Raw genomic sequence first — 55,286 nt, forward strand, 5'->3', positions numbered from 1 at the left:
GAAGGCCGGCAACAACATCGTGGCGCTGGACCTGGCCGAGACCCAGCGCTGGCGCCGCACCGCCGGCACGGTGGAGAGCGACTGGGTCACCGAGATGAAGGGCAAGAACATCGACGGCGCCAAGCTGGCCTCGGAGGCCCGTGCACTGATCGCCAAATACGCCCGTTGAACAATCCCCGGCGGCGAGGGTGGCCGGGCACGCAGGGACGTCGTGCGTTGGGCGCTTTTCGTCAGAAAGCCTCCCACACGCTGGGCACGATAATCCTTCGGGATCGGTTGAGGCACCGGCCCGACGCCTTCTGTGGCAGATTCGACCGTTCTCTGGCGCCACGCCCACTGTTTTTCAAGGTGATCAATTGAAACTGTTATCTGCTCTGGCAAGACTCTGCGCCATCCTGGCCGGTGTCTTGATGACCCTCATCACGCTGGTGACGTGTGCAAGCCTGATTGGCCGCAACACCATCGGTACCACGTTGCTGGGAGACTATGAACTCACGGCCGTGACGGCCGGTGCCGCCGTGGCGCTGTTTCTGCCATGGTGCCAGCTCAAGCGCGGCAACATCATCGTCGACTTCTTCACCTCCAAGGTGCCTGATGGCATCAACGCGGTGCTCGACCGCTTTGGCGCGCTGGTGCTCGCGGCCGTGATGACCCTGCTGGCGTGGCGCACCGTGGTGGGGGGCATCAACTCCTACGATTCCCAGACCACGACCATGATGCTCGGCTTTCCCGAGTGGATCGTCTATGCGGCGATCGTGCCGCCCCTGTGCTTGACCAGTGTCATCGCCTTGTGTCAGGCCTTTGTGGGCAACTTCGAGGAGCAGGCGCAATGAGTTCCCTGTCCATGGCGGGTGCCATCTTCGGCGTGATGCTGCTCCTGATGGCGCTGCGTGTGCCCATCGCCATTTCGATGTTCACCGCGGGTATTTTTGGCTACATCAGCCAGGTCGGCTGGATGCCGTTCTCGAACAACCTCAATGGCCTGGCGTTCGCGCGTTTCGCCAGTTACGACTTGTCGGTGATCCCGCTGTTCATCCTGATGGGCAACTTCGCCACCCAGGGCGGCATCTCCAAGTCGCTTTTCGAGCTGGCCGCGACCATCATGGCGCGCTTCCGCGGTGGCCTGGCCATGGCGGCGGTGATGGCCAGCGCGGCCTTCGGAGCCATCTGCGGTTCGTCCATCGCCACGGCGGCCACCATCACCTCGGTGGCCCTGCCCGAGATGAGGCGCCACGGCTACTCAGGCCGCCTGTCCACCGGCACGCTCGCCGCCGGCGGCACACTCGGCATCCTGATTCCGCCCTCGGTGCCGCTCGTGATCTACGCCATCCTGACCGAGCAGAACATCGCCAAACTGTTCGCGGCGGCCATGATCCCCGGCGTGATTGCCATGGTGGGCTACATCATCGCCATTGCGATCTATGTGCGTCTGGTGCCCGGCCAGGCGCCCGAGCACGACGAAGAGAACATGCCCCGCGTGAGCGCCAAGCTGCTGCTGGGTGTGTTGCCGATCGCCGTGGTGTTCCTGATCGTCTTCGGTGGCATTTACGGCGGCCTGTTCACCCCCACCGAAGGTGCGGGCGTGGGTGCGGCCTGCACCTTCGTGGCCGCGCTGCTCAAGCGCGAGCTGACCTGGGCCAAGGTCAAGAAGTGCTTCTACGCAACGGCCGAAGCCAGCGCGATGATCTTCATGATCTTCATTGGTGCCGATCTGATGAACTCGGCCCTCGCATTGACCCAGGTGCCCGCGATGCTCGCCGAGGTTGTCAACGGCTGGGGTTTGTCGCCATTCATGGTGGTGACCGCGATCCTGTTGTTCTACGTGATCCTCGGTGCGGTGATGGATGAGCTGTCCATGATCCTGCTGACTGTCCCGATCTTCTTCCCCATGGTCATGTCCATGGACTTCGGCATGAGCCAGGAAATGACGGCGATCTGGTTCGGCATCATGGTGCTGATGACCGTGGGCTTCGGCCTGCTGGCGCCGCCAGTGGGGCTCAACGTCTATGTGGTGAACGGCATGGCCAAGGGCGTGCCGATCAGTGAGAGCTACAAGGGCGTGATGCCATTCCTGATCAGCGACGTGTTCCGCACCACGCTGCTGCTGCTGTTCCCGCCAATCTCGCTCTGGCTGGTGCAGTACGTCGGATAGGTTTTTCCTCAAACAGACTGGAGACCACGCCATGAACATGCGTTGCTTTGCCCGTCCTCGCAGCATGGTGTTGACGGCCCTCTCTGCCGTGGTGGTGTTCGCCGCACCCTTGGTCACCACGGCACAGGTCTTCCCGAGCAAGAGCCTGCGCATCGTGGTGCCGTTCGCGGCCGGCGGCGTGGGCGACCTCACGGCGCGCATCGTGGCGGCCGAGATGAGCCGGTCGCTGGGCCAGCCGGTGACCGTCGAGAACCGGCCCGGTGCCGGCGGCGTGGTGGCGGCCGACACGGTGGCGCGCGCCGAGCCCGATGGCCACACCCTGTTTCTCATGTCCAACGGCACGGCGGTGACGGCCGGCCTGTTCAAGAGCCTGCCCTACGACACTGTCAAGAGCTTCGCGCCCGTGTCCACCCTGGGCACGTTCGACATCGCGGTGCTGGTGCCGGCCGACTCGCCGCACAAGACCCTGGGCGAACTGGTGGCCTTTGCCAAGGCCCACCCCGACCAGCTCAACATCGGCAGCATCAACATCGGCAGCACGCAGAATCTGGCGGCCGAACTGTTCAAGGCCAGCGCCGGCATCGACGCGCAGGTGGTGCCTTTCAATGGCACGCCCGCGCTGATCGGTGCGCTGCGCGGCAAGCAGGTGGACGTGGCGGTGGAGATCCTCGGGCCCGCGCTCACGCATATCAAGGCCGGCACCTTCCGCGCGCTGGCCGTGACCGGGCAGAAGCGCTCCACGGTGTTGCCCGATGTGCCCACGGCGGTGGAACAGGGCGTCAAGGGTTTCGTGGCCTCGTCCTGGAACGCCTTGGCCGCGCCGGGCAAGACCCCGCGCCCGGTGATCGACCGGCTGAACAAGGACATCAACGCCGCGCTCGCCTTGCCCGAGGTGAAGAAGAAACTGGCCGACCTCAACATCGACGCCGGCGGCAGCACGCCCGAGCAGGCCGCCGAGCTGCTGGCGAGCGACATCCAGCGTTGGGGCGCCGTGATCCAGCGCGCCGGTATAGAGAAGCAGTAACCACCCCGCCGCGCTGCGCGCGACCCCCTTTCAAGGGGGCAACACCTGCGGCCTGGCAGAGCCAGTTCCGCGGTGTTCCCGGTTTGGGCAGGTCGCTCCGGCCAGACCAGCTGTCCTGCGATGCATCGCGCCGGACCGCATTCTTGAATGGAGTTTTTCATGGACACCTTGCGTATCGGACTCATCGGCTACGGAGAAGTGGGCCGCATCTTCAGCGAAGGGCTCAAGGCCACTGCGGCCTGGGACCTGAAGTTCGCCGACCCGGCGCAGCGCGAGGAGCCGCTGGCCCATGCCGCCGCGCTCGGTGTGGAGGCCTGCGACGGCGTGGCGAGCCTGTGCGCGAAATCCACGCTGGTGATCTCGGCCGTGACCGCGTCCAGCGCGCTGGCGGTGGCGCAAGCCGCCGCGCCACACCTGCGCCCGGGCAGTTATTTCCTGGACCTCAATTCCGCGTCGCCCGGCACCAAGCAGCAGGCCGCCGCGTTGATCGATGCCGCCGGGGGCCGCTACGTGGAGGCCGGCGTCATGACCTCGGTGCCGCCCTACGGCATCCGCGTGCCCATGCTGCTGGGCGGCCCGCACGCGGCTGGCCTGCTGCCCGCGCTGCAGGCCCTGGGCATGGTGCCCCAGCTGGCCAGCGAGCGCGTCGGCGTGGCCTCGGCCACCAAGATGTGCCGCAGCATCATGATCAAGGGGCTGGAGGCCCTGGTGCTGGAGAGCTACACCACGGCGCGCGCCTACGGCGTGGAAGACGCCATGATCGCCACCCTGCAGGAGACCTTTCCCGGCATCGACTGGTCGGCCCAGGGCAGCTACTTCTTCAGCCGCGTGGCGCAGCACGGCAAGCGCCGCGCCGAAGAAATGCGCGAGGTGGCCAACACCGTGCGCGAAGCGGGTTTCGAGCCGTTCATGGCGTCGGCCATCGCGGAAAAACACGACTGGATGGCCGCGCAGGCACGCGCCGGCCGGTTCGCGGACCTGGGCAAGTCGCCGCACTGGGCGGACTACGCCGACCGCCTGATCGCCGCACACCCGCCGGGGTAGGGGCGGGCTTCAGGCGGCGTTGAGCGTGCCGATGGTCTGGCGGATCAGCGCCAGCGTGGTCTGCAGGGTCAGGGTGGCGGGGCGTTGTGAACTCGTGGCCAGGCACAGGCGGGTGCGCAGCGTCGGGTTGCACACTGCGCGCGTCTGGTAGGCCGAGGGTCGGATCGAGCTGGCCACCGCGTTGCGCGAGAGCAGGGCCGCACCGGCGCCGTCGGCCACCAGATCCAGGATGGCCGACACACCGTCGATCTCCAGCGCGATGAGCGGGCGGCAGCCGATGTTGGCCATCTCGGTTTCCACGTGCATGCGGATCGCGTTGGGCCGGCTCGGAATCACCAGCGGCAGCTTCGCCACCTCGGCCAGTGGAATCGGGGGCGGGGGCGGGTCTTCGGGCAGGCCCGGCGGGCGCGGCTGCACCAGCAGCAGGTCTTCGTCGAGCAGCGGCGCGATCTCGATGTCGGGCGCGGGCATCGCGTTGTAGAGCACGGCGATGTCCAGCCGCCCGGTCTGCAGCCATTCCTGCATGTGGGCCGACAGGCCTTCGCTGATGGAGATGCTGGCCTGCGGCAGCTGCAGGCGAAAGGCGCGCGTGAGCGGCACCGTGAGCACGCGCGCCAGGCTGGGCGGCAGGCCGATCGCGACCCGCCCGGCCAGCGCGCCGCGCACCCGGCCCAGCTCTTCCCGCGCCCGCTCCACCTGGTGCAGGATGCCGCGCGCATGTTCCAGCAGCAGCTTGCCCGCCTCGGTGGGTGTGGCGCCGCGGCCGTTGCGCACCAGCAGGTTCTGCCGCAGTTCCACCTCCAGCAGCCGCACCTGGCGCGAGAGCGCGGGCTGTGCCACGTCCAGCGCCAGCGCCGCTCGGGTGAAGCTGCCCAGCTCGGCGACGCGCACGAAATACTCCAGTTGTTTGAGATCCATGGTCCGGGGTGGAGATATATCAAAAAGGAATGGCTAATAGTACGGTATGCCGCTTGTGGTTTTCCGGTGCCTGAGCACAATCCGGCTCATGCCATCCTTTGCATCCCCCAGTGCTACCGACACACCGCCCGGGCCGATCCGCGGCATTTCGTCCATGGCCACGCGCCAGGTGCTGGCCGATCTGGTGTCGGCCTACGAGCAGCGTTCGGGCGTGCAGGTGCAGATCGAATCGGTGGGCGGCGTGGACGCCGCCAAGCGCGTCATGGCGGACGAGCCGTTTGATCTGGTGGTGCTCGCCTCCGACGCCATCGACAAGCTGCTCGCGGCGGGCAAGCTCGTGGCCGGCAGCAAGATGGACCTGGTGCATTCGGGGGTCGCGGTGGCGGTGCGCGCCGGTGCGGCCCGGCCCGACATCGGCTCGGAAGACGCGGTGCGCAGCGCCGTGCTGGCCGCGCGCAGCCTGAGCTACTCCACCGGCCCCAGTGGCGTGGCGCTGGCCCGGCTGTTCGAGCGCTGGGGCATTGCCGGGCAGATTCAGGACCGCATCGTCCAGGCGCCCCCCGGCGTGCCGGTGGGCACCCTGGTGGCGCGCGGCGAGGTGGAGCTGGGCTTCCAGCAACTCAGCGAGCTGCTGCACGTCGAGGGCATCGAGTTGCTGGGCGCCTTGCCCGCCGAGATCCAGATCGTCACCACCTTTTCCGCTGGTGTCTGCGCCAGTGCCACACAGCCAGGCGCCGCGCGCGAACTGATCGCTTTCATGGCCTCGCCCGCCGCGGCCGAGGCCAAGCGGCGCCAGGGCATGGACCCGGCCTGACCCTTCATCTGCACAGGCCCACATTCCGACAGGAGACTTCCCCCATGAGCCAGCAAAAGCCCCTCATCATCGACTGCCACGGCCACTACACCACGGCCCCCAAGGCGCTGGAGACCTGGCGCAACGCGCAGATCGCCGGCATCAAGGACCCGGCCTCCATGCCGAAGGTGAGCGATCTCAAGATCAGCGACGATGAACTGCGCGAGTCCATCGAGACCAACCAACTGCGCCTGATGAAGGAGAGGGGTTCCGACCTCACCATTTTCTCGCCGCGCGCCAGCTTCATGGCCCACCACATCGGCGACTTCAACATCAGCTCCACCTGGGCCGCCATCTGCAACGAGCTCTGCTACCGCGTGAGCCAGCTGTTTCCGGACAACTTCATCCCCGCCGCCATGCTGCCGCAGAGCCCGGGCGTGGACCCGGCCACCTGCATCCCCGAGCTGGAGCGCTGCGTCAAGGAATACGGCAACGTCGGCATCAACCTCAACCCGGATCCCTCGGGCGGCCACTGGACGTCCCCCCCGCTCTCCGATAAGGCCTGGTACCCGATCTACGAGAAGATGGTGGAGTACGACATCCCGGCCATGGTGCACGTGTCCACCAGCTGCAACAGCTGCTTCCACACCACCGGGGCCCATTACCTGAACGCCGACACCACGGCCTTCATGCAGTGCCTGACCAGCGACCTGTTCAAGGACTTCCCGACGCTGAAGTTCATCATTCCCCATGGCGGCGGCGCGGTGCCTTACCACTGGGGCCGTTTCCGTGGCCTGGCGCAGGAGCTGAAGAAGCCGCTGCTCAAGGACCACCTGCTGAACAACATCTTCTTCGACACCTGCGTGTACCACCAGCCGGGCATCGACCTGTTGACCAAGGTGATTCCGGTGGACAACATCCTGTTCGCGTCGGAAATGATCGGCGCCGTGCGCGGCATCGACCCCGAGACCGGCCACTACTACGACGACACCAAGCGCTACATCGAAGCGAGCACCATCGTCGTGGGGGACGACCGCTACAAGGTCTATGAAGGCAATGCGCGGCGCGTGTTTCCGCGTCTCGATGCAGCGCTCAAAGCGAAGAGCCTCTGACTTAGCTCCCTCTCCCGCTTGCGGGAGAGGGCTGGGGTGAGGGTCTTGGAGCGCCCGCCCCCTCACCCTAACCCTCTCCCGCAAGCGGGAGAGGGAATCAAAACCGGAGATCACCATGTACGAACTCGGCGTCGTTTACCGCAACATCACCCGGGCCGACCGCGCTGCGGCCGACGGCCTGGCCGCCCTCGGCTCGGCCACCGTGCACGAGGCCATGGGCCGTGTTGGCTTGTTGAAACCCTACATGCGGCCGATCCAGACGGGGGTGCAGGTGTCCGGCACGGCCATCACCGTGCTGCTGCAGCCCGGTGACAACTGGATGATGCATGTGGCGGCCGAGCAGATCCAGCCCGGCGACATCGTGGTCGCGGCCGTCACGGCCGAATGCACCGACGGCTATTTCGGCGACCTGCTGGCCACCAGCTTCCAGGCGCGCGGCGCTCGCGGCCTGGTCATCGACGCCGGCGTGCGCGACGTGAAGACGCTCAAGGAAATGAACTTCCCGGTGTGGTCCAAGGCGATCTCTTCCAAGGGCACCATCAAGGCCACGCTGGGTTCGGTGAACATCCCCATCGTCTGCGCCGGCATGCTGGTCACGCCCGGTGACGTGATCGTGGCCGACGACGACGGTGTGGTCTGCGTGCCCGCGGCGCGTGCGGCGGCAACGCTGGCGGCCGCCATCAAGCGCGAGAGTTTCGAGGGTGAGAAGCGCGAGAAGCTGGCCTCGGGTGTGCTGGGGCTGGACATGTACAAGATGCGCGAGCCGCTGGCAGCCGCTGGTTTGAAATACATCGATTGAGGACGCACGATGAGCAAACCCACCTCTGGTGATTTCACCAAAACCGCAGGCTGGATGGACTGGTACACCGGTCCGTCCAAGCCGAAGTTCCAGCTGCCCGCCGGCGCGGTGGACGCGCACTGTCACGTGTTCGGCCCGGGGGCCGAGTTCCCCTACGCGCCAGAACGCAAGTACACGCCCTGCGACGCGAGCAAGCACGAGCTGTACGCGCTGCGCGACCACCTGGGCTTTGCCCGCAACGTGGTGGTGCAGGCCACCTGCCACGGCGCCGACAACCGCGCCATGGTCGACGCCTGTCTGTCCAGCGGCGGCAAAGCGCGTGGCGTGGCCACGGTCAAGCGCTCGGTGACGGACGAGGAGCTGCAGGCCCTGCACGCGGCCGGCGTGCGCGGCGTGCGCTTCAACTTCGTCAAGCGCCTGGTCGACTTCACGCCCAAGGACGAGCTGATGGAGATCGCCGGCCGCATCGCCAAACTGGGCTGGCACGTGGTCATCTACTTCGAGGCGGTGGACCTGCCCGAGCTGTGGGACTTCTTCACCGCGCTGCCCACCACCGTGGTGGTCGATCACATGGGCCGACCCGATGTGTCGCTGCCGGTCGATGGCCCGCAGTTCGCGCTGTTCGAGAAGTTCATGCGCGAGCACAGCAATGTGTGGAGCAAGGTGAGCTGCCCCGAGCGCCTGAGCGTGACCGGCCCCAAGGCGCTGAACGGCGAGCAGAACGCCTACACCGACGTGATCCCGTTCGCCCGCCGCATCGTCGAGCAGTTCCCCGACCGCGTGCTCTGGGGCACCGACTGGCCGCACCCCAACCTGAAGGACCACATGCCCGACGACGGCCTGCTGGTGGACTTCATCCCGCACATCGCGCCGACCGCCGAACTGCAGCGCAAACTGCTGGTGGACAACCCGATGCGTCTCTATTGGCCCGAGGAGGTTTGAACATGGCACTCGATAAACCCTACAAAGACGTGCCCGGCACGATCATCTTTGACGCCGAACAGTCCCGCAAAGGCTTCTGGCTCAACCAGTTCTGCATGTCGCTCATGAAAGCCGAGAACCGCGAGAAGTTCAAGGCCGACGAACGCGCCTACCTCGACCAGTGGCCGATGACCGAAGAGCAGAAGCAGGCCGTGCTGGCGCGCGACCTCAACTGGTGCATGCGCACAGGCGGCAACATCTACTTCCTGGCCAAGATCGGCGCCACCGACGGCAAGAGCTTCCAGCAGATGGCGGGCTCCATGACCGGCATGACCGAAGAGGAGTACCGCAACATGATGATCGGCGGCGGACGTTCGGTTGAAGGCAACCGTTATGTGGGCGAAGACGGCGATGCGCAGGCGCACCGCCAGCCCCAGGGTTCTGGCGCCGCAGGAAAGAAGGCTTGACCATGGCAAAAATCACCGCATCCGTTTTCACCTCGCACGTGCCCGCCATCGGCGCGGCCATGGACCTGGGCAAGACCAAAGAGGACTACTGGAAGCCGCTGTTCGCGGGGTACGACTACTCCAAGCAGTGGATGAAGGACAACAAGCCCGACGTGATCTTCCTCGTCTACAACGACCACGCCACGGCTTTCAGCCTGGAGATGATCCCCACGTTCGCCATCGGCACGGCGGCCGAGTTCACGCCGGCCGACGAAGGCTGGGGCCCGCGCCCGGTGCCCAAGGTCATCGGCCACCCCGACCTGGCATCGCACATCGCGCAGAGCGTGATCCAGCAGGACTTCGACCTCACCATCGTCAACAAGATGGACGTGGACCACGGCCTGACGGTGCCGCTGTCGCTGATGTGCGGCGAGCTCGACCCCAAGAAGGACGCCTGGCCCTGCCCGGTGATCCCGTTCGCGGTCAACGTGGTGCAGTACCCGGTGCCTTCGGGCAAGCGCTGCTTCATGCTCGGCCAGGCCATCCGCAAGGCAGTGGAAAGCTACGACGAAGACCTCAACGTGCACATCTGGGGCACGGGCGGCATGAGCCACCAGCTGCAGGGCGCGCGCGCCGGCCTGATCAACCGCGAGTGGGACAACGCCTGGCTCGACAAGATGATTGCCGACCCCGTGGGCTGTGCCGACACGCCGCACATCGACTACGTGCGCGAAGCCGGCAGCGAGGGCATTGAACTCGTGATGTGGCTGATCGCCCGCGGCGCCATGTCCGATATCGTCGACGGCAAGGTGCAGGGGCCAGCGCCCATCGTCAAGCACCGCTTCTACCATGTGCCCGCGTCGAACACGGCGGTGGGCCACCTCATCCTGGAGAACAACTGACATGACCATCAAAGTAGCCCTCGCCGGCGCCGGCGCCTTCGGTATCAAACACCTCGACGGCATCCAGAACATCGATGGCGTTGAAGTGGTGTCGCTGATCAGCCGCGACCTGGAGAAGACCAAGGAAGTGGCTGACAAGTACGGCATCAAACACATCACCACCGACCTGGCCGACAGCCTGGCGCTCAAGGACGTTGACGCCGTGATCCTCTGCACGCCGACGCAGATGCACGCCGAGCAGACCCTGGCCTGCCTGAAGGCCGGCAAACACGTGCAGGTGGAGATTCCGCTGGCCGACAGCCTCAAGGGCGCCGAAGACGTGGTGGCGCTGCAGAAGCAGACCGGCCTGGTCGCGATGTGCGGCCACACCCGCCGCTTCAACCCCAGCCACCAGTACGTAAACCAGAAGATCACGGCCGGCGAATTCAATATCCAGCAGATGGATGTGCAGACCTACTTCTTCCGCCGCACCAACACCAACGCGCTGGGCCAGGCGCGCAGCTGGACCGACCACCTGCTGTGGCACCACGCCGCCCACACCGTGGACCTGTTCGCCTACCAGTGCAACAGCCCGATCGTGCAAGCCAACGCCATCCAGGGCCCGATCCACCCCGTGCTGGGCATCGCCATGGACATGAGCATCCAGCTCAAAGCCGCCAACGGCGCCATCTGCACGCTGAGCCTGAGCTTCAACAACGACGGCCCGCTCGGCACCTTCTTCCGCTACATCGGCGACACCGCGACCTACATCGCGCGCTACGACGACCTGTTCACCGGCAAGGAAGAGAAGATCGACGTGAGCCAGGTGGCGGTGTCCATGAACGGCATCGAGCTGCAGGACCGCGAGTTCTTCGCCGCCATCAAAGAGGGCCGCGAGCCGAACTCCAGCGTGGCCAAGGTGTTCAACTGCTACCAGGTGCTGCACAAGCTGGAACAGCAACTCAACGCGAACTGAAGTGCCTTGCCCCCTCTCCCCCCTGGGAGAGGGCAGGGGTGAGGGCTCTGCGCACCCCAAGCACAATAGGGCCAGACGCCTCGCAGCACCGCGATGGGTCTGGCCCTTTTTCTTGATGCGAGGAAATCTGACCATGCAACAACGCCAACTCGGCCCCTTCAAAGTCTCAGCCATCGGCCTGGGCTGCATGAACATCTGCCACGCCTACGGTGCGCCGGTTTCCGAACAGCAGGCCGAGCGCGTGCTGCTCGGCGCGCTGGATGCGGGCGTGACCCATTTCGACACCGCAGCGCTCTACGGCTTTGGCGCCAGCGAAACGCTGGTGGGCAAATACCTGTCCAAACACCGCTCGAAGTTCACCCTCGCCAGCAAGTGCGGCATGCAGGGCGTGCCCAACGCCGACGGTGTGAAGGTGCGCGTCATCGACGGCCGGCCCGAGACCCTCAAGGCCACCTGCGAAGCGGCGCTCAAACGGCTCAAGACCGAGGTGATCGACCTGTACTACCTGCACCGCTGGGACAAGCAGGTGCCCATCGAAGACAGCGTGGGCGCGCTGGCCGATCTGGTGCGCGCGGGCAAGATCCAGACCATTGGCCTCTCCGAAGTGTCGGCGGCCACCTTGCGCCGTGCGCAGGCGGTGCACCCCATCACCGCCGTGCAGACCGAGTACTCGCTGTGGACGCGCAACCCCGAGATCGCCGTGCTCGACACCTGCCGCGAGTTCGGCATCGCCTTCGTGGCCTTCAGCCCGGTGGCGCGGGGTTTCCTCTGCGGCGAGCTCAACGTGAATGCCTTCGATGCCAAGGACATCCGCCGCAGCATGCCGCGCTTCGCGCCCGAGAACTACGCGGCCAACCTCACCCTGCTGCCCGGTTACCTGGCCATGGCCAACGAGGTGGGTTGCACGCCGGCCCAGCTCGCCATCGCCTGGCTGCTGCACCGCGGTGAGAACATCCTGCCCATCCCTGGCACCACCAGCCTGGCCCACCTGAAGGACGACCTGGGTGCGGCGAACGTGAAGCTTGACGCCTCGGTCATGGCGCGGCTCAACGACCACATCAACCAGCACACCGTGAAGGGCGAGCGCTACAACGCGCAGGGCAGCAGCGAGGTGGACACCGAGGTGTTTGCGCACGCCTGACGGCGCCGGGTGCGGGCGTGGTTCCGGGGGCCACCGCCGATACAAAACGAAAAGAACCGAAACCGCGCCGAGACCACCGCTGAGCCCTCGGCCGGCACCATGACGGACATGTTCAACAAGGTTCTGAAAGGACCCACCGTCATGAAACCCTGGATCAAGAAAACCCTCGTCGGCGTCTTCGGCGCGACCATCCTCGTCGGCGGCCTCACGGCCTGCGGATCGCGCGGCCACCACCACGGCGGCGACTGGAGCCCCGAGCGGGTGACCGAAGTGCGCGGCAAGGTGGTTGACAAAATCAGCAGCAAGCTCGAACTCAACGAGGCCCAGAAACAGAAGCTGGGTGTGCTGGCCGACGAGATCATTGCCCAGCGCACCGCCTTGCGTGGCCAGGGCACCGACCCGCGCGCCGACTTCAAGGCCCTGGTCGCCGGCGACAAGTTCGACCGCGCCCGTGCCCAGGCGCTGCTGGATCAGAAGACGCAGGCCGTGCAGGGCAATGGCCCGAAAGTGATCGCCGCGTTGGCCGACTTCTACGACAGCCTCAACCCCGAGCAGCAGAAGCAGGTGCGCGAGCGCCTGGAGCAGCGCCGCGGCTGGTGGGGCCGGGGTTGAGCGCGGGATGACGGCCATGTCACCCCGCCTCGAACCCATCCACCACCTGGCCCAGCAGAGCCGGGTCTTCGCCCCGGTCTTGCTGGCCGGGGCCGAAGACCCCCACGCCGAGCTGCTGGCCATGGTGTGGGGCCCGCGCTTCGACCGCGAGCACGCGCTGGGCCTGTGGGCCCGGCTCTCGCAGCGCCAGCCCGGCGAGGCGGTGCCGGTGCTGCCGGCCCTGCTGTCGGCGGCCGACCGCTTCGACGCACTGGGCGCGCCGGTGCAGCAGCGCTTGCGCCGCCTCATCGTGCGCCACCAGACGCTGGGCGCGGTGGCAATGTAAGAATCGCGCATGCACCGCGTTTTGCTCATCGACGACGACGAACAGCTGGGCCCGCCGCTGGCCACGTATTTCCAGCGTTTCGAACTCTCGCTGACCCATGCCCTGCGGCCCAGCGAGGGTTTGCAGCGGCTGCGCGCGGGCGGGTTCGACGCCGCCATCCTCGACGTGATGCTGCCCGAGATGGACGGCTTCGAACTCTGCCGCACCATCCGCAAGGAGAGCGACATCCCCATCGTCATGCTCACCGCGCGCGGTGACGTGATGGACCGCGTGGTCGGCCTGGAGATCGGGGCCGACGACTACCTGCCCAAACCCTTCGAGCCGCGTGAGCTGGTGGCGCGCCTGCAGACGGTGCTGCGCCGCCGCCGCGCCAGCCTGGCGCCGCAGTCGCCCGCCGCGGCCGACGCGGCGCAGGGCGAGCTGCGCTTCGAAGGCCTCACGCTCGACCCCGCGCGCCGCAGCGTCACCCGCCAGGGCGAGCCGGTGGAGCTCACCGGCACCGAATTCGAGCTGCTGATGCTGCTGGCGCGCGAGCCGGGCCGCGTGCACAGCCGCGACGACATCCTGAACCAGCTGCGCGGCCACGAGGCCGAGCTCTACACCCGCGCGGTGGACATCGTGGTGAGCCGCCTGCGCAAGAAGCTGGAGCCGCTGGACTGCATCAAGACCCTGCGCAACGCCGGCTACTCGCTCGCGCTGCGCCGCCTCACGCCATGAAACACCGGGCCACGCCCCACGCGTGCGCTGCGACCGCCCCCCACGCGCGCAAGCCCTGGCACCGCCGCGCGCGCCAGCGCCTGAGCCACTCCATCAAGCTGCGGCTGGTGCTGGTGTTCGTGCTGCTCGCGCTGGCCATGGCCTTCACTTTCGTCGGCGGTGCGCAGAAAGCGTTTTCGCTCGGCTGGCGCGAGGCCGCGCGCCCACTGCTCATGGACTACGTGGACCGCCTCGCCGCCGACGCCACCGTCGGCGGCGCGCCCGACATCGAGCGCGCGCAGGCCATCACCCGGCGCCTGCCGCTTACCATCGACATCACCGGCCCGCGCATTCGCTGGCGCTCGCACCCCGATCAGGGCAAGCCCGACTGGCTGCGCGACCACCCGGGAATCGAGCGCCAGGCCGGCACCGGTGAGCGGAACGGCGAGCGCTGGGGTGGCGAGAGCGACTGGCAGCGCCTGCTCTCGCGCACCACGGCCGACGGCCACACCATCGAGTTCGGCCTCAACGACGCGGCCTTCGAGCGCCGCCCGCGTCTGCTGGGCTATACCTTGAGCGCGCTGCTGCTGCTCACCCTGCTGGCCTTCCTGTACGTGCGGCGCCTGCTGCGCCCGCTCGACGACATCCAGGCCGGCGCGCAGCGCTTTGGCGCCGGCGATTTCGGCCAGCCCATCCCCGTGCGCCACCCGCGCAAGCCCGACGAACTCGGCCAGCTCGCCACCACCATCAACACCATGGGGCAGGACATCCGCCAGATGCTCGACGCCAAGCGCGCGCTGCTGCTCGCCATCAGCCACGAGCTGCGCAGCCCGCTCACCCGCGCCCGGCTCAACACCGAGCTGCTGCCCGAAACCGCCGAGGTGAACCCGCAACGCGAAGCCCTGCTGCGCGACTTGCAGGAAATGGCCCGCCTCATCACCGACCTGCTGGAGAGCGAACGCCTGGCCGCCAACCACGCCGCCCTGCAGACCGAGCCGGTGGCGCTGGAGGCGCTGGCGCGCGAAGTCATCGGCGAGCTGCAGGCCCGCCACCCCGAGGCGGCCCACATCGCCGTGCACGCCACGCCCGGCCTGCCCACGCTGGCGCTGGACCCCGCGCGCATGCGCCTGCTGCTGCGCAACCTGCTCGACAACGCCCTGCGCCACAGCGCCGAAGCGCCGCTGCCGCCCGAGCTGTACCTGCGCGCCGAGGGCGAAGGCATCCAGATCGAGGTGCGCGACCACGGCCCTGGCGTGCCCGACGAGCAGATTCCCCACCTGGCCGAACCCTTCTTCCGCCCCGACACCGCCCGCACCCGCGCGCAGGGCGGCGTGGGCCTGGGTCTGTACCTGTGCAGGCTGGTGGCCCAGGCACACGGCGGCACCTTCGCCGTGCGCAACGCGCGGCCCGGGTTGTCGGTGGTGGTGTCCTTGCCGCCGCGCTGAGGGCCGGCGGCTTACTTCTGGGCCAGGCGCTCGCCCTCGCGGCCCGGGCGGCGGCTGAGCCCCTCGAAGAACGCGAGCATGCGATCGCGGCTGTCGTCGGCGGCCTGGGGGTTGCGGCCCACCAGCTTGCCCAGGTAGCGCTGGGGCACGATGTCCAGGTCGAAGGAATGGGCCGCTTCGGGGTAGATGATCAGCTGCAGGTCCGCACCGGTGGAGCGCACGCCTTCGCATTCGCTGGCGGGCACCCAGTCGTCCTGGCCGCCGCCGAACACCAGCAGCGGAGCCTTCAGTTGCACGGAGCGGCGCTCGAAGGCGCCACACCAGGGGTAGAAGGCCACCACCCCGCGAAAGCCGTCGGTGGCGCCGGTCTGGCCATGCGGGCCATCGCCTTTGGCCACCTTGATCGCCACGGCGCCGCCGTTGCTCTGGCCCATGAGGAACACGCTGCCACGGTCGACAAAGGGTTGTGCCTGCAGGTAGCGCAGCGCGTCGTGGGCGTCGTAGGTGCGGTAGTCGAGTGCTTCCGTCAGCCGATCGATGCTCTCGCACATCTTGCCGCCGCCCTGGTTGCGGGGGCCGAAGCTGTCGAGGTTGAGCACCACGAAGCCCTTGCTCACCAGATGTTCGGCGTAGCGGTTCATGGTGTAGCGAACCGGCGCTTGCCAGCCACCGCAGCCGTGCATCAGCACCACGGCCGGAAAGGGGCCGTCGCCTTCGGGCCGTGAGAGTTCGGCCCGCAGGGTGACCTTGTTCGCGCTGTGGCCCTGTGTGGCCTCGAACGTCACCCGTTCGCTGGCATGCGCCGAGTGGGCCAATAGCAGGCCGATGGCCAGTTTGCCCAGCCACCGTGGCAGCCAGCATGGCAGGGCGCGTTTGGCGAGACCGCTTGTGTGCTTCAAATCGTTCAACCCTATGGCGTTGCGTTGTCGGGCGCCCCGTCATGGGCCGATCCAAGGCCTGAATTTTCGGATGCGCCCCTTGGCACTTGAGGGTGCAACCGGCCAAAGGCGCTCATTCCCGCGCGAACGGCGCGCCTGGCTTGCCGCCACGACCCCCATCGCCCAAGGTCAAAACACGTGAAAAAGCAACCTTTCGTGTGATTTTTGGCTACAAATCTGTAACCATTTTCATTAAACTGTGTAGGCACTTAGGCTCGGTAACCTGAAGATGGCCAGTCATTTCGTACTCAGGTACGAACATGGGTGGGCATGGGGTGGACCGAATCAAAAGGAGCCTTCATGAACGAGACGAACAGGCCAGGCGCAGAGGCCTTGGACCCCGATCAGGCCCTGCCAAAGGGTTCGGGGCGGCTGCGGTTCTTCGGCGAAGAATTCGTGCTTGACACGGTGTCGGGCCTGTTCTACCGGCTCACACCGGCGGCCCATTTCGTGTTGCGGGCCCATGAACGGGGTGTGCGGACCCACCAGTTTCCCGGGCTTTTGCGGCAGCGCTACGGCATCGACCCGGCGAGCGCCACGCGCGACGTCGAGTTGCTGCTCAATCAGATGGCCTCCATGGGGTTGCTGGACCCGCCACCACAGCGGACCCAGGAGGCCGGGGTATGAGCGCCGCCCGGCCGTTCCGAAGGCGCTCAGCCCCGAAGTGCGCAGCACGGAGGGGACTTCCATGACCGCCGCCCAGCGCAGCGTGGCGGTCACCGGCATGCACCGTGGCGAGAGCCCCCAGCCCGGGGCTTCCGTGGTGGCCAGTCTGCGCCGCCAGTTTCCCGGGCTGCGCACGGTCGGCCTTTCCTACGATCCGCTGGAGAGCAGCCTGTACGGGCAGGGGGACGATCACCCCGATGCGGCCTACCTGATCCCGTTCCCCGGTGCGGGCGCGCAGGCCTTGCTCGACCGGCTGGACATGATCCGCCAGAGCGAAGACATCGGCCACATCATTCCCTGTCTCGACTCTGAAATTGACAACTTCCTGCAGCTCGAAGAGCCGCTGAAGGAGCGCGGCATCCGCTGCGTTCTGCCCACCCGGCGCTCGTTCGAGGATCGGCACAAGGCCTCGCTCTACGGTTTCTGTCTGCGCCACGGCATCCCGAGTCCGCTCACCCTCGTTGCCCACGATCCGCTGGCGGTGGAGCGTTGTGCGGCCGAGGCCGGCTATCCGGTCTATGTGAAGGGCTGGCTCTACCACGCCGAGCTGGTTCACTCGCGCGAGGGGCTGGTGGCCGGGTACGACGAGATCGTGCGGGCCTGGGGCTGGCCCGTGGTGGTGCAGGAAGTCCTCGTGGGTGAGGAGTACGACGTGGCGGGCGTGGGCGATGGCGAGGGCGGCATCGTGCAGAGCTGTTCCATCCGCAAGCTCCTGCGCACCGCGCATGGCAAAGGTTTCGCCGGCATCGTCGTCTCGGACCCGGCCATGGATGCGCTGTCCGAAAAAATCATCCGTGCGCTGCGCTGGAACGGCCCCTTCGAACTCGAGTTCATCAAGGTGCCCGGTCGCCCGCACGCGCTGATGGAGATCAACCCGCGCTTTCCGGCCTGGATCGACTTCCCCTCGCAGATCGGGTGCAACCTGCCCGCGCTGCTGTTCGAGCGACTGCTCGGGCACGACGTCAAGCCCCCACCGGCCTGCAAACCCGGCCAGATGTTCGTGCGCCACAGCGTGGATCTCGTGGGGGATTTCGCCGACTTTGCGGCCATGGCCAGCAGCGGAGAGCGCATCTTCCGGCCCCTTCAGAAACCAGAGCAGCTCACACCATGAACATGAACAACGACTACCTCCCGCCCACCATCAGCGCCGAGCTGGGGCGGCACGCGCTGGATGCTGCCGCCGACCGCAACCTCTACGCACGCGGCACGCGCACGCCCACCCTGTTCGAGATCGACGGCCTCCCCGTGGCTGCGCTGGTGCAGCAGTTCGGCTCGCCGCTGTTCGTGTTCTCCGAGCACGACCTGCGTGAAAAGGCGCGCCACTTCCGGGCCGCCTTCACCAGCCGCTACGAGAACACGCGTTTCGCCTGGTCCTACAAGACCAACTACCTCTCGGCCATCTGCCAGGTGTTTCACGAGGAAGGCTGGATGGCCGAGGTGGTGTCGGACTTTGAATACCAGAAGGCCCGCAAGCTGGGCATCAAGGGCAAGGACATCGTGTTCAACGGGCCGTTCAAGCCGCGTGCGATCCTGGAGCAGGCCATTCGAGAGCGGGCGCTGATCCAGATCGACAACTGGGACGAGCTCGGCCTCATCGAGGCCCTGACCCGGGATCTCGATGAACCGCTGGAGGTGGGCATCCGCGTCTGGCTCGATGCCGGCATCCGCCCGATCTGGACGAAATTCGGCTTCGCGGTGGAAAACGGCGAAGCGGCGCGCGCGGCCCACCGCATCCAGGCGAACCTGAAGCTCTCGTTGCACACGCTGCACACGCACATCGGCACCTACATCCTCGATCCCGATGCCTACCGCGTGGCCGTCACCAAACTGCTGGCCCTGCGCGAGCAGCTCCATGCCGCCCAGCAGCACTGGGTGCCCTGCATCAACCTGGGAGGGGGCTTCCCCTCGAACAGCCTGCTGCACGGCATGACCGGACCCGCCGAACGGGTCGTGCCGCCCATCGACGCCTACGCCGAGGCGATCACCGAGGTGCTCAACCACCTGCCCCCCGAACAGCGGCCCCAACTGCGCTTCGAGAGCGGGCGCCACCTGGTGGACGAGGCCGGTTATCTGCTCACCTCGGTGGTGACCATCAAGGGCATCCGGCACCCCATGACCGAGCAGGCCGGTCTGCGCGACTACAAGGAACAGCTGCTCGTGGGCGAGGCCACCCAGACCAGCTACGTCATGGACGCCGGCATCAACCTGCTTTACACCGCGGCCTGGTACCAGATGGACGTGCTGCCCTCGCGCACCATCGAGGCGCCGCCAGCGCCGTCGCGTCTGTACGGCCCCCTGTGCATGGTGATCGACGTGCTTCGCTACAGCATCGATCTGCCGCCGCTGAAGGTGGGTGACATCCTCACCATGCGCCCGGTGGGGGCCTACAACGTGTCGCAGGCCATGCAGTTCATCGACTACCGCCCGGCGGTGGTGCTCATCGGCATGGATGGCAAGCCCGAGCTCATCCGGGCGCGCGAGGTGCTGCACGACGTGGACGGCCCCGAGCGCATGCCCGCTCACCTGGTGCACCCATGAGACACCCTGTGTCAACCCCCGGCCGTTCCGAAGGCGCTCAGCCCCGCAATGCGCAGCACGAAGGGTAGCCCTGTGAACACAGCCCAATCGCCCCCCATCGCCGTGCACGCCGAAGCCGCCGCACCGACAGGCGCCACGTTGCGGGCCCTGCGTGCGTCGGTGCGGGGCTGGGTCGAGGCCTTCGGGCAGGCGCTGGGCAGCGTCTTTTTCATCGGGCGGCCCTGGCTGGGGCTGCTGCTCTGGGGCGCGTTGCTGAGCAGTCCGGCGCTGGCCTTGTTCGCGCTGTGCGGTCTGCTGTCGGGCGTGCTGGTCCAGTGGGTCCTGCGCATCCAGGACGCGCCGGGTCTGGGGGGTGGCATCAAGGCCAATGCGCTGCTGACGGCGGTGGTCTCGGGCTGGATGAGCAGCCCCACGGGCATGCCCTGGGCGCAGCAACTGGTGCTGGCCGCTGCCGCGGCGATCGCCGCGGCGCTGGTGACCGCGGCCCTCATGCGCATGCTGGCGCGCAGCTTCCTGCCCGTGCTGCTCTGGGGCTATTGCCTGGTCGCGGCGATGTTGTTCAGTGTCTGCCCGGATTGCACCGTGCGCGCGGCTTACACCCTGCCGGTCTGGCCGGTGCCGACCGATGCCCAGGGCTGGCTGGGCAGCTTCCTGCGTTCCATGGCATCGCTCATGTACTCGCCGCATGCCGTGGCCGGCGTGCTGGTGTGCATCGCGGTGGTGATGTGGTCGCGCGCCATGTTCCTGGCCGGGTTGGCGGGCTGGATCGGGGGGGTGGTGCTGTCGCTGGGCTTCCAGCGGCTGGGGCTGAGTTTTGTCTGGCTGCCGCTGTCGTACAACTATTTCATTGCCGGCATGGCGCTGGGCGCGGTGATCTTCCTGCCGGGGCGGCTGAGCCTGCCGGTGGCCGCCGTGGCCGGCGCTCTCACCGCCTTCTTCGGGCTGGTGCTGCAGTACGTGCTGGGCTGGTCGGCCGCCAGCTACCTGCCGATGTCTTCGGCGCTGGCCATCTGGGTGGGCATGGGCGCGCTCACGCTCGCTGGCGAGCGGGCCATCGTGGAGCGCAACGCCACGCCGGGCGAGCCGCCCGAACAGCGTTGGTGGAAAGAAGCTTGCTGGCACGCGCGCTACGGTCGCACCGTGCCGCTGTTTGCCGTGCCCGTGGCCGGTGAACTGCAGATCGCCCAGGGCTTTGACGGGCGCACCAGCCACATGGGCATGTACCGCCATGCGCTGGACTTTCAGCGTTCCCCCGCGGCCGAGGCAGTGGCCGGTTCGATCTGGGGGGCCGCCGTCACGGCACCGGCGCCCGGCATGGTCGAGCGGGTGCACGACGGTGTGGCCGACAACCCGCTGGGCGTCTGCAACTACGCCGAAAAGTGGGGCAACCATGTGGTGATCCGCCTGGACGCTGGTGGCTGGGCCATGCTCGCGCACCTGCAGCTGGGCACGGTGGCGGTGGTGCCGGGGGCCCGGGTCGAGACCGGCAGCTACCTCGGCCGGGTGGGCAATTCCGGGCGTTCACCGGTGCCGCACCTGCACCTGCATCTGCAGGGTTCACCCGAGCCCGGTGCGGCCACGCGCCCGTTCCGGCTGGCCAACTATTTCACCGCCGAGGCGCCCGCCAGTGCACTGACGCACTGGCACGCTTCGGCGGTCCCCCCCGAGGGGGAGATCCTGGCCCAGGCCCAGGCCAATCCCGCGGTCTACGGCACCCTGGTCGGCATGGCCCCGGGCACGGCGGTGTGGACCAGCGAGGTGGAGGGCGACATCCCGCGTGCGATCCATCCCGGGCCAGCCCGCATGCAGCAGCTCCAGGTGCGTATCGACAGCCTGGGCGAGCAGGTGCTGGACGCGGGCCCGCAAGGGGGGCGTCTGGTGCTGGGCCTCGATCCCGATGCGCTGCGCGTCATGGCACTGGACGACGCGAGCGCGCCGCTGCTGCGCTTGCTGGCGATGGGGGCTGTTTCCATCCCGTATGCGGTGCGCGTGGGCACCCAATGGAGCGACGTTGCACCGGTGGTGCCCGGCGGCGGCTGGTGGCGGCCCTGGTCGCTGCTGCTGGCGCCTTACCGGCCCCATCCGTTTCCCGTCGTCAATTGCACCTGCGCCGTCATCGTGGACACCGGTGTGAGCGGTTCGACGCTGGCGTGGGTGAGCACGCTGCAGACACCCGATGCGTCGGGGCCGCACAGGCTCACGTGTCGGTTTGCACCCCTGCGGGGGTTTGTGAAGCTCCAGGCCGAGTTTGCGACCGGGGTTCTTACCTTCCGTCTGCTGTCCTTTGATCCTGCCCCACCGGGTTGAGGACGTGGGCGGCTCGGAGGGTTTTGTTTTGTGTCAACCCTGATGGAGGCCATCATGAAGATGAAGTTGGAAAGAAGATCCGCATTGGCGCTGGCCGTTCTGGCCGTGCCTTTGGTGCTGACGGGCTGCGCCAACGTGCTGCGCGTGGCGCCCCACGCCGAACTCAAGGTCTATGACCCGGTGTGGACCACCGCGTACATCACGCGCAACCACGGCTACCTGATCTACGACACCCTGTTCGCGATGGACGAAAACTTCGAGCCCCAGCCACAGATGGTGGACCAGTGGACCGTCTCGGCCGACAACAAGACCTGGACCTTCACCCTGCGCGCAGGCCTGAAGTGGCACGACGGCACCGACGTGACCGCCGAGGACTGCGTGGCCTCGTTGCAGCGCTGGGGCAAGCGCGATGGCGCGGGGCAACTGCTGTTTCGCGATGTCGAAAGCCTCACCGCCCAGGACGCCCGCAGCTTCACCCTGAAACTGCGCGAGCCCAACGGCCAGGTGCTGCAGACGCTGGCGAAGGTGTCGGCCAACGTGCCTTTCATGATGCCCAAGGCGGTCGCTGCAACCGACCCCTTCAAGCCGATCAAGAGCAAGGTCGGGTCTGGCCCTTATCTTTACAGCTGGGCGCAGTCGAACCCCTTCTTCAAGACGGTCTATCTCAAGAACACGCACTACGTGCCACGCACGGAGCCGCTGTCGATGGCCGCGGGCAACAAGGCCGGCCAGGCCGACCGCATCGAGTGGATCTACCACGACACGCCCGAGGACATGGCCGAGGCGCTGATCCGCGGCGATGTGGACTACATCGAGTCGCCCCCGGCCCGGGTGCTGCCCCGGTTCGAAGGCCAGGAAAAGATCGTGGTGAACTCCACCGATCCGCTGGGCAACATCGCCATGGCGCGCTTCAACATGCTGCAGCCCCCGTTTGACAACGTGGCGGTGCGCAGGGCGGTCCTCATGGTGATGCAGCAGGAGGACTACATGCTCGCCGCGCTGGGGGACCCCAAGTACTGGCGCACCTGCTACTCCATCTTCCCCTGCGGCACCCCGTTGTCCAACGACGCGGGCAGCGCCGCCATGAAAGCGCCCGGCCTGGACGCGGCCCGCAAGGCCCTGCAGGACGCCAAGTACGACGGCACACCGGTGGTGATCCTCAACCCGGTGGACAGCCCGGTGATCTCGGCCCTCACGCAGGTCACCGCTGGCAAGCTGCACGCCATGGGCATGACGGTGCAGGTGCAGAACATGCCGTGGGCCGAGCTCACGCAGCGCCGCGTGAACCGCGGGCCGGTGAAAGACGGGGGCTGGAGCATGTTTCACACCTGGTGGCTCGCCGGTGACCTGCTTGACCCCTCGACCATCGCCTACTCGGGCGATCCCGAGACCGGCTGGTTCGGCTGGCTCAAAGACGCCGAGCTCGAAGCCCAGCGCGCCGCCTTCGCCCGGGCCATGACGCCCGCCGACCGCAAGGCCGCGGCCGAGAAAGTGCAGCAGCGCATCGTCGACGACGCGGCCGTGGGCATCCTCGGGCAATTCTTCGAGCCCGTGGCCTACCGCACCAACGTCAACGGCATCACCGGTCCCATCCAGTTCTACTGGCAGATGTGGGTCGAGTCGCCTTTCATGCGCTCGCCCAAGCAGCCCGCCCGCTAGGATGAAACACCCCCCGCGCCGCTTCGCGTCACCCCCCTCAAGGGGGGGCGGCACTGGCCGTCCGGCAAAGCCGGCCCGGCGGTGCCCTGGGTTGGGCCGTTTCATACGGCGCGGGTGGCGCTCCGGCACCATAGAAAACTGAAGTGGAGTGGGCGCCGCAGCTTCCCCTGGCTTGTTGTACGTCATGGCCGGCGGGCCGGGGGTATGCGATGCTGCGGCATGAACACCCCCACGCTCCCCGGCTTCGCCACCGCGCCCACGCGCTTCCTGTTTTTCACCGGCAAGGGCGGCGTGGGCAAGACCTCGCTGTCCACCGCCACCGCCATCGTGCTGGCCGATGCGGGCCAGCGGGTGCTGCTGGTCAGCACGGACGCGGCGTCGAACCTGGACGAAATGCTCGGCGTGCCGCTGTCCAACCGGCCGGTTCCCGTGCCCGGCGTGCCGGGGCTGCAGATGCTCAACATCGACCCCGACACCGCCGCCGAGGCCTACCGCCAGCGCGTGCTCGCACAGCTCGAAGCCGACGCCAGCGACGAAGAACGCAGCACTGTGCGCGAACAGCTCTCGGGCGCCTGCACCACCGAGATCGCCGCCTTCGACGAATTCGCCGCGCTGCTGGCGGGCGAGGGCATCGATGGGGGTTACGACCACGTGGTCTTCGACACCGCGCCCACCGGCCACACCCTGCGCCTCTTGAGCCTGCCCAAGGCCTGGACCGGCTTCCTCGCCGGCAACGACCGCGGCGCCTCGTGCCTGGGCCCGCACTCGGGCCTCAAGATGCAGGAAGCGCGTTTCAAAGCCGCGCTGCAGGCCCTGAGCGACCCCGCGCTCACCACCGTGGTGCTCGTCACCCGGCCCGACCCGCGCCCCATGCGGGAAGCCGCGCGCACCGCCGAAGAGTTGCGCCAGCTCGGTCTGGCCAACCAGCGCCTGGCCGTCAACGGCGTGTTTCACGCCACCAGCGCCAACGACCCGATCGCCAACGCCATCGAAGCCCTCGGCCGCCAGGCCCTGAACGAGATGCCCGACGCGCTGGCCCGCCTGCCACGCGACGAAGTGCCACTGCGCGCCTTCGACACCGTGGGTGTGCCCGCGCTGCGTGCGCTGCTGCAAGGCGGAGTTGAAACAGTCGCCAACAAAAAACCCGGTCGCGCTGTGCCCGGCGGCGAACCCACCAACCCCGTTCGCCCTGAGCCTGTCGAAGGGCTCGCAAGGTTTCAACAAGCTCAACCCGAACGAGGTTTCGTGTTGCCCGCAGAGCCGTTGTCCCGCATGGCCGACGAGCTCGCCGCCATCGGCCACGGCCTCATCATGGTCATGGGCAAAGGCGGCGTGGGAAAAACCACCATCGCCGCCGCGCTCGCCGTGGGCCTGGTGCAGCGCGGCCACAGCGTGCACCTCACCACCACCGACCCGGCGGCCCATGTGGCCGACGCGCTGAACGGCAGCCTCGAAGGACTCAAGGTCGGCCGCATCGACCCCAAGGCCGAGACCGCCGCCTACATCGCCAAGATCATGGCCACGCGCGGCAAGGCGCTTGATCAACAAGGCCAGGCTCTGCTGCTCGAAGACCTGCAATCGCCCTGCACCGAAGAAGTCGCCGTGTTCCACGCCTTCAGCCGCGTGGTCAACGAAGCGCGCAGCGCCTTTGTGGTGCTCGACACCGCCCCCACCGGCCACAGCCTGCTGCTCATGGACGCCACCGGCGCCTACCACCGCCAGATGACCCAGCAGTACGAAGGCCAGGCAGCCGCCAAAGGCCTGCACATCATCACGCCGCTCATGCGCCTGCAAGACGCCAGCATGACGCGCGTGATCATCGTCACCCTGCCCGAAGTCACCCCGGTCAGCCAGGCCGCCGCGCTGCAGGACGACCTGCGCCGCGCCCAGATCGAACCCTGGGCCTGGGTCATCAACAAAAGCATCGCCGCCACCGGCACCACCGACCCGCTGCTGCAGGCTCGGCTGGCGGGGGAAATCCGGCAGACCGAGCGGATCGCGGGCGGGCTGGCGAAGCGGACGTTTGTGCTGCCTTGGTTGCCGCAGGCGCCGGTGGGGGTGGCGGCTTTGGGCGCGTTGGTGGAATCGGATTCAATTGTTGTAACCGGTTGATTTCATTCATTTTTCCGTAGAAATCTAGAAAACCTGCATGAAACGGAAGCGACAGCTTGTGAATATCGGTACGGTGTTTTATATTCTGTGTTCTTGATTTTCGAATGAAGAATAAAATGCAGCTCAAACCCCAAGATTTCCTCGTCGCCCTCAAGCTTGTTGCTTGGGGTGATCAGCGCTGGACGTATGCGCGCTTGGCGCACGAGCTTGGGTTGAGCGCTTCAGAAGTGCATGCAGCGGTGAAGCGTGGTCTGCAGGCTGGGTTGCTGGTGGATACAGCGTTGCTTGTGCCGCCGCCGGCTGCGGTGTCGGGGGTTCAGGAGGCTGCCGCCATTTACCGGGTGCGCGCCAGGCCGCGCCGAGCCCTGGCTGAAGCGGCCAGCAGTGCCGACAACCCGGCGCGGGTGCACAGCCGCAACCTCGCTGAGTTCGCGGTGCACGGAGCGAAGTACGCCTTTGCGGCAGACCGGTTGCCGGTGGCGGTGGGCGTGCCCACGAGCCACAGCGCGCCCGCTTTTGCGGGCGTGTTTGCGCCGGGGTCTGACGACTGGGTGTGGCCGCACCCCAATGGCACGGCCCGCGGGCAAGGGCTGGAGCCTTTGCACCCCAGCGCTCCCTTCGCAGCCATGCAAGACGCCAAGCTCTACGAAATGTTGGCCCTGTTTGACGCCCTGCGCGTAGGCCGCGCCCGGGAGCGGGGCATGGCGCTTAAGCGGCTACCGCTGTTGATCTATCCGGACGGCCCCAAGCCCGAAGAGAGGCCCATGTATGGCTGACCCCAACATCGAGCTGCTTTCGGGAATGGCGCACGCCATGGGGCCGTTGTGCGAGCAGGTGGTTTTCGTGGGTGGCTGCGCAACGGGTTTGCTCATCACCCAACCGTTGGTGGCAGACGCCCGCGCCACAGAAGATGTGGATGCGATTGTGGAAGTGGCCTCCTTGGTCGGGTATCACGCGCTGGCGGAGCAACTGATGAAGCGCGGATTCAAACAGACCATGGCCGACAACACGCCGCCGTTTCGCTGGTTCTGGCAAAGCATGCAGCTGGACTTGGTGCCGCTGGATGAGAAGGTGCTCGGCTTTGCGAACCGTTGGTACAAGCCTGGTTTTGAGGCCGCCCACATCGCGACGCTGCCTTCGGGCCAGTCGTTGCGCCATCTGTCAGCCCCGTATTTCGTTGCCACCAAGCTGGAAGCCTTCAAGGACCGCGGCAACAACGACGTTTATCTGAGTCACGACCTGGAGGACATCATCACGGTGGTCGATGGTCGCGAGGAACTGGTGGCAGAGTTGGCCGTCGCTCCATTCAACGTTCGCCACTTCGTTGCGCAGACCTTTCAAGCGGTGTTGAACAATCCCGACTTTTCGAACGTGTTGCCCGGGATCGTTTCGCAGAGCACTCGCGCCGGTCTGGTACTCAGGCGGTTTTCAGATATCGCCAAGCTGTAGAAAGAACCCGCTCGTTCGAAACGCGTTTGCAGGACCACTGTGATGAAAACCCTCCCCATCCGCCTCACCCCCGGCCAGGACCTGCGCGAAGCGCTCGAAGCCGCCGTGCGCGCCCAGGGTTGCCAGGCTGCGTTCGTGCTCTCGGGTGTCGGCAGCTTGGTGGATGCGCGCATCCGTTTCGCTGGGGCGGACGAGCCGCTGTGCATCTGCGGGGACTCGGAAATCCTGGGCCTGAGTGGCACGGTGGGCATAGGCGATGCCGGGCGGGGCCATTCGCACCTGCACATGGCCGTGGCGGCCGCCACGGGCGAGGTGTTTGGCGGCCATGTGGCGCCGGGTTGCCGGGTGCGCACCACGGCCGAGGTGTTGCTGGCCCTGCTGCCCGAATGGGCGTTCACGCGTGAGCCGGATGTCGCCACCGGGTTCGCCGAGTTGGTGGTGAAGGCGCGTGATGGTGCGTGAGGCCTGAGCCCCGCGCAGCCGCTCACTTCACCAGCAGACCCGCCAAATCAAACGCCACATCGCCCGCCTGCTCGCGCGTGGGTGAGACGCTGGCGTCGAGCAGCTTGCGCACCTGCAGGTGGTCTTTGCTGGCGTTGACGCTGTCGGCGGCGATGAGTCGGTCGCCCTTGAAGTGGTAGACGGTGAACGTGCCGGCGGCCATGTCGCCGCGCACGGCCCAGGCGTCCGCGCCCATGGAGAGGCCGGCCATCTGCAGCTTCTTGTCGTACTGGTCGCTCCAGAACCAGGGCGTGGCGGTGAAGGGGCGCTCTTGCCCGAGCAGCGCGGCGGCGGCGCTCTTGCCTTGTTCGGTGGCGTTCTGCACCGATTCGAGCCTTAGCAGGCTGCCGTCGGCCAGGCGGCGCGCGGTGCAGTCGCCGGCGGCCACGATTGCGGGGTCGCTGGTGCGGCCGCAGGCGTCGACCACGATGCCGCGCTCGCATTCGAGACCGGCGGCTTGGGCCAACTGGTCGTTGGCGCTGACGCCGATGCCCACCACCACCAGGCCCGCGGGCACGACGCTGCCGTCGGCCAGTCTCACGCCGCTGACCGCGCCGTCGGCGGCGGTTTCGATGGCGGCGACCTGCGCACCCAGCATCAGCTGCACGCCGTGGCCGCGGTGCAGCTCGGCGTACCAGTCGGACAGCACCGGCGCGAGCACGCGGCCGAGCAGGCGCGGCGCGGCTTCGAGCACGGTGACGGCCAGGCCTTTCTTGCGCGCGGTGGCCGCCACTTCGAGGCCGATGAAGCCGCCACCGATGACGACCACCGGGCGCTGCTGTTCGATGCAGGCGGCCAGGCGGTCGGCGATGGCGCTGGCGTCGTCGCGCGTGCGCAGCGCCAGCACACCGGGCGCGTCGCCGCCGGGCAGGGGCAGGGCGCGCGGCGTGCTGCCGGTGGCGAGCACCAGGCCGGTGTAGGGCAGGGCGCTGCCGTCGCCGAGGATCACGGTCTGGGCGCTGCGGTCGATGGCTCTGACGCTCACGCCGGTGCGCAGCCCGATGTTCTTGCGTGCCAGCATCTCGGGCGCGCGCATCACCAGCTGGGCCGCGTCCATCTCACCGGCCATCCAGGCTTTGGAGAGCGGCGGGCGGTGGTAGGGGCCGTGGGGTTCGTCGCCCAGCAGGGTGATGCTGCCCTCAAAGCCGCCGCTGCGCAGGGCCTCGGCCGTCATCACGCCGGCCTGGCCCGCGCCGACGATGACGATGCCGGCCGCGCTGGTTTCGGCGCTCATTCCTGGCATTCCGGCAGGTGCACCACGCCGCCTTCCAGCGCGGGGCCGGTCTTGATCTGGCAGGCCAGGCGGCTGTTGGGGCGGCGCTCGGCGACCACGTTCTCTAGCATGTCGAGCTCGCCCTGCGAGGGCGCGGGCAGCACACCGGCCAGCAGCTCGTCCACGTAGCAGTGGCAGGTGGCGCAGGCGCAGGAGCCGCCGCATTCGCCGACGATGCCGTCCACGCCGTTGGCGGTGGCGCCCTGCATCAGGCTCCAGCCGTCGGTGAGGTTGAGAGTGGTGGACTGGCCGTTGGCCTCGACGAAGGTGATGTTTGCCATGGTGTCTCCAGAAAACAAAAGGCGCTGCCCGGTTGAGGGCAGCGCGATGGTGGGGCCGCAGGCTTAAGCGGCGCTGAGCTCAAGCACCAGCGGGCTGCGGAAAGTGCTGGAGGGCATCCAGGGCAGTTGGTCGGCCACACGGTGGTAGTCGGGCACCACTTTGTGGAATTCCTCGAAGGCGATCTTCACCGCCAGGCGCGCGATGGCCGTGCCCAGGCAGGCGTGCACGCCGCCGCCAAAACCGAGGTGGCCGCGCGGCTTGCGGCCGATGTCGTACACGTCGGGGTTGGGGTACTGGCGCTCGTCGCGGTTGCCGCTGCCGTAGGCCAGGCAGACGAAATCGCCTTCCTTCATGGTCTGGCCGTGCATCGTCACGTCTTTCATCAGGCGGCGGCGGAAACGCTGGGCCGAGGTGTTGAAGCGCAGGCTTTCTTCGATCGCGTCGGGCAGCAGCTCGGGGTTGGCCACCACGGCCTTGCGGGCTTCGTCAAACGTGGCGAGGTTGTAGGCGAACATCATCATGAAGCCGCCGAGCGATTCGACGCCGGCCATGATCAACGTGGTGGTGGTCAGCAGCACCTCGCGGTCGTCCAGCCGGTCGCCGTCGATCTCGGCCAGCGCGAAGTTGCTGATCAGATCGTTGCGCGGCTCGGCGCGGCGCATCGCGATCACCTGGCTCGCGTAGTCCTGCATCCAGTTGTAGGCGGCAATGTGTTCCGGGCCCTTGGCGCGGGTGCGGGCGTCGCTCTGCACCATCAGCACGGCGTTGTCGCGCACGATCTGCTCGTCCACGATGGCCTCTTCGCCCATGGGCAGGCCGAGCGCGGCCATCAGCACCTTGACGGTGAACTGCGACGAGACGTCCTTGAAGTCGAACTGCTTCACCTCTTTCAGCTGGCCAAAGACCTGCCGTGCGATGTCGCGCATCGGTTCCTCCAGCGCGAGCAGGTTGCGCTTCATGAACGCGTGCTGGATCAGGCCACGCAGGCGGTCGTGCTTCGGTGGGTCGGAGCTGCCGAGCGTGGCGCCGGCGCGGCCGGGCAGCTCGGTCATGAGGTTGCCGCTGGCGCTGGAGTAGGTCTGCCAGTCCTGGCCGGCGGAGACGATGTCGGCGTAGCGCGAGAGGACCCACATCTGGGCTTCTTCGCTCCAGAAGCAGGGTGCCTCGTCGCGCAGATGCTTGTAATAGGGGAAGGGGTCAGCGTCAACGGCCGGCGAGTACGGGTCGAAATGGAAGCTCATGGCTTTTGTCTCCTGTGGGTGGAACCGGGGTGCACTGTAGGCCTACCGGCTCCGATTGACACTGCACTAAGCAGGGATAATTCTTGTACTTTTGGATCAGGGTATTCCGCCATGCCGCAAACCAGCCAACCCCCGCCACGCACCCGGCCCTCACGCGGCCAGCCAGCGGCCATCCCGCGTTTTGCGCTTTACGGCGAGGCGGCGGCACCCGGCCAGGACATGCTGCACATCGAGTCGGTGGAATCGCGCAGCCGGCTCTACCACTGGGAGATCGAGCCCCACGTGCACCAGGGGCTGTACCAGATCCTCTGGCTGCAGAGGGGTTCGGCCGAGGTGGTGCTGGACGAATGGCGCGCGTCGGTGGCCGGGCCGGCCGCCATCGTGGTGCCGCCGGGGGTGGTGCACGGCTTTGTTTTTGCGCCCGAAACCGATGGCCGCGTGCTCACGCTCAGCGCGCGTTTTCTGGTGGAGGGCGAGTTCCAGGCCGTGGGTGAGGCGTTCCGAGCGCTGTTCTCGGCGCCTGGGGTCTTGCATTTTTCGCCAGACGATGGCGAGGCCCAGCGCCTGAGCGTGCAGCTCGGCGAGCTGGCCGCCGAGTTCGCCTTGCCCGGTTCGGCCGACGCGCCGGTGGTGCAGTGGCTGGCGCGGGCCGTGGTCTGGCGCCTGGCCCGCGCGAGCGAGCAGGGCCACCGCGAGGGCGGCGAGCGCGCCCACCAGCACCAGGCGCTGTTCACGCGCTTCCTGCTGCTGGTGGAACAGCATTTTCTGGAGCACTGGCCGCTGGAGCGCTACGCCTCGCGCCTGGGGTTGTCCACGCAGCGGCTCAACCGCCTGGCGCGCGCGGGCAGCGGGCGCAGCGCGCTGGAGCTGGTGCACGAGCGCCTCACGCGCGAGGCCTGCCGGCGGCTGGTCTACATCGCCGCGCCGGCGGCCAGCCTGGCGCTGGAGCTGGGTTTTGAAGACCCGGCCTACTTCTCCCGCTTTTTCAAACGCCGCACGGGCTTGAGCCCGCAGCGCTGGCGCGAGGCGCAGCGCCCGCCGACGGCGTGAAGTGCTCCCCCCTGCGTCATGCGTCGGGGTGGCGCTCCGGTGCCATGGAAAACTGATCAACGCTTGGCACCCCGGTCGTCGCGCCCGGCGCCAGCGCGTCGAGCCGTTCGCGCAGCCAGCGGTGGGCGGCGTCGTCCTGGTGGCGCCGGTGCCAGATCATGTACATCGGCAGCGTGGGGCAGGGCGTGGGCACCTCGGCCCGGGCGAATTCGCGCATGAAGCTGTCGTGCAGCAGGGCCGGCGCCGTGGCCAGCAGCGGGCTGCCGCGCAGGAAGGTGGGCAGGCCGCAGAAGCCCGGCACCATGACGGCAAAGCGCCGGTGGATGCCTTGGGCAGCGAGCGTGCGGTCCAGGTAGAGCGTGCGCCGGGGTTCATAGACCACGGTGATGTGATCGGCGGCCGTGTAGTCGGCCAGCGTGGCCGGGGCCTCGCGCACCGCCGCATCAAAGTAGACGCAGTACCGGTCTTCGAAGATGCGCTTCTGCACGATGTCGCTGCCTTCGGGTGGGCGCGGGCTGATGGCGATGTCGCAGACGCCGTCGCGCAGCATCTCCAGGCTCGGGATGTCCGAGGGGATCACGCGCAGCGCCACGCCGGGCGCCTGCGCGCGCAGCACCTGTGCGAGCGCGGGCAGCAGCACGTCGCGCTGGAAGTCGTTGGCGGCGATGGTGATCGTGGTCTGCCAGCGCGCGGGGTCGAAAGCCCCGGTGTGCGCAAAGCCCTGCAATTGGCGCAGCAGTTCGCGCGCTTGCATGGCCAGCTCGCCCGCCCGTGCCGTGGCCACGATGCCGCGCCCGCTTTTCACGAACAGCGCGTCGCCGGTGATGGCGCGCAGCTTGTCGAGCTGGTGGCTCACGGCCGACTGCGTGACGCCCAGCGACTGCGCCGCGCCGGTGATGCTGCCCGCCTCCACCACCGCCACCAGCAGTTGCAGCAGGCGGGCATCCAGGTCTGACCAATCGAAATCATTCATGTGTTTGATGATCATTCATCGGTTTATCTTTGGCAATGGGTTGGAAATACTCGCGGCTTGACACAAGTCAATCCACCCACGCAGGAGACGAATGTGAGCCAAACAATCCCCGGCACCACGCCCTTTGACGGCGGCATGGCCCAGAAGGGCTACGCCCTGAACAAGATGTGTTTCTCGTTCAACGAGAAAGCCAACCGCGAAGCCTTTGTGGCCGACCCTGAGGCCTACATGGCGAAGTACGGGCTGAGCCCGCAGCAAGCGGACGCGATCCGCTCCAAGCAGGTGCTGGCCTTGCTGGACGCGGGCGGCAACGCCTACTACCTGGCCAAGTTCGCCGGCATCTTCGGCCTGGACATGCAGGACATCGGCGCGCAGCAGACGGGCATGACCAAAGAACAGTTCAAAGCCAAATTGGTGGCGGCGAACGAGCAGTGCTGAACCAGGAGACACGAACATGGCACAACTCATCGGTGGCCTGGCCACATCGCACATCCCCGCCATCGGCGGCGCTATCCACAAGGGCCTGCAGAACGAGCCCTACTGGAAACCCTTCTTCGACGGCTTCCCGCCGATTCACGACTGGCTGGGCAAGGTCAAACCCGACGTGGTCGTGGTGTTCTACAACGACCACGGCCTGAACTTCTTCCTGGACAAGATGCCGACCTTCGCGGTGGGCGCGGCGGCCAGCTACAGCAACGCCGACGAGGGCTGGGGCATCCCGACCTTGCCGCCGATGGCCGGCTGCCCGGAGCTGTCGTGGCACATCATCAACCAGCTGATCGCGAAAGAGTTCGACATCGTGACCTGCCAGGAAATGCTGGTGGACCACGCCTGCAGTCTGCCGATGAAGCTGTTCTGGCCGAACGATGCGGTGGCGCCGGTGCAGATCGTGCCGATCAACATCAACACGGTGCAGTTCCCGTTGCCCACGGCCAAGCGGGTCTACAAACTGGGCAAGGCGGTGGGTGAGGCGATCCAGAGCTGGGACAGCAACCAGCGCGTGGCGGTGATGGCCACGGGCGGTCTGTCGCACCAGCTCGAAGGGGAGCGCGCGGGCTTCATCAACAAGAAATTCGACCTGCAGTTCCTCGACAGCATGGAGACCAACCCGGAGTGGGTGACGCAGTTCAGCGATCTGGAGATCGTGGAGAAGGCGGGAACCCAGGGCGTGGAGTTGCTGATGTGGGTGGCGATGCGCGCGGCGCTGACGGTGGGCGGGGCGGGGGTGCGCAAGGTGCACAGCAATTACCACATCCCGATTTCGAACACCGCCACGGGGGTGTTGGCGTTGGAGACGGTTTGATTCTTTGTCTTCTGTTTTTGTGCGAAAGGGGGAGCCGTTGGCTCCCTTTTTTGTTCTTGCCTGCTTTTGTGGTGAGGCCGAGAGCACCGGGCGCTTGACTCCGCTCATGTCCCCCGGAACGGGCTTTGCCCGTTCCTCCTCCTTTACTTCGCTGCGCCAAGCACCCGGCGCTCCCGGCCTGCCAGTTGGTGGGCGCGCCCGCGGGGGGGAGCCAGCAACGTGTCCGGTTCGATGCAGTCGGGTGTTCTGCATAGCGAAGTAAAGGAGGAGGCGGCCGGGGGACATGAGCGGCGCAGAGCGCCCGACTGCATCGAACCCACCAACCCAGCTGGCACGAAAAAAAAGGGAGCCAAAGGCTCCCTTTCCAGGCACGTCAGAAAGACTGCCGATTACAGCGTGTCGATGAAGCTGCGCAGCTTGTCCGAACGGCTGGGGTGCTTGAGCTTGCGCACCGCCTTCGACTCGATCTGACGGATGCGCTCGCGCGTCACGTCAAACTGCTTGCCCACTTCTTCCAGCGTGTGGTCGGTGGACATCTCGATGCCGAAACGCATGCGCAGCACCTTGGCTTCGCGCGGCGTGAGGCTGTCCAGAATCTCTTTCACCACCTCACGCAGACCGGCCTGCATCGCCGCCTCGATCGGCGCGGTGTTCGCCTGGTCTTCGATGAAATCGCCCAGGTGCGAATCGTCGTCGTCACCGATCGGGGTTTCCATCGAGATCGGCTCTTTCGCGATCTTCATGATCTTGCGGATCTTCTCCTCCGGCATCTCCATCTTCTCGGCCAGGATCGACGCATCGGGTTCGAAACCGAACTCCTGCAGATGCTGGCGGCTGATGCGGTTCATCTTGTTGATCGTCTCGATCATGTGCACCGGGATGCGGATGGTGCGCGCCTGGTCGGCGATCGAACGCGTGATGGCCTGGCGGATCCACCACGTCGCGTAGGTCGAGAACTTGTAGCCACGGCGGTATTCGAACTTGTCCACCGCCTTCATCAGACCGATGTTGCCTTCCTGGATCAGGTCCAGGAATTGCAGGCCGCGGTTGGTGTACTTCTTCGCGATCGAGATCACGAGGCGCAGGTTGGCCTCGATCATTTCCTTCTTGGCGTCGCGCGAGGTGGACTCGCCCTGGTTCATCCGCTTGTGGATGTCCTTCAGGTGCGCCAGCGGCACGACCACGCTGCTCTGGATCGTCATCAGGCCCTGTTGCAGTTCCTGGATGGGCGGGATGTTGCGCGCCATCACCACGCTCCAGGGCTTGCCGGCGGCGGCCTGCTTCTCCACCCACTTCAGGTTCAGCAGGTTGGCCGGGAAGTCGGCGATGAACTTCTCCTGCGGCATGCCGCACTTGTCCACGATGATGCGGCGCAGTTCGCGTTCCTTCTTGCGCACGTCGTCGACCTGGCTGCGCATGGTGCTGCACAGCTTTTCGATCGCCTTGGCGGTGAAGCGGATCGACATCAGCGTCTCGGTGATGGCTGCCTGCGTCTTGAGGTAGGTCGGGCCGCCGTAGCCTTCCTTGTCGTAGGTCTTGTGCAGCTTCTCGAACAGCGTGCGCATGGCGTCGAAGCGGGTGAGAGCTTCGCGCTTGAGTTCTTCGAGCTTGCGGGTGAGCGCCTTGGAGCCGCCCTTGCCGTCGTCGTCATCGGCTTCGTCGTAGTCGTCGAAGTCTTCTTCGGCCACGTAGTCGTCGGCCGCGTTGGCGTCGGCAAAACCGTCCACCACGGTGGAGATCACGACCTTGCCGTTGCGGATTTCCTCGGCCATGGCCAGGATGTCGGCGATGGTGGCGGGCGATTCGGAGATCGCGGCCATCATGTCGTTCAGACCACCTTCGATACGCTTGGCGATCTCGATTTCACCTTCGCGCGTCAGCAGCTCGACCGTGCCCATTTCGCGCATGTACATGCGCACCGGGTCGGTGGTGCGGCCGAATTCCGAGTCCACCGTGGAGAGCGCGGCTTCGGCTTCTTCTTCGGCTTCTTCTTCGGTCGCGGCGGTGGGGCCGGTGTTGTTCAGCAGCAGGGTTTCGGCGTCGGGCGTCTGTTCGTAGACGGCCACGCCCATGTCGTTGAGCAACGAGACCACCACCTCCAGCGTCTCGGCCTCGACCAGCTTGTCGGGCAGGTGGTCGTTGATTTCGCCGTGCGTGAGGTAGCCGCGCGTCTTGCCCAGCTTGATCAGGGTCTTCAGGCGCTCTCGGCGGTTCTTGGCTTCTTCTTCGGACAGGACGGTTTCGTCCAGGCCGAATTCCTTCATCAGCGCGCGCTCCTTGGCCTTGCTGATCTTCATGCGCAGCGGCTTGACCTTTTCGGTCGGCTGCGCGGAGGCGTCCACCACCTCGGCTTCGACTTCACCGGTCAGGTCGTCTTCAATGTCGCTCAGGTCGGCGTCGTCGAGATCGGCACCAGTGCTGACCGACGAGGCCTTGGGCTTGCGGCCACGCTTGGCGGCGGGTTTGTCGGACGCGGCCTTGGCGGGGCGACCGGCCTTTTTCTTGACGCTGCCTTCGAGTTCGTCGTCGAGCGCTTCGGGGGTGGCCTTGCGGGCGGTCGTCTTGGCGGCCGGGGTTTTGGCCGCGGCCGGGGTGGGGGTCTTGGATGTCGTCACAGGGGCTTTCTTCGGGGGCGCTTTGGGGGTCACCGCAGCGGCGCTGGCTTTCTGGACGGGTTTCTTGCTGGACACGGCGGACGTACTGGACTTCTTCGCAGGCATGAGGACCTCAAAAAAAATGTCAGGAAAAGAACCGGCAGGACTCACAAAAAACGCCAGACAGCCGCAGCCTGCGGACAACCCCGGTGATTTTGTTGGGCACTACACCCACCTTTCGCCGGAAAGGGTGGGCCTGCAAGCTGTTGGGGCGAACATTTGGTGTGCAGTCCTTGCGGGGTTCCGTCAGGACCTGGGTGGGTCGCTGAGGTGGCCAGGAGAGGCATCCATCGAGCCCCGATGCTTGGGGGCCGGGCCGGTGCCGGAGGTGCTGCTGTCGCGCTTGCGGTGCAAAGCCTTGGATTATACCGCTGAACCGGTTTTCAGGGCCTGCAGCTCGGCGCTGATGCGCTTGTAATCCTCCATGGCGCCAGGGTCTCCCCGGGCCACGCGCTCGGCGATCTGGCGGGCGAGTTCTTCCAGCCGGTCGCGCCGCAGGCGGGCCATCACGTCGGCGAGCTCGGCCGTTTCCGAGGCCGGGTCGTTGCCGATGGTCGCCTGTTCCACCTCGGTGCAGGCGAAAGCCTCGTGTTCGCTGCCGCGCAGGGCCTCGCGCAGGGCCGCCCAGGGTTGGGGGCCGTGCTCGTGCAACTGGGCTTCGAGCCAGGCGAACACAGGGCCGTGCGGCACCGGCAGGTGGGCCAGCAGGGCGTGGTCGTCGGCCGAGAGGCTGTCCCAGGCCTGGGCATTGGCCAGCAACAGGCCCACGGCCCTGTCGGCCCGGCTGCCGCCCGCGCGGCGCTGGCCGAGCATGCGCGGCGGCGGCGGAGGGCCCTTGCGCCATTTGCCATACCCCTTGTTGCCGTAGGAGCCTTTGCCGTAGCCGCTGTTTCCGCCACCGCCGCCATAGCCCCCGCCGCCCGATGGGCTGTAGGACGGGGCGTAGCCGCCACCCATGGGATCCCCGTGGTCCTGGGGGTGGCTGCCGCCGTCATAGCCGTGCGCCGGGGACGCCGATGGCTCATGGTTCGCCGGGCGCTGGGCGCGGGCGCCTCCACCGGTTTGTTGCCAGAGCTGCAGCAGGTCGGAACTGCCGATGCCGATGCCGTTGGCCAGTTCGGTGATCAGCTGGCGTTTCAGGGCTCCGTCGGGCAGGGCGCTCCACAGCGGGCGGGCCTGGCTGGCCATGCGCGCGCGGCCTTCGGCGGTGGTGAGGTCGCAGTCGGCGCTGGCGGCATCGACCAGAAAGCGCGAGAGCGGCACCGCCTCTTTCACGCATTGGGCAAAGGCTTCTTCGCCGTTGGCGCGGATGAAACTGTCGGGGTCGTGCTCGGCGGGCAGGAACAGGAACTTCACGCTGCGCGTGTCGGTGGCCAGGGGCAGGGCGGCGTCGAGCGCCTTGCGCGCGGCGCGCCGGCCGGCGCCGTCGCCGTCGAAGCTGAAGACCACGCTGTCGGTGAAGCGGAACAGCTTTTGCACATGGTCGGCGGTGCAGGCCGTGCCCAGCGTGGCCACGGCGTTGGCAAAGCCGAGCTGGGCCAGGGCGACCACGTCCATGTAGCCCTCGGTGACCAGGGCGTAGCCCGCCACGCGGATGGCGGTGCGGCCCTCGAACAGGCCGTAGAGTTCGCGGCCTTTGCTGAACACCGGCGTCTCGGGGGAATTCAGGTACTTGGGCTCACCCTTGTCGAGCACGCGTCCGCCAAAGCCGATGTATTCGCCCTTGACGTTGCGGATCGGGAACATGATGCGGTCGCGAAAGCGGTCGTAGCGCTTGGCCTCACCGTCCTGGCCTTTTTCATCTTCGTGCACGATCACCATGCCGGACTCGACCAGCAGCGCATCGGCGTAGTCCGGGAACACGCTGGCCAGGCTGCGCCAGCCTTCGGGCGCGTAGCCCAGGCCGAAGGTCTTGGCGATCTCGCCCGAGAGGCCGCGCCCTTTGAGGTAACTCACGGCACGCGGCGAGGCCTTCAGGTGCTTCATGTAGGCGTGTGCCGCCTTCTCCAGCACGTCGTTCAGCGTCACCTGCTTCTGGCGCTGCAACGCGGCGCGCTCGCGGTCTTGCGGCGAGGCGTCGTCTTCGGGCACCTGCAGGCCGGTCTGCTGGGCGAGGTCTTTCACGGCTTCGATGAAGCTCATGCCGGCGTGATCCATCAGGAAGCCGATCGCGTTGCCGTTGGCGCCGCAGCCGAAGCAGTGGTAGAACTGTTTGGTCGGGCTGACGCTGAACGACGGCGATTTTTCGCCGTGGAACGGGCACAGCCCCATCAGGTTGGCTCCGCCCTTCTTCAACTGGACGTAGCGGCCCACCACGTCGACCACGTCGACGCGGTTGAGCAGTTCCTGGATGAAGGTTTGCGGTATGGCCACCTGGCTATTCTCCCCCACGCGTCAAGATCAACAGGAGACATCACATGACCAGCATCTACGACCGGGATCTGCCCCGCAACGAGGCCAATTTCGCCCCGATCTCGCCGTTGTCGTTCATTGAGCGCACCGCCGAGGTCTACCCGGACCGGCTGGCCATCGTGCACGGCGCGCTGCGCCAGACCTGGGCCCAGACCTATGCGCGGGCGCGCCAGCTGGCCAGCGCCCTGCTGCGCGCCGGCATCGCCAAGAACGACACGGTGGCCGTGATGCTGCCCAACACGCCGCCGATGGTGGAGGCGCACTTCGGCGTGCCCATGGCCGGCGCCGTGCTCAACGCGCTCAACACCCGGCTGGACCCCGAGGCGATTGCCTTCATGCTGGACCATGGCGAGGCCAAGGCGGTGATCGTGGACCCGGAATTCGCCGGCACCCTGCGCAAGGCGCTGGATCTGCGGCAACACAAATCGCCCTTGCTGGTGATCGATGTGGAAGACGCCCTCTTCACCGGGGAGGCGCAGACGGTGGGCAGCACCACCTATGAAACCTTCCTGGATACCGGCGACCCGGCCTTCGCCTGGAGCCTGCCAGCCGACGAGTGGGACGCGATTGCGCTCAACTACACCAGCGGCACCACCGGCAACCCCAAGGGCGTGGTCTACCACCACCGGGGTGCGGCCACGAACGCGATCAGCAACATCCTCGAATGGGACATGCCCAAACACGCGGTCTACCTCTGGACGCTGCCCATGTTCCACTGCAATGGCTGGTGTTTCCCCTGGACGGTGGCGGCGCGCGCGGGTGTCAACGTCTGCCTGCGCCGCGTCGAGGCACCGGCCATTTTTGACGCCATGCGCGAGCACGGGGTCACCCACTATTGCGGCGCGCCCATCGTGCACGGTCTGTTGGTCAACGCCCCGGCCGCCATGAAGGTGGGGGTGCCTGCGGGCATCAAGGCCATGGTGGCGGGCGCCGCACCGCCGGCCTCGATGATCGAAGGCATGGAGCAGATGGGTTTTGACCTCACCCATGTGTACGGTCTGACCGAGGTCTACGGACCGGCCACGGTCTGCGCCAAACACGATGCCTGGGATGCGCTGGACATTGGCGAACGCGCCCGGCTCAACGCGCGCCAGGGCGTGCGTTACCACCTGCAGCGTGACGTGCGCGTGCTCGACCCCGAGACCATGAAGCCCGTGCCGCAGGACGGCGAAACCATGGGCGAGATCATGTTCAAGGGCAACATCGTGATGAAGGGCTACCTGAAGAACCCCAAAGCGACGGCGGAGGCGTTTGCCGGCGGTTGGTTCCACAGCGGCGACCTGGCGGTGCAGTACCCCGACGGCTATTTCAAGATCAAGGACCGCAGCAAGGACATCATCATCTCGGGCGGCGAGAACATCTCGTCCATCGAGGTGGAAGATGTGCTGTACCGCCACCCCGACGTGTTGGCCGCCGCTGTGGTGGCGCGGCCGGACCCGAAGTGGGGCGAGACGCCGTGTGCCTTCGTGGAACTGAAGTTCGGCGTGCACACCACACCCGAAGAGATCGTGGCGCACTGCAGGAAGCACCTCGCGGGTTTCAAGGTGCCGCGTTTCGTGGTGTTCGGTGAACTGCCCAAGACGAGCACCGGGAAGATCCAGAAGTTCGAGTTGCGCAAGCGGGCTGGGTCGGCGGCGGCGATTGACGTCTGACTTTTTTCGAACCTGCACCTCGCGCCGATGCCTCGAACCTGCACCTCGCGCAGGTCGATGGCGTCACCCCCGTTCTCCGGCCCACGCTCGCCGTCGGCCGTTCGTGCGCTTAGCCGTTACGAACAAGTGGCATCAATCCCCCGCCACGATCCCCTCGCGCCGCGGGTCGGCGCCGCCGAACCACACCGGCTCGCCGTGTGCCTGGCCACGCACGATGGCCTGCAGGCCGCTGGGCATGGGGGTTTCGCTGACCGTGTGACCGCGCTGCTGCAGCGCCTGCACCGTGGTGGCGGGGAAGCGCCCGGCTTCCAGCATCAGCGGGCCGCCCAGCGTGCCGAAATTGGGCAGGTCGATGGCGGCCTGCGGCAGCAGGCCCCAGTGCAGCACGCCCAGCAGCGTCTTGGCGGTGAAGTGGATGATCAACGCGCCGCCGGGGCTGCCCGCGCTCATGAGCAACTGGCCACTGTCTCGATCAAACACCAGGGTGGGCGACATGGACGAACGCGGTCGTTTGCCGGGCTCGACGCGGTTGGCCACCGGCCGGCCCTGCGCGTCGGCGGGTGTGAAGCTGAAATCGGTGAGCTGGTTGTTGAGCAGGAAGCCGCCGGGGCGCGTGGGGTCGGTGCTCACCATCAGCCGCGCGCCAAAGCCCGCTTCGATGGTGGTGGTCATGGCCAGGGCGTTGCCCAGGCCATCGACGATGCTGATGTGGCTGGTGCCGTACTCGGGTTGCTCGGGCATCGCGGCCCAGGCACTGGGCACGCCGCCGGGCTGGCCGGCCGGGGCCTGTGGCGAACGCGTGGGGCCCAGCAGCCGGGCGCGCTCGTCGAGGTAGCGGGCGTCGAGCAGGCTGCCCCAGCGGCCGGCCGGCGGGGCGACGAAGTCCGGGTCGGCCAGGTACTGGGCGCGGTCGGCGAAGGCCAGGCGGGACGCCTCGGCGTAGGCGTGCAGCCAGTCGGGGCCGGGCCGGCCGTCGGCCAGCGGGGTGGTCGCTTGCGGCGTGCGCGCCAGCAGGCCCAGGATCTGGCCGATGGCGATCGCGCCCGAGCTGGGCGGCGGAAAGCCGCACAGGCGCAGCGCGCGCTGCGGCGCCGCGTGCTCGTGGCACAGCGCCTCGCGTTCTTTCGGCCGGTAGCTGGCCAGGTCGTCCAGGCTCAGCTGGCCGGGGTTGGCCGGATGCGCCTGCACCTTGTGCACGATGGCCCGCGCCACCGGGCCGCTGTACAAAGCCTGCGGTCCCTGCGCCGCGATGGCCCGCAGCACCGCGGCGAGCTCGGGGTTGCGCAGCACATGGCCCACCGGGTGGGGCTGGCCGTCCGTGCGGTAGAAGTAGGCGGCGGCCACCGGGTCCTGCCGCAGTGCGGTCTCGCCCTGCAGCAGGGTGTGCAGGCGGGGGCTGACGGCGAAGCCCTGTTCGGCCAGCGCAATGGCGGGCTCGAACAATCGCGCCCAGGGCAGGCGGCCGTGTTGCCGGTGCGCCTGGGCCAGCATCGCCACGGCGCCGGGCACGCCGACCGAGCGGCCGCCCACCACCGCTTGCGCGAAAGGCAGGGGTTGGCCATCGGTGTCCAGGAACAGCTTCTCGTTCACCGCCGCGGGCGCGGTTTCGCGGCCGTCGAAGGCCTGTACCCGCCGGCCGTCGTGGTGCAGCAGAAAGGCGCCGCCCCCGATGCCGCTGGACTGCGGTTCCACCAACGTCAGCACCATCTGCACCGCGATCGCGGCGTCCACCGCGCTGCCGCCCGCGCGCAGCACCTGGGCGCCCGCGTCGGTGGCCAGCGGGTTGGCCGCCGCCACGGCGAAGTGGCGCGTGGTCCAGCCCGGCTTGTCGGTGATGCCGGAGGCGCTTTCGGGTTGCACCGGCAGGTCTGGCGCGCGGTAGGCCCAGCCGCGTCCGGCCGGTGGTGCGCCGCAGGCGGTCAGCAGCAGCGCCGTGAGCAAAACGGGCAGCCATGCAAACAAACCGTAACCATTGACGGGCGTGCGATGCGGCGAAAGTGTGTGTTTGGTCATGACAAGTCCAGTTGGCGGATGGGCGGTCACAGGGATGCGTGATGGATTGCCGCTGGTCAAGCGGTGACGATTGGCCTCGCGCTATTCTGAAGTTCTGAAGCTTAAAGTCGAGCCTTTGTCCCCACACACCAAGCAAGAAGGACGTCCGGATGTCGTTTTCCCCGCCGCCGCTCGTGGTTCCCGGTGCCCCCAGTGCGGCGTTCCGTTCCGATGTGCACAGCCTGCCCTTGCTCATGGTGGCGATTCAGGCCCAGCACAGCCAGCCCATCGTGAGCCTGCGCGAGGCCTTGCTGCAACTGCACATCCTGGATGCCGCCACGATCAGGGCCCTCGTCGAGGAAGACCCCAACTTGCTGCGCTCGCGCGCGGGGGAACTGGTGCAGCGCGTGCTGTTGACGGACGATGAGCTGCACCGGGCACTGGCGCGGGTCGCGGGTGTGGTGGAGGTGGAAGTGCTGGGGTTCGACGTGCCGCGCAAGGCTTTCGAGCTGCTGCCGCTGCGCCAGGCCTTTGCCCACCACGTGGTCCCGCTGGGCATGGCCGACGAGCAGTTTTTTATCGCCTCCTGCATGCCCACCAGCCCGGAGCTGCACCGCGAGCTGTGCTCGCTGACGGGGCACTCGGTCAGCCTGGTCTGGGCCAGCCGGGAGGCGATCGCGCGGCGGCTGGAGCTGCAGTCCCGCATCGAACACGCAAGCCACGGCCAGATCGATGGCGCGGTCGCGGGTGACGTGGTCCACAAGCTGGCGCCGACGCCGCCCGCGGCCACATCCGGCGATCAGTCGATGATCGAGGATCTGGTCATGCAGGCCATGCTGGAGGCGGGTAGTGGGGCCGAGGCCGAGCAGCTCGCTTCGGCCAGCGAGTCGGCCGGCCTGGTGCGGCTGATCAACCAGATGATCGCCGAGGCGCAACGCACGCATGCGTCCGACATCCACATAGAAACCAACCCGGGCGACGCGCTCACGGCGATCCGGTTCCGCCGCGACGGCGATCTGGAACCCTATGTGTGGCTGCCCGCCAAACTGCGGGCACCATTGGTCTCACGCATCAAGATCATGGCCCGGCTGGACATTGCCGAGCGGCGGCGCCCGCAGGACGGCAAGATCGATTTCTCGGAGTTCGGCGGCAATGCCCTGGAGCTGCGCGTGGCCGTGATGCCCACGCACGACGGGCTGGAGGACGTGGTGCTGCGCCTGCTCGAATCGGCCAAGCCGCTGCCGCTGTCCCGGCTGGGCCTGCAGCCACGCGACCTGGACCTGATCGCCGGGTTTTCACAACGCACCTATGGCATGGTGCTCGCCGCAGGCCCCACCGGCTCGGGCAAGACCACCACGCTGCACTCCATGCTGTCGGAGGTGAACACCAGCGAGCGCAAGATCTGGACCGCCGAGGACCCGATCGAGATCACCCAGCCGGGGCTGCGCCAGGTGCAGATGAACACCAAGATCGGCCTGACTTTTGCCAGCGCCATGCGCGGCTTCCTGCGGGCCGATCCGGACATCATCATGATCGGTGAAATCCGCGACAGCGAAACCGCCAAGATCGCGATCGAAGCCTCGCTCACCGGCCACCTCGTGCTCTCGACGCTGCACACCAACAACGCGTGCGAGAGCGTGGTGCGGCTGCTCGATCTGGGCATGGACCCGATGAACTTCGCCGACTCGCTGCTGGGCATCGTGGCGCAGCGCCTGGTGCGTGCCTTGTGCACCCACTGTGCGCAGTCCTCCCCGCTGGACGAAGAAGCCTGGGAGGCCTTGCTGCAGGAGTACATGGAAGGCAGCGAACTGAGCCGTCCGCAGGCCGTGGAGCGTCTGCTGGCCGCCACGGGCGCCGAATCGCAGGGGCAGCTCCAGATCCGCCATGCGGTGGGCTGCGAACACTGCGGTGGCAAAGGCTACAAGGGGCGGGTGGGCATCTATGAAATCCTGCAGAACAGCCACGCCATCAAAGAGCTGATCCAGAACCGGGCCCGGCCGTCGGAGATCTTCGAGACGGCGGTGAACGAAGGCATGCGCAGCCTGCGCCACGACGCGCTGGAAAAGGTGGTGCAGGGCCGGATCGACCTCAAACAGGCTCGCACGGCTTACCGGTAAGCCCCTTAGATACTGACACGTTCAGGGATGGATCCTCCGGCGCGAGATGCCGCACCCAGGATGCGGTGGAACCGGCTCTGCCGGGCCACACGCATCGCCCCCTTGAGGGGGGCGCGCGAAGCGCGGCGGGGGTGTTCCGTCTTAGCGCGGCGCCAGGCGGATCGCGCCGTCCAGGCGGATCACCTCGCCGTTGAGCATGTCGTTTTCGATGATGTGTTTGGCCAGCTTGGCGTAGTCCTGTGGTGTGCCCAGGCGGCTGGGGAAGGGCACGCTGGCGGCCAGCGCGTCCTGCACTTCCTGGGGCATGCCGAACAGCATGGGCGTGCCGAAGATGCCGGGGGCGATGGTCATGTTGCGGATGCCGTTGCGCGCCAGGTCGCGCGCGATCGGCAGCGTCATGCCGACCACGCCGCCCTTGGAGGCCGCGTAGGCCGCTTGGCCGATCTGGCCGTCGTAGGCCGCGACGCTGGCGGTGCTGATCATCACGCCGCGCTCGCCGGTGGCCTCGGGCTCGTTCTTGCACATGGCTTCCGAGGCCAGGCGGATCATGTTGAAGCTGCCGACCAGGTTGACCATGATGGTCTTGGTGTAGACGGCCAGCGAGTGCGCGCCGTTCTTGCCCACGGTCTTCTCGGCCGGCGCGATGCCGGCGCAGTTGACCAGGCCCATGAGCTTGCCCAGCGACACAGCCTTGGCCACCACGGCCTGGCCGTCGGCCTCGCTGCTCACGTCGCATTTGACGAAGGCGCCACCGATCTCCTTGGCGACCGCTTCGCCTTTTTCGGCCTGCATGTCGGCGATGACGACCGTGCCGCCATTGGCCGCCAGCATGCGCGCCGTGCCTTCGCCCAGACCGGACGCGCCGCCGGTGACGATGAATACCTTGCCTTGAATGTCCATGGGTGTGCTCCTCGGATGGTGAGTTGACGTTGACGTAAACGTCAATTATCACCCACATGAACGACCGGTTTCAGGCGGCCGGGAGTTCGAGGGTGATGTCGGTGCCCCGGCCCGGTTCGCTGGACACCTGCAGCCAGCCGCCGTGCAGATCGACGATGCGTTTCACGATCGCCAGGCCCAGACCTTTGCCGCCTTCGCCGGTGGCGGGCGCCACGCTGGATCGGCTCTGGTAGAAGCGGTCGAACAGGCGGGGGATCTCCTGGGCCGGAATGCCCGACCCGTTGTCGTTCACCCGCACCGTGACCACCTCGCCGTGTGTGCTGGTGCGGTGGTCGGCGCTCAGCTGGATCACGCTGCCGCTGCCCGAGAACTTGAGCGCGTTGTCCACCAGGTTGGCCACCGCGCGTTCGAACAATTCGATGTCCACCGCGGCCAGCGCGGGGCGTTGTGGGGCGCCGGGGCGCTCGGCCATCTGCAGGCGAATGCCCTGAAGGCGCGCCCGCTCGGCAAAACGCATGACCACGTCGTCCAGCAGCTCGCCCAGGTCCAGCACCTCGGCGTTGAGCTTGAAAGCCGGTTCGTCCAGGCGCGCCAGATCCCCCAGGCTTTGGACGAGGCGGGTCGCGTTGTGCGTGTTGCGCAAGGCCACCGCGACCAGCCGGCGGTCTTCGTCGCGGGTGGCGTCGCCGGTCCAGCGGGCGTCGAGGGTTTCGAGGCAGGCGGTGGTGGCGGTCAGCGGCGAGCGCAGATCGTGCGAGAGGTTGCTCACGCCCTCGCGGCGGAAGTGGTCCAGGCGCCGCAGCGTGCTCCACTGCCGCCGCAGGGTCTGGAGCATGGCGTCGATGCCGCCCGCGAGCTGGCCGAATTCATCGTTGCCATGGGCATCGGGCAGGTCGAGCGATGGACCCGGCCCGTCCGGGTCGCTCGAGGCCATACCTTCGAGGCCTTCCTGCGTGACCCGGCCGACCGATTGGGTGAGTCGCGACAGCGGGCGCGTGATGGTGGCGGTGGCCCAGGTGGCAAGCAGGGTGGCGAAGGCCACCACCGCGAGCACCATCAGCAAGGCGGGCTGGGACAGCGTGCTGCGCAGGGCCGCCATGCGCCCCTCGCCGAAAGCGCGGGGGCGCGAGACCAGATACAGGTAGCCGTCGACGGGCCGGTTGGGCTGTATGGCGGCGAACCGCAAAGGGCGCGCCGCGATGACCACGCGCTTGTCCATGTGCTCGGGGTCGTCGCCCAGCACATAGGGCATGGGCGTGTCGCCAGCGGCCTCCAGGACCGGCCCGATGCGCACCTTGAAACCCGGCGCGAGTTGGGCCTTTCCGGTGGAGCTGAGCACGGTGCCCTGCGTGTCCAGCAGGTAGAGCTGGGTGTCGGGCTCGTAGAGCACCAGGTTGGACAGGAAGTCGTCGAAGTCTTCGCCAAAACGCGACCGCATCCCCAGCAGGTCGTTGTGCTGCAGGACCACGCGTTTCAGGAAAGCGTCGGCCCGGTAGTAGGCCGACTCGTGTTCAAAACGCTCATAGGCCAGCACGATGGCGACCACCACGCCCAGCGCGGTGAACAGACCGGTGAGGAAGATCGTGAGGGCGATCTTGAGGCGAACCTTCATGGTTCAGTGCCAGGGCGCTCGCGCATCTTGTAGCCGGCACCCCGCACGGTGAGGATGAACTCCGGGCGCAGCGGGTCGGCCTCCAGCTTCGCGCGCAAGCGGTTGATGTGGGTGGTCACCGTGTGTTCATAGCCGTCGTGCGTGTAGCCCCAGACGGCGTTGAGCAGTTGCCCGCGTGAAAACACGTGGCCGGGGTGCTGGGCGAAATGCAGCAGGAGGTCGAATTCGAGCGCCGTGAAATCGAGCGCCATGCCGCGCACTCGGGCCACGCGCTTGACCTGTTGGATCTCCAGCTCGCCGTTGACCAACCAGGCGCTGGTGTCCGCGGCCTGGCTCTGGGCCGCCTGCGCCGCGCGCAGCAACTCCGAGCGGCGCAACAGCGCCTTCACGCGCGCCAGCAATTCGGCGATGGAGAAGGGCTTGGTGAGGTAGTCGTCGGCCCCGAGCTCCAGGCCCAGCACCCGATCGAGCTCGGTGGATTTTGCGGTGAGCATCAGGATGGGGGTGTGGTCGCCACGGGCGCGCAAGGTCTTGCACACCTCCAGCCCGTCCAGGCCCGGCATCATCAGATCGAGCACCAGCAGGTCGTGTCCCGCCGTGGTCTGCAGCGCCAGCGCCGACGGTCCGTCGCGGGTTTCGCTCACGCCATAGCCGGCACCGCGCAGGTTCAGGGCCAGCAGGTCCCGGATGTCGGTCTGGTCCTCGGCGATCAGGATCTGCTTCATGGCGTTCATGGGAGTGGGTCCGCTGCGTGAGCGATTTCTTACGCGATTGTTATCGAAATGTGATCTTTCGATAGCGGGCTGTGATCTGGGCTGACCACATTGGAGGCACCGAACCCGACCTGGAGCCCGCCATGAACACCTCCCACTTGTCTGCCTTGCCAACGCCCAACCTGGGCACCGTCTGCTGGACGGAGATGGTGAGCCACCGGAGCTATCTGATCCGCTTTGCCCAGCGCAAGCTCCACGACCCGATGCTGGCCGAAGACTTGGTCCACGACGTGTTCGAGGCGGTGATGTCCGGATGCGCCGCGTTTTCCGGCCGCAGCGCGCTGCGCAGCTGGCTCACCGGCATCCTGAAGAACAAGCTGGTCGATCTGATCCGGGACCGCGCCCGCTACCAGGAGATGGACGCCGAAGACGACGATGCCGTGTCATTCGAATGCGACGCCGCCCGTCCGGACGAACTGGCCGAGCACCGCGAGCGCCTGGCCCAGACCCTGGCGCGCATCGAAGACCTGCCCCAGGGTTTGCGCGATGTGATGCGCTGGCGCGTGCTGCACGACGACGACACCGAGGTGGTGTGCGAGCGTCTGGCGATCAGCCAGGACAGCCTGTTCGTGCGCCTGCACCGGGCGCGCAAACAACTGCTCTGCTGAAAGCCCGCAGGGTCGTTGTGCCGTGGACGTCGACCGCAGCCCAGGTGGCGTTGCTGGAACTGTCACCGGTTTGGCACCCGGTTTTCACCAACCTGTCACACAGGGGCGGTAGCCTGCGATCACCATTGACCCGCGCACGGAGCCGCCCATGTTTGACAGCCACGACGAGTTGCTCGCCCGAATCCACAACGACCTCATGGACGGCTACGACGAAGAGCTGGAGATGGAGATCGAAGACCGCCACGTGGACGCGCTCGGCGGTGCGCTGGACCCCGAAGCGCTGCGGCAGCAGAAAGAGAGTCGGCGCACGTATTTCCGCGAACTGTTCCGCCTGCAGGCCGAACTGGTGAAGCTGCAGGACTGGGTGCAGGCCACCGGGCACAAGGTGGTGATCGTGTTCGAGGGGCGCGACGCGGCCGGCAAGGGCGGGGTGATCAAACGCATCACCCAGCGCCTGAACCCGCGTGTGTGCCGCGTGGTCGCGCTGCCAGCGCCCAACGACCGCGAGCGCACGCAGTGGTACTTCCAGCGCTACGTGCCGCACCTGCCGGCGGGCGGCGAGATCGTGCTGTTCGACCGCAGCTGGTACAACCGCGCCGGCGTGGAAAAGGTGATGGGCTTCTGCACCGAGGAGCAGTACGAGGCCTTCTTCCGCGACGTGCCCGAGTTCGAGAAGATGATCGCGCGCTCGGGCATCCAGCTCATCAAGTACTGGTTTTCTGTGTCCGACGCCGAACAGGAACTGCGCTTTCTCGGCCGCATCCACGACCCGCTCAAGCAATGGAAGCTCAGCCCCATGGACCTGGAGAGCCGCCGCCGCTGGGAGCTCTACACAAAGGCCAAGGAAGTGATGCTGGAGCGCACCCATATCCCCGAGTCGCCCTGGTGGGTGGTGCCGGCCGACGACAAGAAAAAGGCCCGCCTCAACTGCATCCACCACCTGCTGTCACAGATGCCGTACCACGAGATCGAACGCCCGGGCATTGAACTGCCCGAACGCATGCGTCACGAAGACTACCGCCGCCACCAAGTGCCGGGCGAGATCTACGTACCGCAAGTGTTCTAAAAAGCCAAAGGCCCGCACAGCGGGCCTTTGGCTTTGAACCGGGAACGCGGTGGAACCGGCTTCGCCGGGCCACTCGCGTTGTCCCCCTTCGGGGGGAAGCCGCGAAGCGGCGCAGGGGGGTACTTACTTATAGCCCACGCGGTCCAGCATCTGCTGCACCTTGGTCATGTTCTTCGCCACAACGCCCAGCGGAATCTGCTCGGCCTTGAAGTTGTCGCCGCCCATGGCCTTGATGGCCGGGTTGTCCACCTTCAGACCCTTGGCGGCCGGGAACTCGTTGTTGCCGTTGGCGAAGTAGTCCTGTGCGAAGGGGCTGGACAGGAACTCCATGAAGGCGATGGCGTTGTCCTTGTTCTTGGCGTGTTTGGCCACGGCCGCGCCGGCGATGTTCACGTGGGTGCCGCTGGTGCCCTGGTTGGGGAACACCACGCGCACTTTTTCCATCACCGCGCGGTCTTCGGGTTTGCTGGACTTGATCAGGCGGGCCACGTAGTAGGTGTTGGTCAGTGCCACACCGCATTCGCCGGAGGCCACGGCCTTGACCTGATCGGTATCACCGCCCTTGGGTGCGCGTGCCATGTTGTCCACCACGCCCTTGAGCCAGGCTTCACCCTTGGCATCGCCCAGGCGCTCGACCACGGTGGAGAACAACGACATGTTGTAAGGATGCGAGCCCGAGCGGGTGCAGACCAGGCCCTTGAGCTTAGGGTCGGCCAGTTGTTCGTAGGTGGCCACGTCGTCGGCCTTGACACGCAGCGGGTCGTACACGATCACGCGGGCGCGGGTGGAGAAGCCGGTCCAGGTCACGCCATCCTTCGTTGCGTCCGCACGCAGGTTGGCGGGAATGGCAGCGTCCAGTTTGGCCGACTTGATCGGCTGGAACAGGCCTTGGCTGTCGGCGCTGGCCATGCGGGCCGCGTCCACCAGCATGATCACATCGGCGGGCGAGGCGGCGCCCTCGGCGCGCAGGCGCGCCACAATGCCCGCGTCGTCCGCGTCCACCCGGTTGATCTTGATGCCCGTGGTCCTGGTGAACGTGTCGTACATCACCTCGTCGGTCTGGTAGTGACGGGCGGAGTACAGATTGAGCACCTTGTCCTGGGCCAGTGCCTGGCTCTGGATGGCCAGGGCACAGGCCGCGGTGGCCAGAACGACGGGAAGCTTGACGGTGTTTCGCATGGGTGGGGCTTTCAGGATGGCAAGGAATCCCGCGCATGGCTGGAAACATCCAGTAACGCAGGCAGGTTTAAACTGTAAAAGATGCTAACACAAACACGAATGCTTCTTAATAAGTTCCTGTTGACCTGGGTCAATGTCCTGGCACTGGCGGTGCTCGCTGGCTGCTCCATCCTGCCCATGGGTACGCCCAAGCCGCCTCCAGGGCCCGAGGTCACGGTGCCCCCGGACGTAGCGCCCGCGCGCCGGCCGCCCCGCCTGGGTCTGGCGCTGGGTGGCGGCGCAGCGCGGGGTTTCGCCCATGTCGGGGTGATTCAGGTGCTGGAGCAAAACGGCATCCGGCCGGATCTGGTGGTCGGCACCTCCGCGGGCAGCCTGGTCGCGGCGCTCTACGCCAGCGGCAAGAGCGCCGCCGAGCTCGAACGCGCCGCGCTCACCATGGAGGAGGCCGCGCTGACCGACTGGACCATGCCCTTGTTCAGCCGCGGCATGCTGCGCGGCGAGGCGCTGGCGCGCTATGTGCGCCAGGCCGTCGATGGGCGCCGGATCGAAGACATGGCACTGCCCCTTGGCATTCTGGCCACCGATCTGGGAACCGGGCAGGGCGTGCTGTTCCGGCGTGGCGATGCTGCCCAGGCGGTGCGGGCGTCGAGCGCGGTGCCGGGTGTCTTCAACCCCGTGAGCATCACGGGCCGCGACTATGTGGACGGTGGGCTGGTGGCGCCCGTGCCGGTGAGTCAGGCGCGCGCCATGGGGGCCGAGGTGGTGTTGGCGGTGGACATTTCCAACGTGCCCGAGGGGAACCACCCCAACGGCAGCCTGCAGGTGCTGTTGCAGACCTTTGCCATCATGGGGCAGACCATCAACAAGTACGAGCTCGCGGGGGCCGACGTGTTGCTGCGCCCGGCACTGACCGGCGTGGGCAGCGCCGACTTCGCGGCCCGCCAGCGCTCCATCGAGGCGGGGCGGGTGGCCATGCGTGCAGCCATGCCACGGCTGAAGGCACAGCTGGCGCAACTGAAGTAGCTGTGTTTGCGGCGGCCATAAAAAAAGCCCTCACTTTGCAGCGAGGGCTTAAGGGGTCCGATGAAACCGAATTTCGAAAAGGACCCGAGGAGACAACCAGAAAAAACGGACCAGATGAATGGCGCCGCCTTCCGAGGTCTGGCGCCATCATGCCGTGACCATATGGTGGTCGATTTGACCGAAGTCAAGACCCCGATCAACGGCACGATTGCGGGTCAGTTCAACGCTTCTTGGCAGCGGCCTTGGTGGCGCTGACGGCTTGCGAAGTCACGGTGTTGAAGTTGGCTTCGGCCATTTCGGTGGCTTGCTTGACAGCCTTCTGCACCGATTCCATGGCGTTGTTGGCGGCGGAGACGGCGCTCTTCATCACGGCCACGGCGGTTTCGGAACCGGCGGGAGCGTTCTTGGAAGCGTTGTCCACGACGGACATGAATTTCTTCTGTGCGTCGGCGGCCTGGGCTTCAGCGGCCTTGCCGAATTCGGCGCCGGTGCCCGAAGCGATGTCGTACAGGTGGCGGCTGTAGGCCACGGTCTTTTCGGCCAGGGGCTGCATCAGGCTGGCTTGCAGCGTCAGCAGTTCCTGTGCGTCTTTCACGCTCAGGATGGCTTGGGCGCTGTTGGCGGATTCGGAAAGGGCGGCCTTGGTGGCCTGCACATTGAGCTCGACCAGTTTTTCAACGCCTTCGAAGGCTTTCTGGGTCAGGCCGAAAATGGTTTCGATGTTGGCTTTCTGGGCGGCAACGATTTGTTCAGCGGTCAACATAGTGAATACTCCTTGAGTTTGGTTTACAGGTTTAGTTGAGAGCTGCTCGAGAACACCGCGCTGTCTGTACGCTGTTGTTTTCGTTCGCTTTGCTGCACTGCAACATGACTCGAATTATAGGGATAACCCGATCGAGCGCAAGTGGTTTTTGTTGCACTGCAGCAATCTAGGGGCGGTTTTCTAAAACACGGGCGATCCACCCCGGTTTCCCGCTGCGGACACAATGGGTTCGCCCATCTGTCGAGGTCCCGCCCGCCGTGCACGCTTACTACGCCGACCACTTCATCCTGCCCCTACCCAGTGGCCACCGCTTTCCGATGGCCAAGTACGGGCGCTTGCGCGAGCGCCTCGCCGCCGAATGGCCGCAGGTGCGTCTGGGGCAGGCGCTGCCCGCCAGCGACGGCGAGCTGGCGCTGGTGCACACGCCGGGCTATATCGGCGCCATCCGCCAGGGCACGCTGGAAGCCAGTGCGCAGCGCGAAATCGGTTTCCCCTGGAGCCCGGCCATGTGCGAACGGGCCCGGCGCTCGGTGGGTGCAACCATCCAGGCCTGTCGCGATGCGATGGCGGGCGATGGGCTGGCGGCCAACCTGGCCGGGGGCACGCACCACGCCTACGCCCACAAAGGCAGCGGCTTCTGCGTCTTCAACGACGCCGCCGTCGCGGCCCGGCTGATGCAGGCCGAACACGCGCGCCGTCACCGCGCCCAGGGCCCGCTGCGCGTGGCCATCATCGATCTGGACGTGCACCAGGGCAACGGCACGGCCAGCGTCTTCGCCACCGATGACTCGGTGTTCACGCTCTCGCTGCACGGTGCGAAGAACTTCCCCTTTCGCAAGGAGCCGAGCGACCTCGACGTGGAACTGCCCGACGGCTGCGGCGATGCCGAGTACATGGAGGCGCTGGAGCGTGCGCTCGACGAGTTGGCGCGCCGCTTCGATCCCGGTCTGGTGATCTACCTGGCCGGCGCCGACCCGCACGAGGGCGACCGCCTCGGACGCCTGAAGCTCAGCTTCGACGGGCTGGAAGCGCGCGATCGCCGCGTGATGGACTGGGCCTGGCAGCGCCGCCTGCCGCTGGCCTTTGCCATGGCCGGCGGCTACGGCACCGACATGGAGGCCACGGTGCAGGCGCAGGTGAACACCTACCGCGTGGCCCTGGACTACCACGCGCGCTGGGCCGCGCTGGCCCGGCGCGCGGCACCCGATGCCCCCGCGGTTGTGGCGACCTGGGCGACAGCCGGCGCCGGGCCCCGCTGGCAGAATGCCGCGCCATGAACACCAACGCCCCAGCGACCCTCGCCGCGCGCCCCCAGGCCAAGGCCCGGGACCACTACCGCGTCTTCCGCACCATCGGCACGCGCTGGAGCGACAACGACATCTACGGACACGTCAACAACGTCGTCTACTACAGCTGGTTCGACACCGCCGTGAACGCCTGGCTGATCGAGCGGGGTGCGCTGGACATTCACGGTGGTGAGGTCATTGGTCTCGTGGTGGAGACCCAGTGCAATTACTTCGCGCCGCTGGCGTTCCCGCAAGCCGTGGAGGCCGGCCTGCGCGTGGCCCACCTGGGCAGCTCCAGCGTGCGCTACGAGGTGGGTCTTTTTGCGCAGGACAGCGACTCCGCCGCCGCCTGCGGCCACTTCGTCCACGTGTACGTGGACCGCGAAACACGCCGCCCCGTGCCCTTGCCGGCCGCGCTCAAGTCGGCGCTGGAGTCGATCCTGTGACAGCGGCAGCGCCTTGCCGGGGTTCTTGACATAATTGACGTTTACGTAAACGTCAATAAAACGGAGATCACGCATGACCCTCAATCCCCCGTCTTCGGCCCCCACGGCGCCCATCGACGCCGCCAGCGTGGACACCGCCATCACCAGCCGCATGTCGGTCCGCGCCTTCCTGCCCCAACCGGTGCCGCGCGAGACCATCGAGCACCTGTTGCGCGTGGCCAGTCGTGCACCGTCGGGCACCAACACCCAGCCCTGGAGGGTCTACGTGCTCCAGGGTGCGAGCCGCGACACGCTGGTGGAGAAATGTTGTGCCGCGCACGACGCCCTGCGTGCCGATCCGTCGCTGGCGTCCGAGTACCGGGAGGAATACGACTACTACCCGGAGAAGTGGGTCAGCCCCTATATCGACCGCCGGCGTGAAAACGGCTGGGGGCTCTACGGCCTGCTCGGCATCACCAAGGGCGACAAGGACAAGATGCACGCGCAGCACCAGCGCAACTTCCGTTTCTTCGACGCGCCCGTGGGGCTCATGTTCACGCTCGACCGCGTGATGGGCCGTGGCTCGCTGGTGGACTACGGCATGTTCATGCAGAACCTCATGGTCGCCGCGCGCGGCCACGGCCTGCACACCTGCCCCCAGGCGGCCTGGAACGGTTTCGCGAAGATCATCCTGCCCCACATCGGCGCGGGCGAGAACGAGATGCTGGTCTGCGGCATGTCGCTCGGCTACGCCGACCCGGCCGACAAGGTCAACACTTTCGTCACGCCGCGCGAACCGGTCGAGAGCTTCACGCACTGGCTGGCGTAAAGCCCCCCCTGCGCCGCTTCGCGTCACCCCCCCCCAGGGGGGGGCGCCACCAGCCGTCTGGCAAAGCCAGCCCGGCGGTGGCCCCGGTTGGTGTTGCTTCAAGCGCAGGGGAGGGGTCACTCCGGGTCCGGCACGTAGCCCGGGTGTTCGCCGGGGAAGGCGCGGGGATGGTATTCACGCGGCGGGCGATGGTAGGTCGGAATGATGCCCATGGCCATGAGGTTGGCGCGGCTGTCGTAGCGGATGCGCACGATCTCATCGGGCCGCGAGCTGCGTCGCTCGAAATCGGTGCGGCCCACCGGGTCGCGTTCCCGATCGCCGTGGCCGGTGCCCAATTGGGGACCGGCGGCCGACGGCTCGCTCCAGCGTTGCGACTTCTCCTGGAACGCGGGGCCGGAATCCGTCCCCGGCACCGGCG

Annotated in this window: 51 protein-coding genes (1 of these 51 only partly in view); 36 read left to right on the forward strand and 15 right to left on the reverse strand. The window is 67.0% G+C overall.

Annotation, left to right across the window (positions count from 1 at the left end; all coding sequences use genetic code 11):
• Positions 1–356 precede the first annotated feature (356 nt).
• The 4 genes from AC07YZ_RS08250 to AC07YZ_RS08265 all read left to right on the forward strand — a co-directional run bounded on the left by AC07YZ_RS08250 (position 357) and on the right by AC07YZ_RS08265 (position 4,220).
• Positions 357–833 carry a TRAP transporter small permease gene (locus AC07YZ_RS08250; RefSeq protein ID WP_494794396.1) on the forward strand — a complete coding sequence of 159 codons (477 nt, stop codon included), beginning with the start codon at positions 357–359 and terminating at the stop codon, positions 831–833.
• Positions 830–2,152, forward strand: coding sequence for a TRAP transporter large permease (locus AC07YZ_RS08255; RefSeq protein ID WP_226493652.1), 1,323 nt, complete (start codon positions 830–832; stop codon positions 2,150–2,152). Before AC07YZ_RS08250 ends, AC07YZ_RS08255 begins: the two co-directional genes overlap by 4 nt.
• Before the next feature lie 31 nt (positions 2,153–2,183).
• Positions 2,184–3,176, forward strand: a complete 993-nt coding sequence (locus AC07YZ_RS08260; RefSeq protein ID WP_494794397.1) for a Bug family tripartite tricarboxylate transporter substrate binding protein — start codon at positions 2,184–2,186, stop codon at positions 3,174–3,176.
• 159 nt (positions 3,177–3,335) lie between these two features.
• On the forward strand, positions 3,336–4,220 hold the full coding sequence (locus AC07YZ_RS08265; RefSeq protein ID WP_494794398.1) for an NAD(P)-dependent oxidoreductase: 885 nt from the start codon (positions 3,336–3,338) through the stop codon (positions 4,218–4,220).
• A gap of 9 nt (positions 4,221–4,229) precedes the next feature.
• On the opposite strand, the gene AC07YZ_RS08270 is transcribed toward AC07YZ_RS08265, so the two are convergent.
• The gene (locus AC07YZ_RS08270) at positions 4,230–5,138 is read right to left on the reverse strand and encodes a LysR substrate-binding domain-containing protein (protein WP_226493649.1); all 909 of its coding nucleotides are present in this window, start codon (positions 5,136–5,138) and stop codon (positions 4,230–4,232) included.
• Between the two features lie 154 nt (positions 5,139–5,292).
• Between AC07YZ_RS08270 and AC07YZ_RS08275 the strand changes: the two genes are divergently transcribed.
• The 12 genes from AC07YZ_RS08275 to AC07YZ_RS08330 all read left to right on the forward strand — a co-directional run bounded on the left by AC07YZ_RS08275 (position 5,293) and on the right by AC07YZ_RS08330 (position 15,285).
• Entirely contained in the window at positions 5,293–5,952 is a 660-nt protein-coding gene (locus AC07YZ_RS08275; protein ID WP_494794571.1) for a substrate-binding domain-containing protein, read from the forward strand.
• Between the two features lie 44 nt (positions 5,953–5,996).
• Positions 5,997–7,043 carry an amidohydrolase family protein gene (locus AC07YZ_RS08280; protein ID WP_494794399.1) on the forward strand — a complete coding sequence of 349 codons (1,047 nt, stop codon included), beginning with the start codon at positions 5,997–5,999 and terminating at the stop codon, positions 7,041–7,043.
• A 115-nt stretch (positions 7,044–7,158) separates the two neighbouring features.
• Positions 7,159–7,842 carry a 4-carboxy-4-hydroxy-2-oxoadipate aldolase/oxaloacetate decarboxylase gene (ligK, locus tag AC07YZ_RS08285; protein WP_226493647.1) on the forward strand — a complete coding sequence of 228 codons (684 nt, stop codon included), beginning with the start codon at positions 7,159–7,161 and terminating at the stop codon, positions 7,840–7,842.
• A 9-nt stretch (positions 7,843–7,851) separates the two neighbouring features.
• Complete coding sequence (locus AC07YZ_RS08290; protein ID WP_494794400.1) at positions 7,852–8,784, forward strand: amidohydrolase family protein; 933 nt, start codon at positions 7,852–7,854, stop codon at positions 8,782–8,784.
• A gap of 2 nt (positions 8,785–8,786) precedes the next feature.
• Entirely contained in the window at positions 8,787–9,230 is a 444-nt protein-coding gene (ligA, locus tag AC07YZ_RS08295; RefSeq protein WP_494794401.1) for a protocatechuate 4,5-dioxygenase subunit alpha, read from the forward strand.
• A gap of 2 nt (positions 9,231–9,232) precedes the next feature.
• A complete protein-coding gene (locus AC07YZ_RS08300) occupies positions 9,233–10,111 on the forward strand; it encodes a class III extradiol dioxygenase subunit beta (RefSeq protein WP_494794402.1) in 879 nt (292 codons plus the stop codon).
• A gap of 1 nt (position 10,112) precedes the next feature.
• Positions 10,113–11,066 carry a Gfo/Idh/MocA family oxidoreductase gene (locus tag AC07YZ_RS08305; RefSeq protein ID WP_494794403.1) on the forward strand — a complete coding sequence of 318 codons (954 nt, stop codon included), beginning with the start codon at positions 10,113–10,115 and terminating at the stop codon, positions 11,064–11,066.
• 133 nt (positions 11,067–11,199) lie between these two features.
• Positions 11,200–12,207: an aldo/keto reductase gene (locus AC07YZ_RS08310; protein WP_494794404.1), complete on the forward strand. Its 1,008-nt coding sequence runs from the start codon at positions 11,200–11,202 to the stop codon at positions 12,205–12,207.
• Between the two features lie 141 nt (positions 12,208–12,348).
• A complete protein-coding gene (locus tag AC07YZ_RS08315; RefSeq protein WP_226493642.1) occupies positions 12,349–12,819 on the forward strand; it encodes a Spy/CpxP family protein refolding chaperone in 471 nt (156 codons plus the stop codon).
• A gap of 16 nt (positions 12,820–12,835) precedes the next feature.
• Positions 12,836–13,144: a hypothetical protein gene (locus AC07YZ_RS08320; protein ID WP_494794405.1), complete on the forward strand. Its 309-nt coding sequence runs from the start codon at positions 12,836–12,838 to the stop codon at positions 13,142–13,144.
• A gap of 9 nt (positions 13,145–13,153) precedes the next feature.
• A complete protein-coding gene (locus AC07YZ_RS08325) occupies positions 13,154–13,861 on the forward strand; it encodes a response regulator transcription factor (protein WP_494794406.1) in 708 nt (235 codons plus the stop codon).
• Positions 13,858–15,285: a HAMP domain-containing sensor histidine kinase gene (locus AC07YZ_RS08330; protein WP_494794407.1), complete on the forward strand. Its 1,428-nt coding sequence runs from the start codon at positions 13,858–13,860 to the stop codon at positions 15,283–15,285. Before AC07YZ_RS08325 ends, AC07YZ_RS08330 begins: the two co-directional genes overlap by 4 nt.
• An 11-nt stretch (positions 15,286–15,296) precedes the next feature.
• On the opposite strand, the gene AC07YZ_RS08335 is transcribed toward AC07YZ_RS08330, so the two are convergent.
• Complete coding sequence (locus tag AC07YZ_RS08335) at positions 15,297–16,184, reverse strand: dienelactone hydrolase family protein (protein WP_494794408.1); 888 nt, start codon at positions 16,182–16,184, stop codon at positions 15,297–15,299.
• A gap of 339 nt (positions 16,185–16,523) precedes the next feature.
• Between AC07YZ_RS08335 and AC07YZ_RS08340 the strand changes: the two genes are divergently transcribed.
• The 9 genes from AC07YZ_RS08340 to AC07YZ_RS08380 all read left to right on the forward strand — a co-directional run bounded on the left by AC07YZ_RS08340 (position 16,524) and on the right by AC07YZ_RS08380 (position 27,416).
• Positions 16,524–16,850 carry a PqqD family protein gene (locus AC07YZ_RS08340; RefSeq protein ID WP_494794409.1) on the forward strand — a complete coding sequence of 109 codons (327 nt, stop codon included), beginning with the start codon at positions 16,524–16,526 and terminating at the stop codon, positions 16,848–16,850.
• A gap of 61 nt (positions 16,851–16,911) precedes the next feature.
• Positions 16,912–18,000 carry an ATP-grasp domain-containing protein gene (locus tag AC07YZ_RS08345; protein ID WP_494794410.1) on the forward strand — a complete coding sequence of 363 codons (1,089 nt, stop codon included), beginning with the start codon at positions 16,912–16,914 and terminating at the stop codon, positions 17,998–18,000.
• Positions 17,997–19,427: a type III PLP-dependent enzyme domain-containing protein gene (locus tag AC07YZ_RS08350; RefSeq protein WP_226493635.1), complete on the forward strand. Its 1,431-nt coding sequence runs from the start codon at positions 17,997–17,999 to the stop codon at positions 19,425–19,427. Before AC07YZ_RS08345 ends, AC07YZ_RS08350 begins: the two co-directional genes overlap by 4 nt.
• A gap of 72 nt (positions 19,428–19,499) precedes the next feature.
• Entirely contained in the window at positions 19,500–21,734 is a 2,235-nt protein-coding gene (locus AC07YZ_RS08355) for an urea transporter (protein ID WP_494794411.1), read from the forward strand.
• Between the two features lie 54 nt (positions 21,735–21,788).
• Complete coding sequence (locus tag AC07YZ_RS08360) at positions 21,789–23,393, forward strand: ABC transporter substrate-binding protein (RefSeq protein WP_494794412.1); 1,605 nt, start codon at positions 21,789–21,791, stop codon at positions 23,391–23,393.
• Positions 23,394–23,612: 219 nt separating this feature from the next.
• Entirely contained in the window at positions 23,613–25,505 is a 1,893-nt protein-coding gene (locus AC07YZ_RS08365) for a TRC40/GET3/ArsA family transport-energizing ATPase (RefSeq protein WP_494794413.1), read from the forward strand.
• Positions 25,506–25,621: 116 nt separating this feature from the next.
• Positions 25,622–26,281, forward strand: coding sequence for a hypothetical protein (locus AC07YZ_RS08370; RefSeq protein ID WP_494794414.1), 660 nt, complete (start codon positions 25,622–25,624; stop codon positions 26,279–26,281).
• On the forward strand, positions 26,274–26,954 hold the full coding sequence (locus tag AC07YZ_RS08375) for a hypothetical protein (protein WP_494794415.1): 681 nt from the start codon (positions 26,274–26,276) through the stop codon (positions 26,952–26,954). Before AC07YZ_RS08370 ends, AC07YZ_RS08375 begins: the two co-directional genes overlap by 8 nt.
• A gap of 42 nt (positions 26,955–26,996) precedes the next feature.
• Positions 26,997–27,416: a PPC domain-containing DNA-binding protein gene (locus AC07YZ_RS08380; protein ID WP_494794416.1), complete on the forward strand. Its 420-nt coding sequence runs from the start codon at positions 26,997–26,999 to the stop codon at positions 27,414–27,416.
• 22 nt (positions 27,417–27,438) lie between these two features.
• Here the strand turns inward: AC07YZ_RS08380 and AC07YZ_RS08385 are convergent, their stop codons facing one another.
• From AC07YZ_RS08385 to AC07YZ_RS08395, 3 genes are all read right to left on the reverse strand, one after another.
• Complete coding sequence (locus AC07YZ_RS08385; protein WP_494794417.1) at positions 27,439–28,689, reverse strand: NAD(P)/FAD-dependent oxidoreductase; 1,251 nt, start codon at positions 28,687–28,689, stop codon at positions 27,439–27,441.
• Positions 28,686–29,009 (reverse strand): 2Fe-2S iron-sulfur cluster-binding protein, encoded by a 324-nt coding sequence (locus AC07YZ_RS08390; RefSeq protein WP_494794418.1) that lies wholly within the window; start codon positions 29,007–29,009, stop codon positions 28,686–28,688. Before AC07YZ_RS08390 ends, AC07YZ_RS08385 begins: the two co-directional genes overlap by 4 nt.
• A 63-nt stretch (positions 29,010–29,072) precedes the next feature.
• The gene (locus AC07YZ_RS08395; RefSeq protein ID WP_494794419.1) at positions 29,073–30,251 is read right to left on the reverse strand and encodes a cytochrome P450; all 1,179 of its coding nucleotides are present in this window, start codon (positions 30,249–30,251) and stop codon (positions 29,073–29,075) included.
• A 111-nt stretch (positions 30,252–30,362) separates the two neighbouring features.
• Here AC07YZ_RS08395 and AC07YZ_RS08400 point away from each other — a divergent pair, with 111 nt between their 5' ends.
• Positions 30,363–31,301, forward strand: coding sequence for a helix-turn-helix domain-containing protein (locus AC07YZ_RS08400; protein ID WP_494794420.1), 939 nt, complete (start codon positions 30,363–30,365; stop codon positions 31,299–31,301).
• 16 nt (positions 31,302–31,317) lie between these two features.
• On the opposite strand, the gene AC07YZ_RS08405 is transcribed toward AC07YZ_RS08400, so the two are convergent.
• Positions 31,318–32,274, reverse strand: a complete 957-nt coding sequence (locus tag AC07YZ_RS08405) for a LysR family transcriptional regulator (protein WP_494794421.1) — start codon at positions 32,272–32,274, stop codon at positions 31,318–31,320.
• A 93-nt stretch (positions 32,275–32,367) separates the two neighbouring features.
• Here AC07YZ_RS08405 and AC07YZ_RS08410 point away from each other — a divergent pair, with 93 nt between their 5' ends.
• A complete protein-coding gene (locus AC07YZ_RS08410) occupies positions 32,368–32,712 on the forward strand; it encodes a protocatechuate 4,5-dioxygenase subunit alpha (protein WP_494794422.1) in 345 nt (114 codons plus the stop codon).
• Positions 32,713–32,728: 16 nt separating this feature from the next.
• Positions 32,729–33,577, forward strand: a complete 849-nt coding sequence (locus AC07YZ_RS08415; RefSeq protein WP_494794423.1) for a class III extradiol dioxygenase family protein — start codon at positions 32,729–32,731, stop codon at positions 33,575–33,577.
• A 389-nt stretch (positions 33,578–33,966) separates the two neighbouring features.
• On the opposite strand, the gene rpoD is transcribed toward AC07YZ_RS08415, so the two are convergent.
• Entirely contained in the window at positions 33,967–36,297 is a 2,331-nt protein-coding gene (gene rpoD / locus AC07YZ_RS08420; protein WP_494794424.1) for an RNA polymerase sigma factor RpoD, read from the reverse strand.
• 297 nt (positions 36,298–36,594) lie between these two features.
• Positions 36,595–38,604 carry a DNA primase gene (gene dnaG / locus AC07YZ_RS08425; RefSeq protein ID WP_494794425.1) on the reverse strand — a complete coding sequence of 670 codons (2,010 nt, stop codon included), beginning with the start codon at positions 38,602–38,604 and terminating at the stop codon, positions 36,595–36,597.
• A gap of 44 nt (positions 38,605–38,648) precedes the next feature.
• On the opposite strand from dnaG, the gene AC07YZ_RS08430 reads away from it, so the two are divergent.
• Entirely contained in the window at positions 38,649–40,295 is a 1,647-nt protein-coding gene (locus AC07YZ_RS08430; RefSeq protein WP_494794426.1) for an acyl-CoA synthetase, read from the forward strand.
• 132 nt (positions 40,296–40,427) lie between these two features.
• On the opposite strand, the gene AC07YZ_RS08435 is transcribed toward AC07YZ_RS08430, so the two are convergent.
• A complete protein-coding gene (locus AC07YZ_RS08435; protein ID WP_494794427.1) occupies positions 40,428–42,308 on the reverse strand; it encodes a gamma-glutamyltransferase family protein in 1,881 nt (626 codons plus the stop codon).
• A gap of 149 nt (positions 42,309–42,457) precedes the next feature.
• On the opposite strand from AC07YZ_RS08435, the gene AC07YZ_RS08440 reads away from it, so the two are divergent.
• A complete protein-coding gene (locus tag AC07YZ_RS08440) occupies positions 42,458–44,404 on the forward strand; it encodes a GspE/PulE family protein (RefSeq protein ID WP_494794428.1) in 1,947 nt (648 codons plus the stop codon).
• A 141-nt stretch (positions 44,405–44,545) separates the two neighbouring features.
• On the opposite strand, the gene AC07YZ_RS08445 is transcribed toward AC07YZ_RS08440, so the two are convergent.
• The 3 genes from AC07YZ_RS08445 to AC07YZ_RS08455 form a co-directional block, all read right to left on the reverse strand.
• Positions 44,546–45,304, reverse strand: a complete 759-nt coding sequence (locus AC07YZ_RS08445; protein ID WP_494794429.1) for a 3-hydroxyacyl-CoA dehydrogenase — start codon at positions 45,302–45,304, stop codon at positions 44,546–44,548.
• Positions 45,305–45,374: 70 nt separating this feature from the next.
• Complete coding sequence (locus AC07YZ_RS08450) at positions 45,375–46,916, reverse strand: sensor histidine kinase (RefSeq protein WP_494794430.1); 1,542 nt, start codon at positions 46,914–46,916, stop codon at positions 45,375–45,377.
• Positions 46,913–47,650: a response regulator transcription factor gene (locus AC07YZ_RS08455; RefSeq protein WP_494794431.1), complete on the reverse strand. Its 738-nt coding sequence runs from the start codon at positions 47,648–47,650 to the stop codon at positions 46,913–46,915. The genes AC07YZ_RS08450 and AC07YZ_RS08455 overlap by 4 nt, the downstream gene beginning before the upstream one ends.
• A 122-nt stretch (positions 47,651–47,772) precedes the next feature.
• Between AC07YZ_RS08455 and AC07YZ_RS08460 the strand changes: the two genes are divergently transcribed.
• Both AC07YZ_RS08460 and ppk2 read left to right on the forward strand, forming a co-directional pair.
• Positions 47,773–48,297, forward strand: coding sequence for an RNA polymerase sigma factor (locus AC07YZ_RS08460; RefSeq protein ID WP_226493607.1), 525 nt, complete (start codon positions 47,773–47,775; stop codon positions 48,295–48,297).
• 148 nt (positions 48,298–48,445) lie between these two features.
• Positions 48,446–49,363 carry a polyphosphate kinase 2 gene (ppk2, locus tag AC07YZ_RS08465; RefSeq protein ID WP_226493606.1) on the forward strand — a complete coding sequence of 306 codons (918 nt, stop codon included), beginning with the start codon at positions 48,446–48,448 and terminating at the stop codon, positions 49,361–49,363.
• Between the two features lie 123 nt (positions 49,364–49,486).
• Here ppk2 and AC07YZ_RS08470 read toward each other — a convergent pair whose 3' ends face one another.
• Positions 49,487–50,542: an extracellular solute-binding protein gene (locus AC07YZ_RS08470; protein ID WP_226493605.1), complete on the reverse strand. Its 1,056-nt coding sequence runs from the start codon at positions 50,540–50,542 to the stop codon at positions 49,487–49,489.
• Positions 50,543–50,641: 99 nt separating this feature from the next.
• On the opposite strand from AC07YZ_RS08470, the gene AC07YZ_RS08475 reads away from it, so the two are divergent.
• Positions 50,642–51,565 (forward strand): patatin-like phospholipase family protein, encoded by a 924-nt coding sequence (locus AC07YZ_RS08475; protein ID WP_494794432.1) that lies wholly within the window; start codon positions 50,642–50,644, stop codon positions 51,563–51,565.
• A 220-nt stretch (positions 51,566–51,785) separates the two neighbouring features.
• On the opposite strand, the gene AC07YZ_RS08480 is transcribed toward AC07YZ_RS08475, so the two are convergent.
• Positions 51,786–52,328, reverse strand: coding sequence for a phasin family protein (locus AC07YZ_RS08480; protein WP_226493603.1), 543 nt, complete (start codon positions 52,326–52,328; stop codon positions 51,786–51,788).
• Positions 52,329–52,585: 257 nt separating this feature from the next.
• Between AC07YZ_RS08480 and AC07YZ_RS08485 the strand changes: the two genes are divergently transcribed.
• From AC07YZ_RS08485 to AC07YZ_RS08495, 3 genes are all read left to right on the forward strand, one after another.
• Entirely contained in the window at positions 52,586–53,605 is a 1,020-nt protein-coding gene (locus AC07YZ_RS08485) for a histone deacetylase family protein (protein ID WP_494794433.1), read from the forward strand.
• A complete protein-coding gene (locus AC07YZ_RS08490) occupies positions 53,602–54,060 on the forward strand; it encodes an acyl-CoA thioesterase (RefSeq protein ID WP_494794434.1) in 459 nt (152 codons plus the stop codon). The genes AC07YZ_RS08485 and AC07YZ_RS08490 overlap by 4 nt, the downstream gene beginning before the upstream one ends.
• Before the next feature lie 73 nt (positions 54,061–54,133).
• Entirely contained in the window at positions 54,134–54,868 is a 735-nt protein-coding gene (locus AC07YZ_RS08495; protein WP_494794435.1) for a nitroreductase, read from the forward strand.
• A gap of 116 nt (positions 54,869–54,984) precedes the next feature.
• Here AC07YZ_RS08495 and AC07YZ_RS08500 read toward each other — a convergent pair whose 3' ends face one another.
• Positions 54,985–55,286: the 3' end of a hypothetical protein gene (locus AC07YZ_RS08500; protein WP_494794436.1), read on the reverse strand. 517 nt of this gene lie beyond the right edge of the window; the window shows 302 of its 819 coding nt (coding positions 518–819); the start codon falls outside the window, past its right edge — the gene reads right to left on this strand; its stop codon occupies positions 54,985–54,987.

This window comes from Hydrogenophaga sp. GW101-3F08 (assembly GCF_059424585.1).

What these genes read in the sequence shown, in the direction of transcription:
- AC07YZ_RS08255 (WP_226493652.1), top strand. Translation starts at nt 830, where the DNA reads ATGAGTTCCCTGTCCATGGCGGGTGCCATCTTCGGCGTGATGCTGCTC.
- AC07YZ_RS08260 (WP_494794397.1), top strand. Translation starts at nt 2,184, where the DNA reads ATGAACATGCGTTGCTTTGCCCGTCCTCGCAGCATGGTGTTGACGGCC.
- AC07YZ_RS08265 (WP_494794398.1), top strand. Translation starts at nt 3,336, where the DNA reads ATGGACACCTTGCGTATCGGACTCATCGGCTACGGAGAAGTGGGCCGC.
- AC07YZ_RS08270 (WP_226493649.1), bottom strand. Translation starts at nt 5,138, where the DNA reads ATGGATCTCAAACAACTGGAGTATTTCGTGCGCGTCGCCGAGCTGGGC.
- AC07YZ_RS08275 (WP_494794571.1), top strand. Translation starts at nt 5,293, where the DNA reads ATGGCCACGCGCCAGGTGCTGGCCGATCTGGTGTCGGCCTACGAGCAG.
- AC07YZ_RS08280 (WP_494794399.1), top strand. Translation starts at nt 5,997, where the DNA reads ATGAGCCAGCAAAAGCCCCTCATCATCGACTGCCACGGCCACTACACC.
- ligK (WP_226493647.1), top strand. Translation starts at nt 7,159, where the DNA reads ATGTACGAACTCGGCGTCGTTTACCGCAACATCACCCGGGCCGACCGC.
- AC07YZ_RS08290 (WP_494794400.1), top strand. Translation starts at nt 7,852, where the DNA reads ATGAGCAAACCCACCTCTGGTGATTTCACCAAAACCGCAGGCTGGATG.
- ligA (WP_494794401.1), top strand. Translation starts at nt 8,787, where the DNA reads ATGGCACTCGATAAACCCTACAAAGACGTGCCCGGCACGATCATCTTT.
- AC07YZ_RS08300 (WP_494794402.1), top strand. Translation starts at nt 9,233, where the DNA reads ATGGCAAAAATCACCGCATCCGTTTTCACCTCGCACGTGCCCGCCATC.
- AC07YZ_RS08305 (WP_494794403.1), top strand. Translation starts at nt 10,113, where the DNA reads ATGACCATCAAAGTAGCCCTCGCCGGCGCCGGCGCCTTCGGTATCAAA.
- AC07YZ_RS08310 (WP_494794404.1), top strand. Translation starts at nt 11,200, where the DNA reads ATGCAACAACGCCAACTCGGCCCCTTCAAAGTCTCAGCCATCGGCCTG.
- AC07YZ_RS08315 (WP_226493642.1), top strand. Translation starts at nt 12,349, where the DNA reads ATGAAACCCTGGATCAAGAAAACCCTCGTCGGCGTCTTCGGCGCGACC.
- AC07YZ_RS08320 (WP_494794405.1), top strand. Translation starts at nt 12,836, where the DNA reads ATGTCACCCCGCCTCGAACCCATCCACCACCTGGCCCAGCAGAGCCGG.
- AC07YZ_RS08325 (WP_494794406.1), top strand. Translation starts at nt 13,154, where the DNA reads ATGCACCGCGTTTTGCTCATCGACGACGACGAACAGCTGGGCCCGCCG.
- AC07YZ_RS08330 (WP_494794407.1), top strand. Translation starts at nt 13,858, where the DNA reads ATGAAACACCGGGCCACGCCCCACGCGTGCGCTGCGACCGCCCCCCAC.
- AC07YZ_RS08340 (WP_494794409.1), top strand. Translation starts at nt 16,524, where the DNA reads ATGAACGAGACGAACAGGCCAGGCGCAGAGGCCTTGGACCCCGATCAG.
- AC07YZ_RS08345 (WP_494794410.1), top strand. Translation starts at nt 16,912, where the DNA reads ATGACCGCCGCCCAGCGCAGCGTGGCGGTCACCGGCATGCACCGTGGC.
- AC07YZ_RS08350 (WP_226493635.1), top strand. Translation starts at nt 17,997, where the DNA reads ATGAACATGAACAACGACTACCTCCCGCCCACCATCAGCGCCGAGCTG.
- AC07YZ_RS08360 (WP_494794412.1), top strand. Translation starts at nt 21,789, where the DNA reads ATGAAGATGAAGTTGGAAAGAAGATCCGCATTGGCGCTGGCCGTTCTG.
- AC07YZ_RS08365 (WP_494794413.1), top strand. Translation starts at nt 23,613, where the DNA reads ATGAACACCCCCACGCTCCCCGGCTTCGCCACCGCGCCCACGCGCTTC.
- AC07YZ_RS08370 (WP_494794414.1), top strand. Translation starts at nt 25,622, where the DNA reads ATGCAGCTCAAACCCCAAGATTTCCTCGTCGCCCTCAAGCTTGTTGCT.
- AC07YZ_RS08375 (WP_494794415.1), top strand. Translation starts at nt 26,274, where the DNA reads ATGGCTGACCCCAACATCGAGCTGCTTTCGGGAATGGCGCACGCCATG.
- AC07YZ_RS08380 (WP_494794416.1), top strand. Translation starts at nt 26,997, where the DNA reads ATGAAAACCCTCCCCATCCGCCTCACCCCCGGCCAGGACCTGCGCGAA.
- AC07YZ_RS08385 (WP_494794417.1), bottom strand. Translation starts at nt 28,689, where the DNA reads ATGAGCGCCGAAACCAGCGCGGCCGGCATCGTCATCGTCGGCGCGGGC.
- AC07YZ_RS08390 (WP_494794418.1), bottom strand. Translation starts at nt 29,009, where the DNA reads ATGGCAAACATCACCTTCGTCGAGGCCAACGGCCAGTCCACCACTCTC.
- AC07YZ_RS08395 (WP_494794419.1), bottom strand. Translation starts at nt 30,251, where the DNA reads ATGAGCTTCCATTTCGACCCGTACTCGCCGGCCGTTGACGCTGACCCC.
- AC07YZ_RS08400 (WP_494794420.1), top strand. Translation starts at nt 30,363, where the DNA reads ATGCCGCAAACCAGCCAACCCCCGCCACGCACCCGGCCCTCACGCGGC.
- AC07YZ_RS08405 (WP_494794421.1), bottom strand. Translation starts at nt 32,274, where the DNA reads ATGAATGATTTCGATTGGTCAGACCTGGATGCCCGCCTGCTGCAACTG.
- AC07YZ_RS08415 (WP_494794423.1), top strand. Translation starts at nt 32,729, where the DNA reads ATGGCACAACTCATCGGTGGCCTGGCCACATCGCACATCCCCGCCATC.
- rpoD (WP_494794424.1), bottom strand. Translation starts at nt 36,297, where the DNA reads ATGCCTGCGAAGAAGTCCAGTACGTCCGCCGTGTCCAGCAAGAAACCC.
- AC07YZ_RS08430 (WP_494794426.1), top strand. Translation starts at nt 38,649, where the DNA reads ATGACCAGCATCTACGACCGGGATCTGCCCCGCAACGAGGCCAATTTC.
- AC07YZ_RS08435 (WP_494794427.1), bottom strand. Translation starts at nt 42,308, where the DNA reads ATGACCAAACACACACTTTCGCCGCATCGCACGCCCGTCAATGGTTAC.
- AC07YZ_RS08440 (WP_494794428.1), top strand. Translation starts at nt 42,458, where the DNA reads ATGTCGTTTTCCCCGCCGCCGCTCGTGGTTCCCGGTGCCCCCAGTGCG.
- AC07YZ_RS08445 (WP_494794429.1), bottom strand. Translation starts at nt 45,304, where the DNA reads ATGGACATTCAAGGCAAGGTATTCATCGTCACCGGCGGCGCGTCCGGT.
- AC07YZ_RS08450 (WP_494794430.1), bottom strand. Translation starts at nt 46,916, where the DNA reads ATGAAGGTTCGCCTCAAGATCGCCCTCACGATCTTCCTCACCGGTCTG.
- AC07YZ_RS08455 (WP_494794431.1), bottom strand. Translation starts at nt 47,650, where the DNA reads ATGAACGCCATGAAGCAGATCCTGATCGCCGAGGACCAGACCGACATC.
- AC07YZ_RS08460 (WP_226493607.1), top strand. Translation starts at nt 47,773, where the DNA reads ATGAACACCTCCCACTTGTCTGCCTTGCCAACGCCCAACCTGGGCACC.
- ppk2 (WP_226493606.1), top strand. Translation starts at nt 48,446, where the DNA reads ATGTTTGACAGCCACGACGAGTTGCTCGCCCGAATCCACAACGACCTC.
- AC07YZ_RS08470 (WP_226493605.1), bottom strand. Translation starts at nt 50,542, where the DNA reads ATGCGAAACACCGTCAAGCTTCCCGTCGTTCTGGCCACCGCGGCCTGT.
- AC07YZ_RS08475 (WP_494794432.1), top strand. Translation starts at nt 50,642, where the DNA reads ATGCTTCTTAATAAGTTCCTGTTGACCTGGGTCAATGTCCTGGCACTG.
- AC07YZ_RS08480 (WP_226493603.1), bottom strand. Translation starts at nt 52,328, where the DNA reads ATGTTGACCGCTGAACAAATCGTTGCCGCCCAGAAAGCCAACATCGAA.
- AC07YZ_RS08490 (WP_494794434.1), top strand. Translation starts at nt 53,602, where the DNA reads ATGAACACCAACGCCCCAGCGACCCTCGCCGCGCGCCCCCAGGCCAAG.
- AC07YZ_RS08495 (WP_494794435.1), top strand. Translation starts at nt 54,134, where the DNA reads ATGACCCTCAATCCCCCGTCTTCGGCCCCCACGGCGCCCATCGACGCC.